This is a genomic window from Niastella populi (assembly GCF_002078015.1).
Taxonomy (GTDB): Bacteria; Bacteroidota; Bacteroidia; order Chitinophagales; family Chitinophagaceae; genus Niastella; species Niastella populi.
This window is the reverse complement of the sequence record NZ_LWBP01000188.1, coordinates 403,701-453,049: the sequence shown is the minus strand read 5'-3', so window position 1 is coordinate 453,049 and position 49,349 is coordinate 403,701. Positions and strand designations below refer to the sequence as shown.

General features: G+C 46.1%; 42 protein-coding genes and 2 pseudogenes (1 of these 44 only partly in view). 13 read left to right on the top strand and 31 right to left on the bottom strand.

Annotation, left to right across the window (positions count from 1 at the left end):
• Positions 1-223: 223 nt before the first annotated feature.
• A complete protein-coding gene (locus A4R26_RS18750; protein ID WP_081166293.1) occupies positions 224-643 on the bottom strand; it encodes a cobalamin B12-binding domain-containing protein in 420 nt (139 codons plus the stop codon).
• Positions 644-1,083: 440 nt separating this feature from the next.
• Between A4R26_RS18750 and A4R26_RS18745 the strand changes: the two genes are divergently transcribed.
• From A4R26_RS18745 to fumC, 3 genes are all read left to right on the top strand, one after another.
• Positions 1,084-1,860 (top strand): enoyl-CoA hydratase/isomerase family protein, encoded by a 777-nt coding sequence (locus A4R26_RS18745; RefSeq protein WP_081166292.1) that lies wholly within the window; start codon positions 1,084-1,086, stop codon positions 1,858-1,860.
• Between the two features lie 93 nt (positions 1,861-1,953).
• Positions 1,954-2,967 (top strand): LacI family DNA-binding transcriptional regulator, encoded by a 1,014-nt coding sequence (locus A4R26_RS18740; RefSeq protein WP_081166290.1) that lies wholly within the window; start codon positions 1,954-1,956, stop codon positions 2,965-2,967.
• Positions 2,968-3,230: 263 nt separating this feature from the next.
• Positions 3,231-4,628: a class II fumarate hydratase gene (gene fumC, locus A4R26_RS18735; RefSeq protein WP_081166287.1), complete on the top strand. Its 1,398-nt coding sequence runs from the start codon at positions 3,231-3,233 to the stop codon at positions 4,626-4,628.
• Positions 4,629-4,971: 343 nt separating this feature from the next.
• Here the strand turns inward: fumC and A4R26_RS18730 are convergent, their stop codons facing one another.
• From A4R26_RS18730 to A4R26_RS35050, 9 genes and pseudogenes are all read right to left on the bottom strand, one after another.
• Positions 4,972-5,700: a lipoprotein signal peptidase gene (locus A4R26_RS18730; protein WP_081166284.1), complete on the bottom strand. Its 729-nt coding sequence runs from the start codon at positions 5,698-5,700 to the stop codon at positions 4,972-4,974.
• Positions 5,701-5,801: 101 nt separating this feature from the next.
• Positions 5,802-8,294, bottom strand: a complete 2,493-nt coding sequence (locus A4R26_RS18725; protein ID WP_207625782.1) for a bifunctional UDP-N-acetylmuramoyl-tripeptide:D-alanyl-D-alanine ligase/alanine racemase — start codon at positions 8,292-8,294, stop codon at positions 5,802-5,804.
• 13 nt (positions 8,295-8,307) lie between these two features.
• Positions 8,308-9,300 carry a TerC/Alx family metal homeostasis membrane protein gene (locus tag A4R26_RS18720; RefSeq protein WP_081166277.1) on the bottom strand — a complete coding sequence of 331 codons (993 nt, stop codon included), beginning with the start codon at positions 9,298-9,300 and terminating at the stop codon, positions 8,308-8,310.
• A gap of 188 nt (positions 9,301-9,488) precedes the next feature.
• Complete coding sequence (gldG, locus tag A4R26_RS18715) at positions 9,489-11,195, bottom strand: gliding motility-associated ABC transporter substrate-binding protein GldG (protein WP_081166274.1); 1,707 nt, start codon at positions 11,193-11,195, stop codon at positions 9,489-9,491.
• A gap of 14 nt (positions 11,196-11,209) precedes the next feature.
• The gene (gldF, locus tag A4R26_RS18710; protein WP_081166272.1) at positions 11,210-11,935 is read right to left on the bottom strand and encodes a gliding motility-associated ABC transporter permease subunit GldF; all 726 of its coding nucleotides are present in this window, start codon (positions 11,933-11,935) and stop codon (positions 11,210-11,212) included.
• Positions 11,936-12,383: 448 nt separating this feature from the next.
• Entirely contained in the window at positions 12,384-12,716 is a 333-nt protein-coding gene (locus tag A4R26_RS18705) for a HesB/IscA family protein (RefSeq protein WP_081166270.1), read from the bottom strand.
• Between the two features lie 175 nt (positions 12,717-12,891).
• The gene (locus A4R26_RS18700) at positions 12,892-14,058 is read right to left on the bottom strand and encodes an IscS subfamily cysteine desulfurase (protein ID WP_081166268.1); all 1,167 of its coding nucleotides are present in this window, start codon (positions 14,056-14,058) and stop codon (positions 12,892-12,894) included.
• 124 nt (positions 14,059-14,182) lie between these two features.
• Positions 14,183-14,401: pseudogene (locus tag A4R26_RS36100) on the bottom strand (hypothetical protein); the annotation flags it as partial.
• Positions 14,352-14,885, bottom strand: a pseudogene (locus A4R26_RS35050) (hypothetical protein); the annotation flags it as partial. The pseudogenes A4R26_RS35050 and A4R26_RS36100, both read right to left, overlap by 50 nt.
• A 101-nt stretch (positions 14,886-14,986) precedes the next feature.
• On the opposite strand from A4R26_RS35050, the gene mce reads away from it, so the two are divergent.
• A complete protein-coding gene (mce, locus tag A4R26_RS18680; RefSeq protein ID WP_081166266.1) occupies positions 14,987-15,400 on the top strand; it encodes a methylmalonyl-CoA epimerase in 414 nt (137 codons plus the stop codon).
• A 141-nt stretch (positions 15,401-15,541) separates the two neighbouring features.
• Here mce and A4R26_RS18675 read toward each other — a convergent pair whose 3' ends face one another.
• From A4R26_RS18675 to A4R26_RS18655, 5 genes are all read right to left on the bottom strand, one after another.
• The gene (locus tag A4R26_RS18675; protein ID WP_081166264.1) at positions 15,542-16,156 is read right to left on the bottom strand and encodes a MarR family winged helix-turn-helix transcriptional regulator; all 615 of its coding nucleotides are present in this window, start codon (positions 16,154-16,156) and stop codon (positions 15,542-15,544) included.
• Positions 16,157-16,365: 209 nt separating this feature from the next.
• Positions 16,366-17,343, bottom strand: a complete 978-nt coding sequence (locus A4R26_RS18670; protein ID WP_165760327.1) for a T9SS type A sorting domain-containing protein — start codon at positions 17,341-17,343, stop codon at positions 16,366-16,368.
• A gap of 711 nt (positions 17,344-18,054) precedes the next feature.
• On the bottom strand, positions 18,055-18,789 hold the full coding sequence (locus A4R26_RS18665) for a ribonuclease III family protein (protein WP_242674951.1): 735 nt from the start codon (positions 18,787-18,789) through the stop codon (positions 18,055-18,057).
• A gap of 103 nt (positions 18,790-18,892) precedes the next feature.
• Complete coding sequence (gene fabF, locus A4R26_RS18660; protein ID WP_081166260.1) at positions 18,893-20,146, bottom strand: beta-ketoacyl-ACP synthase II; 1,254 nt, start codon at positions 20,144-20,146, stop codon at positions 18,893-18,895.
• 108 nt (positions 20,147-20,254) lie between these two features.
• Positions 20,255-20,494, bottom strand: a complete 240-nt coding sequence (locus tag A4R26_RS18655) for an acyl carrier protein (protein WP_014221785.1) — start codon at positions 20,492-20,494, stop codon at positions 20,255-20,257.
• A gap of 265 nt (positions 20,495-20,759) precedes the next feature.
• On the opposite strand from A4R26_RS18655, the gene A4R26_RS18645 reads away from it, so the two are divergent.
• Positions 20,760-21,188, top strand: coding sequence for a GNAT family N-acetyltransferase (locus tag A4R26_RS18645; protein WP_081166257.1), 429 nt, complete (start codon positions 20,760-20,762; stop codon positions 21,186-21,188).
• Positions 21,189-21,438: 250 nt separating this feature from the next.
• Here the strand turns inward: A4R26_RS18645 and mfd are convergent, their stop codons facing one another.
• On the bottom strand, positions 21,439-24,882 hold the full coding sequence (gene mfd, locus A4R26_RS18640) for a transcription-repair coupling factor (RefSeq protein WP_081166346.1): 3,444 nt from the start codon (positions 24,880-24,882) through the stop codon (positions 21,439-21,441).
• Between the two features lie 323 nt (positions 24,883-25,205).
• On the opposite strand from mfd, the gene A4R26_RS18635 reads away from it, so the two are divergent.
• The gene (locus A4R26_RS18635) at positions 25,206-25,955 is read left to right on the top strand and encodes a ferredoxin--NADP reductase (RefSeq protein ID WP_081166256.1); all 750 of its coding nucleotides are present in this window, start codon (positions 25,206-25,208) and stop codon (positions 25,953-25,955) included.
• 206 nt (positions 25,956-26,161) lie between these two features.
• Here A4R26_RS18635 and A4R26_RS18630 read toward each other — a convergent pair whose 3' ends face one another.
• The 4 genes from A4R26_RS18630 to dtd all read right to left on the bottom strand — a co-directional run bounded on the left by A4R26_RS18630 (position 26,162) and on the right by dtd (position 29,074).
• The gene (locus A4R26_RS18630) at positions 26,162-26,362 is read right to left on the bottom strand and encodes a hypothetical protein (protein WP_133054725.1); all 201 of its coding nucleotides are present in this window, start codon (positions 26,360-26,362) and stop codon (positions 26,162-26,164) included.
• Between the two features lie 220 nt (positions 26,363-26,582).
• Positions 26,583-28,022 carry a glycine--tRNA ligase gene (locus A4R26_RS18625; RefSeq protein ID WP_081166254.1) on the bottom strand — a complete coding sequence of 480 codons (1,440 nt, stop codon included), beginning with the start codon at positions 28,020-28,022 and terminating at the stop codon, positions 26,583-26,585.
• 144 nt (positions 28,023-28,166) lie between these two features.
• Complete coding sequence (locus tag A4R26_RS18620; RefSeq protein WP_081166253.1) at positions 28,167-28,526, bottom strand: nucleotide pyrophosphohydrolase; 360 nt, start codon at positions 28,524-28,526, stop codon at positions 28,167-28,169.
• 95 nt (positions 28,527-28,621) lie between these two features.
• The gene (gene dtd, locus A4R26_RS18615) at positions 28,622-29,074 is read right to left on the bottom strand and encodes a D-aminoacyl-tRNA deacylase (RefSeq protein ID WP_081166251.1); all 453 of its coding nucleotides are present in this window, start codon (positions 29,072-29,074) and stop codon (positions 28,622-28,624) included.
• A gap of 31 nt (positions 29,075-29,105) precedes the next feature.
• Here dtd and arfB point away from each other — a divergent pair, with 31 nt between their 5' ends.
• From arfB to A4R26_RS34645, 4 genes are all read left to right on the top strand, one after another.
• Positions 29,106-29,513 (top strand): alternative ribosome rescue aminoacyl-tRNA hydrolase ArfB, encoded by a 408-nt coding sequence (gene arfB / locus A4R26_RS18610; protein WP_081166249.1) that lies wholly within the window; start codon positions 29,106-29,108, stop codon positions 29,511-29,513.
• 17 nt (positions 29,514-29,530) lie between these two features.
• Positions 29,531-30,337 carry an MbnP family protein gene (locus A4R26_RS18605; RefSeq protein WP_081166247.1) on the top strand — a complete coding sequence of 269 codons (807 nt, stop codon included), beginning with the start codon at positions 29,531-29,533 and terminating at the stop codon, positions 30,335-30,337.
• A 23-nt stretch (positions 30,338-30,360) separates the two neighbouring features.
• Entirely contained in the window at positions 30,361-31,404 is a 1,044-nt protein-coding gene (locus A4R26_RS18600; protein WP_081166245.1) for a cytochrome-c peroxidase, read from the top strand.
• 92 nt (positions 31,405-31,496) lie between these two features.
• The gene (locus tag A4R26_RS34645) at positions 31,497-31,751 is read left to right on the top strand and encodes a hypothetical protein (RefSeq protein WP_133054724.1); all 255 of its coding nucleotides are present in this window, start codon (positions 31,497-31,499) and stop codon (positions 31,749-31,751) included.
• 70 nt (positions 31,752-31,821) lie between these two features.
• Here the strand turns inward: A4R26_RS34645 and A4R26_RS18595 are convergent, their stop codons facing one another.
• Positions 31,822-32,499, bottom strand: coding sequence for a hypothetical protein (locus A4R26_RS18595; RefSeq protein WP_081166243.1), 678 nt, complete (start codon positions 32,497-32,499; stop codon positions 31,822-31,824).
• A 395-nt stretch (positions 32,500-32,894) separates the two neighbouring features.
• Between A4R26_RS18595 and A4R26_RS18590 the strand changes: the two genes are divergently transcribed.
• Positions 32,895-34,406: an oligosaccharide flippase family protein gene (locus A4R26_RS18590; RefSeq protein ID WP_081166240.1), complete on the top strand. Its 1,512-nt coding sequence runs from the start codon at positions 32,895-32,897 to the stop codon at positions 34,404-34,406.
• A 98-nt stretch (positions 34,407-34,504) separates the two neighbouring features.
• Here A4R26_RS18590 and A4R26_RS18585 read toward each other — a convergent pair whose 3' ends face one another.
• Positions 34,505-35,149 (bottom strand): MBL fold metallo-hydrolase, encoded by a 645-nt coding sequence (locus A4R26_RS18585; RefSeq protein WP_081166238.1) that lies wholly within the window; start codon positions 35,147-35,149, stop codon positions 34,505-34,507.
• Between the two features lie 72 nt (positions 35,150-35,221).
• Between A4R26_RS18585 and A4R26_RS18580 the strand changes: the two genes are divergently transcribed.
• Positions 35,222-38,758, top strand: a complete 3,537-nt coding sequence (locus tag A4R26_RS18580; RefSeq protein WP_081166235.1) for a ShlB/FhaC/HecB family protein — start codon at positions 35,222-35,224, stop codon at positions 38,756-38,758.
• Between the two features lie 202 nt (positions 38,759-38,960).
• Here the strand turns inward: A4R26_RS18580 and A4R26_RS18575 are convergent, their stop codons facing one another.
• The 9 genes from A4R26_RS18575 to A4R26_RS18535 all read right to left on the bottom strand — a co-directional run bounded on the left by A4R26_RS18575 (position 38,961) and on the right by A4R26_RS18535 (position 47,559).
• Positions 38,961-39,662, bottom strand: coding sequence for a DUF1361 domain-containing protein (locus A4R26_RS18575; protein WP_081166231.1), 702 nt, complete (start codon positions 39,660-39,662; stop codon positions 38,961-38,963).
• Between the two features lie 102 nt (positions 39,663-39,764).
• A complete protein-coding gene (locus tag A4R26_RS18570) occupies positions 39,765-40,133 on the bottom strand; it encodes a diacylglycerol kinase (protein ID WP_081166228.1) in 369 nt (122 codons plus the stop codon).
• 45 nt (positions 40,134-40,178) lie between these two features.
• Complete coding sequence (gene xrtN / locus A4R26_RS18565; protein ID WP_081166225.1) at positions 40,179-41,534, bottom strand: exosortase N; 1,356 nt, start codon at positions 41,532-41,534, stop codon at positions 40,179-40,181.
• On the bottom strand, positions 41,534-44,038 hold the full coding sequence (locus tag A4R26_RS18560) for an XrtN-dependent VIT domain-containing protein (protein ID WP_081166222.1): 2,505 nt from the start codon (positions 44,036-44,038) through the stop codon (positions 41,534-41,536). Before A4R26_RS18560 ends, xrtN begins: the two co-directional genes overlap by 1 nt.
• Positions 44,039-44,082: 44 nt before the next feature.
• Complete coding sequence (locus A4R26_RS18555) at positions 44,083-44,496, bottom strand: hypothetical protein (protein WP_081166219.1); 414 nt, start codon at positions 44,494-44,496, stop codon at positions 44,083-44,085.
• Positions 44,497-44,506: 10 nt separating this feature from the next.
• A complete protein-coding gene (locus A4R26_RS18550) occupies positions 44,507-46,126 on the bottom strand; it encodes a DUF4153 domain-containing protein (protein ID WP_081166216.1) in 1,620 nt (539 codons plus the stop codon).
• A 10-nt stretch (positions 46,127-46,136) separates the two neighbouring features.
• Complete coding sequence (locus A4R26_RS18545) at positions 46,137-46,559, bottom strand: hypothetical protein (protein WP_081166213.1); 423 nt, start codon at positions 46,557-46,559, stop codon at positions 46,137-46,139.
• Between the two features lie 49 nt (positions 46,560-46,608).
• Positions 46,609-46,908 carry a winged helix-turn-helix domain-containing protein gene (locus tag A4R26_RS18540; RefSeq protein WP_081166210.1) on the bottom strand — a complete coding sequence of 100 codons (300 nt, stop codon included), beginning with the start codon at positions 46,906-46,908 and terminating at the stop codon, positions 46,609-46,611.
• Positions 46,909-46,923: 15 nt separating this feature from the next.
• Positions 46,924-47,559 carry a hypothetical protein gene (locus A4R26_RS18535; protein ID WP_242674949.1) on the bottom strand — a complete coding sequence of 212 codons (636 nt, stop codon included), beginning with the start codon at positions 47,557-47,559 and terminating at the stop codon, positions 46,924-46,926.
• A 659-nt stretch (positions 47,560-48,218) separates the two neighbouring features.
• Between A4R26_RS18535 and A4R26_RS18530 the strand changes: the two genes are divergently transcribed.
• Positions 48,219-49,349, top strand: the 5' portion of a protein-coding gene (locus tag A4R26_RS18530) for a DUF5686 family protein (protein WP_107685858.1). It continues 1,377 nt past the right edge of the window; 1,131 of the gene's 2,508 nt are visible here — the first part of the coding sequence; its start codon is at positions 48,219-48,221; its stop codon lies off the right edge, out of view.

Below are 49,349 nucleotides of genomic sequence, written 5' to 3'. Positions count from 1 at the left end.
GCTTATGGCTTACAGCTTATGGCTTACAGCTCGCAGCGTGAAGCTTATGGCTTACAGCTTACAGCTTACAGCTTATGGCTTACAGCTTACAGCTTATGGCTTACAGCTTATGGCTTACAGCTTATGGCTTACAGCTCGCAGCGTGAAGCTTATGGCTTACAGCTTACAGCTTACAGCTTATGGCTTACAGCTTACAGCTTATGGCTTACAGCTTACAGCTCTCCTAGAAACTCCTATTCTTCCCCACCCACTCAGCAATATAACCAGCAATCTCCGTAGTAGGCGTTCCCGGTGCAAATAACTTACCAACGCCCATGGCATTCAATTGCTGCATATCTTCTTCAGGAATAATTCCGCCGCCGGTAAGCAACACATCATCCATCCCCTTTTCCTTCATCAATGCCACTACTTTAGGGAAAACGGTCATATGTGCGCCCGATAAAATACTGATACCAATTGCGTCCACATCTTCCTGTAATGCGGCATTCACTACCATTTCGGGCGTTTGCCGCAGGCCGGTATAGATCACCTCCATTCCGGCATCGCGCAATGCAGTGGCTATAACCTTGGCGCCCCGGTCGTGCCCATCGAGTCCTACTTTAGCTACCAGAACCCGCAACGGTCTGTTTACTTTCTGATTCATGCAAGCAACTTTTTAAGTGTTCAAAAATACGTTTCTTTAACCAACATTAGGGAATGCCAGGGTAAGTGTGCCACATTTCATCATCGCGGTTGAGGTACATGTGGCACACTTCGTTATCACCGGGCCGCGGTCAAAACGCTTCATTATACCATAAATACATTTCAGGGCCCCTTTTACACATTACAACCGGAGCCGCTTTTGCCCGGCCAAAAATGTTTGCATTTTTGATTTGCCAACTCAACGAAAACGATACAACACCCTTAACATATTATCAGGACAGGTTCTCTTATCAGATGTGGCAGCCTTTTTCCAGAGGCTGCATTTTTTTTTGGAGGGGGGAACCAAAGTGTGCCACGTGTTCAAAGACGTGGCACACTTGTTTATCATATTTAGTTTAGATTTACAATACGATCAACATCCTGTCACCAAAAAACTAATTCATGTATTCTGCCATAACTACATCGGTTGAAAATGCGATCCTGCTCATTACCATTAACCGGCCCGATAAATTAAATGCCCTGAACAAAACCGTGCTCGATGAACTGAACACGGCGGTTGATGAGTTATACAATAATAATGCAATCAGATCGGCGATCATCACCGGTGCCGGCCCCAAAGCATTCGTTGCCGGCGCCGATATCGGCGAATTTCAGGGACTGAAACATAGCGAAGGCATGGACCTCGCCCACAAAGGCCAGTATATTTTCAAAAAAATAGAAGATTCGCCCAAACCCGTAATTGCAGCGGTGAACGGTTTTGCGCTGGGGGGTGGCTGCGAGCTTGCCATGGCCTGCCATTTCAGAATAGCTTCGGAGAATGCAAAGTTCGGTCAGCCCGAAGTGAACCTGGGCTTGATACCCGGTTATGGCGGCACGCAACGGTTAACGCAACTGATTGGCAAGGGCCGGGCCATTGAACTATTGATCACCGGCAACCTGCTCGATGCCGCTACCGCCCTGCAGTACGGACTGGTAAATTACGTAGTGCCGCAGGATGAGCTGCTTGCAAAGGCACACACTATTCTTGAACAGGTAAATACAAAAGCGCCGCTGGCAGTTGGCCGTTGTATAAAAGCCGCCAACGCGGTTTTCGATCATACCAAAGATGGCTTTACCGAAGAAGTAAAAATGTTCGGCGAATGCTTTGCCACGCAGGACATGATAGAGGGAACCAATGCGTTCCTTGAAAAGCGGAAGCCGAATTTCCAGGGAAAGTAAAGGCCAATTATCACATTATCACATTTGCATTTTCCGCAATCGTTTGCCTGTCACATCTTCCGATACATTGTTTATCTTACGGAAGTATTATATATGGAAAAGAAACTCCCTACCATAAAGGAAATAGCCCGCCGTTTGAACATATCCGCCTCTACGGTTTCCCGTGCCCTGCATGATCATCCCAGCATTGGGCTACGTACCAAAATGGCGGTAAAAAAACTGGCTGCCGAACTCAACTATGAACCCAACCAGACAGCCATTTTCTTCAAACAGCGCAAAACCTTTACCATCGGCCTGGTGCTGCCCAACCTGCGGGAGGAATTCTTTTCAGCCGCCATCAACGGCATTGAAGATGTTGCGATGGACCATAATTACATTGTACTGATCGGACAAAGCCACGACGACCTGGCCCGCGAGCAAAAACTGATCGAGAGCATGAAGAACCATCGCGTAGATGGCATCATTGCCTCCATCAGCAGCAGCACCACCCACATCGGGCACTTTGAACAAATGAAGAACTACGAAATTCCCGTCGTGTTCTTCGACCGCGTGCCCGATGCCAAAGACATTCATTCGGTTAGCTGCAATTTGTACGACAGTTCGGTAGAAGCCGTGGAATGGCTTATAAAGAACGGTCATAAACGCATTGCCTTCCTGCAGGGACCGCCTACCCTCAATATGAAGAACGAGCGGCTCGACGGCTACATGGAAGCACATAAAAAACACAAGCTGGCGGTTGATGAATCGCTGATCGTAAGCACCGACCTGTCGGTAGAAGGTACCCAGAAGGCTTTCGATTCATTGATGCTGCTTAAAAAAAGACCTACCGCCATCCTCTCTTTCAACGACTACGTAACCCTCGACGCCATTCATTACGCGAGGCAAAAAAAACTCACCATCAATAAAGACATCTGTTTTGTGAGTTATGCCAACGTGCCGGTTACCCAGTACGTGGAATATCCCCCGCTGGCATCGGTAGAACAGTTTCCCTACGACCAGGGCGTGAGCGCCACCGAATTGCTGTTCAGGCTAATTGACAAGAAAACAGCCCGCCAGGAGGCGCCATACGAGAACATCGTTCTTAAAAGCGAATTAATAATACGGTAGTTACCAGTTTCCTGTTACCGGGAAGTGTAAATTAAAGGTACCTGGTAACAGGTGGCTGTTGCAGCTTGCCCCGCTCGGCCGGGTTGCCCGGGCCAGGGCTAAGCAATTGAAAAGGCTGGTATTATCGTGCCTCCCTGTTTTTCCCTGTGAACTATAAACTGTGAACTATGAACTGTGAACTATGAACAGTGAACCGGAAACTGGTACCAGGAAACCGGCAACCGGTAAGCTGAAACCATGTATTTTTGCGCAAATTTTACAATATGGAATTCCGGATAGAAAAAGATACCATGGGAGAAGTGCAGGTTCCTGCCGATGCCCTGTATGGCGCACAAACCCAGCGCAGTATTGACAATTTCAGAATTGCACAGGATATTAATAAAATGCCGAAAGAGATCATAAAGGCATTTGCCTACCTGAAAAAAGCGGCCGCCATCACCAATTTCGAAGCCGGTGTGCTGCCCAAAGAAAAAAGCGATGTAATAGGTCAGGTATGTGATGAGATCCTGGAAGGAAAACTGGATGCGTATTTCCCGCTGGTGGTCTGGCAAACGGGTTCCGGTACCCAAAGCAACATGAACGTAAATGAAGTGGTTGCCTACCGCGGTCATGTGATCAAGGGCGGAAAACTTACCGACAAGGAAAAATTCCTTCATCCCAACGACGATGTGAACAAATCGCAGTCTTCAAACGACACCTTCCCTACCGCAATGCACATTGCGGCTTATAAAATACTCATCGAGACCACCATCCCCGGTATCGAAAAATTACGCAATACCCTGGCTGAAAAAAGTAAACAGTTCATGCACGTGGTAAAGATCGGCCGTACGCACTTTATGGATGCTACACCGCTCACTGTTGGCCAGGAATTCAGCGGTTATGTTTCTCAGCTCGATCATGGTTTAAAAGCCATTAAGAACACGCTGGCGCACCTGAGCGAACTGGCGTTGGGTGGTACTGCCGTTGGTACCGGCATCAATACCCCGGCCAATTATTCTGAGAACGTAGCGAAACACATTGCCAAACTCACCGGCCTGCCTTTCGTTACCGCTGAAAATAAATTCGAAGCCCTCGCGGCCCACGATGCCATCGTTGAAGCGCATGGCGCTTTAAAGACCGTTGCCGTTAGCCTGATGAAAATAGCCAACGACATCCGTATGCTGTCTTCAGGCCCCCGCAGCGGTATCGGCGAATTGTTCATTCCCGATAACGAGCCCGGTTCTTCTATCATGCCCGGTAAAGTAAACCCTACCCAGTGCGAGGCATTGACCATGATCGCTGCACAGGTAATGGGTAATGACGTTGCCATCAGCATCGGCGGCGCCAATGGTCATTTTGAACTGAACGTGTTCAAACCCGTTATGATCTATAACTTCCTGCACAGCGCCCGCCTTATTGGCGATGGCTGCGTAAGCTTCAACGATAAATGCGCGGCAGGTATTGAACCTATTGAAGCCAATATCAAAAAGCACGTCGATAATTCGCTGATGCTGGTAACTTCGCTCAATACGAAGATCGGTTATTACAAAGCGGCCGAAATTGCGCAGAAAGCCCATAAAGAAGGCACTACGCTAAAAGAAATGGCCGTGAAGCTGGGCTATGTTACTCCTGAACAGTTCGACGAATGGGTTATTCCGAAAGACATGGTAGGTAAGATTTAGTTAGTTTGAAACTTATTGACTATAAAAAAAGCCATCGTTTATACGGTGGCTTTTTTAGTATAAGGCAAAGAGGCATAAAGGCAAAGAGGCAACGAGAGAATTACACATTTATCATTGCCTTAGGTTGTATTTACTTGCAGCCTGCAGCTGTATTGGGCTTTAGGCTGTATTTGTATTCCCTTTCGCCTTTAGCCTTTCAGCTTTAGCATGTATTTGTATTCGCTTGTAGCTTGTAGCTTGAAGCTTGCAGCTGTATTTGTATTTGCCTTCAGCCTTCAGCATAAAAAATGTCGAAGCATTTCTGCTTCGACATTCATTATTCAGAATTCGTTATTCAATATTCTTACTGATCGCTATACACTTTCACTGGATCCTTCACTTCATCTTTCTGCAGGGTAACCGGTGTTTCTTCTAAAAATCCTTTTTTGAAGAACCGTTTCTGGAAGATCAAAATAGCGATAACACCAACAGAGATAGATGCATCGGCGATATTGAAAATGGGTGAAAAGAAAGTGAAACGCTCACCACCCCAGAAAGGGATCCATGCCGGTAAAGTTTTATTCTCGATGATAGGCGCATAGATCATATCAACCACTTTGCCGTGCAGAAAACCTGCATATCCGCCACCGGATGGGAACATGGTTGCCAGCGGCGCACCGTCGTTACTGCCGGTGAAGATCATACCGTAGAACATGCTATCGATGAGGTTACCAAGCGCACCGGCAAAGATCATCGATACGCAAAGAATAAAACCACGATGATATTTCTTTTGTATGATACTGCGAATGTAGTACACACCAAAGATTACAGCTATTAACCGGAAAATAGTGAGGGCCAGCTTACCGCCGTCGCCACCAAATTTCCAACCCCAGGCCATACCTTCATTTTCTATGAAATAAAGCCGTAACGTTCTTCCCAGCAAAAAGATCTGCTCACCGTAAGTCATGCTGGTCTTTACCCATATTTTCAAAGCCTGATCGGCGATAATAATTCCAAGTATTACGAGGACGACTGTTCTGATCTTCACTACGCTAAATTTTAGTTTCCAAAGATAAGGTTTTCTGTGTTCCATACAGGCCGCGTATGTCACCTATTGATGAGCGGTTTTTGCCCCAAACCCACACCGGTAAGGCGCGTTTTGGTATTTTGCCAAAACAGGAAGCGGCGCGCCCCCTATTCTTCAAAATAGATCCTTTTCACCCGTTGCGACACGCCGGCAAGCAGTTCATATGGAATGGTTTGCGCCCAGTGCGCCACCTGTTTTACGGGTAAGGCCCCGCCAAAAACGATCACTTCGTCGCCTTCCCGAACATGTGAAATATTGGTAATATCAATCATTGTCATATCCATACAAACCGTTCCTATCACCGGCGCCAGGTGGCCATTTACCAGCATTTTTCCAACCCCGTGCCCCAGCAGCCGGGGGTACCCATCGGCATAACCTATTCGTACCGTAGCGATGCGTGTATCCCGGGTTACCACTCCTCTGCGGCCATAGCTCACCGTTTCTCCCTCTTTCAGCTCTTTTATCTGTGCAATGGTCGATTTAAGGGTAGAAACCTCCCGCAGATCGAGCCCGCCCTCGCCGCTGCTGTCGCCGCCGTACAGGCCAATACCCAACCGTACCATATCGAGGTGCCACTGCGGATGCCGTACGATCCCGGCCGTATTCACCACATGCCTGATGAACCGGTACGAAAGAACGGCCTGCAACTGCTCCGCCATTTCTAAATAAAGCCCGCCCTGTTTATTGGTATAGGCATCGTGCTGGGGATCTTCGCTCGAGGCAAGATGCGTGAACACGCTTTGCACTTTGAAGAACGGCGTACGAAGCGCATCGATCACCACGGGCAGTTCTGCCATAGAGAATCCCAACCGGTTCATGCCTGTTTCCAGTTCTATATGCACCGGGTACTGCTGTATGCCCTGTTTTTTAACAAAATCTTCAAACAAACGCAAAATGCCGGGCGCATACAGATCGGGTTCCAGGTTGTATTGCACCAGCACATCAAATGTCGATTCCTCGGGGTTCATTACCATTACCGGTAAATTGATGCCTCCTTTTCGCAATTCCACCCCTTCATCGGCATACGCCACGGCCAGGTAGTCGAGGTGGTGGAACTGCAGTGCATTGGCAATTTCATAACTGCCGCTGCCATACGAAAACGCCTTTACCATACCCATCATCTTCGTTGCCGGTTTCAATAGCTGCTGAAACTGTTTCAGGTTATGGGCAACCGCCGTAAGGTCTATTTCCATTACGGTTTGATGTACTTTTTGCTGCAACAGCCTGTCTATCTGTTCCAGCTCAAAAACCCGCGCGCCCTTTAAAAGAATGATCTCGTCTTTAAAGGGGATATGGGGCAGTTCTTTTATAAATGCGTCGACCGATGAATAAAACGCCGGTTCGGGAATACCGGCATTTTGAAAAATATGCTGTTGATGCGATATGCGCTCGCCTATGCCTATCAGCCGGCTTACCTGCCGCTGTTGCAGCAAACGCGCTACTTCGGCATACAGGTCTTTCTCGGAACGGCCGCTTTGTAATATATCGGAGAGTATTACCGTTCTTTTTGTGTGCTGTTGCTGCTGGCTTAAGAAATCAAGGGCAATGGTAAATGAGCTCAGGTCGGCGCTGTAACTGTCGTTGATAATGGAACAGTTGTTTATTCCTTTTTTCAGTTCCAGCCGCATGGCCACCGGCCCCAGTTGCCGCATATGCCTTTCGATCACTTCCTGCGATAGTTGCAGGTGCAGCATTACACACCAGCAGTGGATGGCATTCTCAACCGAAGCATTATCGGTAAAAGGAATAACGATGCTGATCTCTTCTCCTTTATATTGCGCCGTAATGGTTGTTCCGGCCCCTTCCTTCAACACTTCCCGCACCTGTAAAACGGCCTCGCTTACCATGCTCCAGCTAAAGATGGTAAAACGTTTATTGTTGGGCAACTGCTGCCATAGCGCAGCCACACCGCTGTTTATTTCATGGTCGTCCTGGCAATAAATAAGCGTTTCAACATGCCTGAATAACTGCAGTTTTTCATTCACTTTCTGCCGCAGATTCACAAATCCCTCGCTGTGGGCTTCGCCTACATTGGTAAAAATGCCTATGGTGGGCTGAATGATCTTTTGCAACTGCTCCATTTCGCCGGGCAGCGAAATACCGGCTTCGAAAATGGCCAGTTCATGCTGTTCGTTCAATGGCCATACGCTCAACGGAACGCCTATTTGGGAATTGTAACTTTTCGGACTGCGAATAATGGTGTAATGATCTTCGAGCAACTGGTTCAGCCATTCTTTTACGATGGTTTTTCCATTACTGCCGGTAATGCCTATTACCGGCAGGCTGAATTGTTTGCGATGATGTGCCACCAGCGTTTGCAACGCCTGCAATGGGTCTGAAACCTGTAAAATATTGGCTTCTGAAAATGCGTCTGTATCCACGGCCTCGCTTATCACAAAATTGCGCACGCCCTTTTTGTACAACGGGGCAATAAATGCGTGCCCGTCGCGGCGCGGCCCTTTCAGGGCAAAGAACAGCGAGGTTTGCGGAAAAATTAATTTACGGCTGTCGATAAGCAACTGCTCTATCAACGCATTATCCTGTTGAACGAGCCATTTTGCTTTTATGATGGAAGCAATGTTATCGATAAAATATTTCACCCGGTTAATTTGATCAGTGAATTTCCCGGTCTAGCCCTGCATCTGGCTTTTCTTCTTCTTCGAGGGCGCGGTTACTTACATTGATTGAATAAATGATGGAAGCAAGGATGCAGGTAACGATCACCAGCAGGGAAACATATATTGGTATTTCTTTAATGCCTACGTATGGCAGCACGGGCTCAGACACCATCTTCAACCCAATAAAGATCAGGATTATAGCAATGCCTTGTTGCAGATGACCAAATTTATCCTTGGCGCCACGCAGTAAAAAGAACAGGGAACGCAATCCCAGTACTGCAAAAATATTAGAGGTATAAATAACCAGCTTATCGCCTTTCGCAAGGGTGAATACAGCCGGAATAGAATCGAGGGCAAATACAATATCGGTGGTTGCCAGCATGATCACCACCACAAACAGGCTGGTGTAAAATTTCTTTCCGTCTTTTCTTATAGACCACTTTCCATCCCCATCTTCGGGTGTAAGGGGTAATACCCGCTTCAATAATTTGTACACTTTATTATCCTGCAGGTTCTGTTCTTCTTCTTCATCATGTTTTTGCCTGAACATATTAATACCGGTATACACGAGAATAACCCCGAATATGTACAGTATCCAATGAAACTGCTCCACCAGTTCAATACCAATGGCAATAAAAATAATGCGGAAGACGATGGCCATTATGATTCCTATTAGCAGTACCCGGCCGTAGAATTTCTCTTTTACTTTAAAAAAACCAAATATGAGGATGAAGACAAAGATATTGTCGATACTCAGCGACCACTCCATTAAGTATGCGCTCACGTATTTGATAGCCCTTTCGTGACCATTTTCAACCCATACAAAAACAAAGAAGGCCAAAGCCAGCGTAACCCAAAAGGCGGTTTGCCACAACGCTTTTTTGATGGTTACATGGGATGTTTTTTTACTAAGTAAGCCCAGGTCGAACACCAATGCCAATACCAATAAAATGCCGAATGTTAGAAACGTGATCTGCTCCTGCGTCATGTTATATTTATGGTCGGCAAAGATAAGAGTTAGTTCGGGTTTGTGGTTTGTAGTTTGTGGTTTGTGGTTGGCCCCGCCAATTGCCAGAGTTTCCGCCGGTAAAGCAATCTTTCGCTATTACCTGATTAGAAAGACGAAAAACAATAGCGAGTTTCGAAAATGAACAACCACAAACAACAAACTGTCAACTATTTTCCCTGATACTTTCTTTTACGAACAGCCTGATAAACAACTCCAAAGATCAACACCAGCAAAACCGGCAATCCAATGTTCAGCACCTGCCATTTTCCCCGGCTTTCTTCCGTTTTTGCGGGGTCGAGCAGGCGCAGGGTGAAGTCTTTCGACCGGGTTTCGAGTATGCCCGATGAATCGGTGAGGTATTGTATACAGTTGAGAAAGAAATCTTTATTGGCATACTGGTAATTCGTGAACTGGTTGTACCCCATATACAGCGGTCCTTCATTGGCGGTAACCGGGTTGGCCACAATGTCAGCGTCGGACACCACGATCATTTTGTTTTCATTTTGCGTGGCCGCCCTGAACGGCTGTTTGTACATGCTGGCCAGGGTATCCAGCGCACCCGTTGATAACCGGTTGGTATACAGGGAAGAAAAACGGCCCTCCAGCAGCACGGCCACGGGAACAAAGGGCCGGTCGAAGGTCTTCATATCATCTTCGGTCTTGATGCTGTTGAGCGATACGATCGCCGGGGTACTGATAATGCGCGAACGTTCTGAACTGGCCAGCAACACCGTTTTCTTTATATTATTTTTTACCGTATCTATTGAATTGGGGAAGATGCTTAAAACCTGATCGAGGTTTTTGGCAATCGGATGATCAGAATAGGATGATAAGGTAGGAAAGTAAGGCCAGGGCACCAGTTGCATCTGGGGTTGGTTGCCATAATTACCTACAACCAGCGGTATCTTGTCGCATTGCAGGTCCTGCAGCAGATCGCCATTGATACGAACACCGTATTTGAACAACTGGTCGTCGAGATTGAGGTTGCGGTCGTAAGCTACAAAATCGCTGTGCGAACGCATCAGGCTGTCCATTTCGGCATACAGTTTATCAATAAGCCAGATCACTTTTCCGCCCTGCATGATATACTGGTCAATTTTCAGCTTTTGCCCGGTATTGAACGGAATGGTTGGTTTTACGATCACCAACGCATCAAAAACGGTGGGTATTACCGGTACGCTGTCGATAGGCACAAACCCAAAACGGTACTCCTGGCGAAGCGTACGGTCAATAAGATCGACCGCATTACGGGTGAGCAATTCGCCGTTGCCAACCAGGTAACCGATGGCCGGTACCGTATCGGCAGTTATCTTTTGAATGCTGCGGGCCATTTTATATTCCAGCAATGCCTCCGCATTATTCAGCGATTGTATGCCACCGGTCATGTCCTGCCCCTGCAGCAGGTCAACCGCCACTTCCCTGTCGCCATATTTTATAAGGGCGCCGGGATAAACCAGTCTTTCTTCCTGCGATTCGCCGGCCTTCGCTTTTACTTTTACGTTGGTAGGTTTAAGGCCCAGTTCATCGAGGTGCAATTGAAATTTCTCTTTTGCGGTATCGCTTAAGCCTTCGCCTGGTTTTTCAAAATTGAACTGGATATTGCTTCCGCCCAGTTCTTTGAACTCCTGCAGCATTTCCTTGGTGCTGTTTGATAATTTTTTGAAACCAGCCGGCATATCGCCGGTAAGGAATACGGTAATGGATACCGGATCGTGCAGGCCTTTAATTAATTTTTTGGTAGCAGAAGAAAGGGTATATCTATTTTCCTGGGTAAGGTCAATGCGGGTATGCACTACTGATGCCAGGTAGTTGACACCAACCAGTGCGATCAGCAAAAACAGCCACCACAGTTTAGAAGCCAGAATTTTGTTCATGGTGTTTTTCCGGATTATCGTTTCAACAAATTGCGATTGGTAAAAATCAGAAAGAATGAAATGATGCTGAGAAAATAAACAAGATCACGGGTATCAACCACACCCCGGCTTACACTGCGGTAATGAAAATCGATTCCCAGCATTTCTATATAATAATCGGCCCCCGATTGCAGCGCCGGTATGCGGCTTACGGCGTTGAAGCCGCTGTACAACACAAAGCAAAAGAATGCGCCGGCAATAAATGCCACCACCGCATTATTGGTTAAGCTGCTGCAGGCAATGCCTATGGCCACAAATACAGCGGCCAGAAAAATAAGGCCGATGTAGGAACCAATGGTTCCGCCAAGATCGATACCACCGCCGGCTGCAGCGAGCTGACTAATACTGATGGGATATATAATGGTGGGAACCAATGCAATAAGTACTACGCCAAGGGAACCGAAATATTTTCCCGAAACCAGCTGCCAGCGGCTAAGCGGTTTGGTTTGTAATATTTCGAAGGTGCCGCCTTTGAACTCATCGGCAAAACTGCGCATGGTGATAGCAGGAATGAGCAATAACAATATCCATGGGGCCAGCTCGAAGAATTTATCAAGGGTGGCATACCCGAAGTCGAGGATATTGGTATCGGGAAATACAAACAGGAACAAACCATTTAATAAAAGAAATACGACAATGGCAATGTAGCCGGTCAAACTGCTGAAAAACTGCCGGAATTCTTTTTTACAAACTGACCACATAGGGGCGAAAATAAGTGATTATAAGTATATAGAAATAAAAGATGACGCTATATGACGCGTATGTCGGCAATTTTATTATATTGCGTGTACACTTTACCAATTATCTATGAAAAGGATCACATCCGGTTACTGTCTATTTATTTCTGTTCAATTATAAAATCTGTTCAATTATAAAATAGCCGAAACCTACTGCATAAAAAGTCCCCCCGATAAAAAGGGGGGATTTTTATTATAGCCCCTTCAGCTCCCGATTCAAAGATCTTCCGCATTAAACTGATAAGATTTGTATTTATAAATAGCATTTGCATTGAAAGAAATGCACGAACCGTTAAACGAAAAGTGTTTTCAGTTAAACGGAATGAGCAGATCGTTAAACGGAAAGTGATTTTCAATAAAAAAACCCTCCCGCTGTATCGGGAGGGCATATGTAATTTATTGTATTATTAGTTTATACCGAGAAGCTTTCGCCACAGGCACAGGTTCGGCTGGCATTGGGGTTATTAAAATAGAACCCTTTACCATTGAGGCCTTCTGAAAATTCAAGCGTGGTATTCACCAGGTACAAAAAGCTTTTGAGATCGGTAACTACTTTGATGCCGTTATCTTCAAAAACCTGGTCGCCCGATTTGGGCTGGTTATCAAAATCCATTTTATAGCTGAGCCCCGAACAACCGCCACCTACCACCGATACCCGTAAAAAATAACCGGCATCTGCAGCATAGGCAGATTCTTCCATCAGTTTCAATACCTTCTCTTTTGCTATATCGCTAACATAAATCATATACTAATTTGATAATGTGATAATTAGATAATGTAATAACGCTGATTCTCCGCTCATGCAAGCTTCTTCATAAACTGGTAAACCTCTTCTATAACGGCTATTTAGCCAAATTGTTTAAAATTAAACAATTCCCGGCTCAATTTCGATTGCAACTTCCTGTATTTCAATTATCGAATTAGCCAATTTGGCTCATCGCTCTCAACTGCAACACTACATCGGTAACTTTTCTTATAATAAAATCAATTTCCTCTTCAGTGGTGTACCGGCCAATCGAAAATCGAAGGGAACTGTGCGCCAGGTCATCAGCTACCCCAAGCGCTTTGAGCACATAACTGGGTTCCATGGAGGCGCTGGTGCAGGCAGCCCCGGAAGAGAGCGCTACTTCTTTGTTCAGGCCCATCATCAGCCCATCGCCATTTACGAAATTGAACGATATGTTGGTTACATGGGGCAAACGGCTGGTGCTGCTGCCATTCAGGTAAGTGGCGTCGAGCTGCAACAGGGCGCTTTCGAGTTTGTTGCGCAGCTGGCCCAGGCGTTTGCCTTCTGCTTCTAAATTATGGCGGCAGAGATCGGCGGCTTTTCCAAAACCGGCTATGCCGGGCACATTGAGGGTACCGCTGCGCATGCCTTTTTCGTGGCCGCCCCCGTCGAGCTGGGCCGTTAACCGTACCCGCGGGTTCTTCCGGCGAACATACAACGCCCCTACTCCTTTGGGGCCATACATTTTATGCGCGCTGCAGGTAAGCAGGTCGATTTCGTCTTTTATAACATCAACCGGTACCTTTCCTACTGCCTGGGTGGCATCGGTAAAGAACAACACGCCATGTTTTTTGGCCAGCGCGCCTATTTCTTTAACGGGTTGAATGGTGCCGGTTTCATTATTCGCGTACATAATGGCGATAAGAATGGTGCGGGGGGTAATGGCCGCTTCCAGTTGTTGCAGGTCGATGATCCCTTCTTTGCCAACGGGTAAATATGTTACTTCTCCGCCCAGCTTTTCAATATGCTTACAGGTATCAAGCACCGCCTTGTGTTCGGTAACACAGGTAAGAATGTGATTGCCTTTCCCGGCATACATTTCAAAAACGCCTTTTATGGCCAGGTTATCACCCTCGGTGGCGCCCGAGGTAAAAATGATCTCTTTGGGTTCGGCGCCAATCAATTTTGCCACCTGTTCGCGGGCATAATCCACCGCTTCCTCGGCCTGCCAGCCAAAAGAATGGCTGCGGCTGGCCGCATTGCCATACAGTTCGGTAAAATACGGTAACATTACCTCCATAACCTGTGGATCGCAGGGAGTGGTAGCATTATGATCGAGATATATGGGCAGTTTAAGCATAGTCGCATGGGGTGTAACCCCTTAAGGTAAACACAAAATTAGTTGAATTGGTTGTACCTGGCGTGAATCGTGAATGGCCTCGCGAAATGAAACGTGAAACGGCTCGCGAAATTTGGGATTTTATTTACGACCTTGCGCCGCCCGAAATTATTGCCGCTTGCCGCTTGCCGCTTGCCGCTTGCCGCTTGCCGCTTGCCGCTTGCCGCTTGCCGCTTGCCGCTTGCCGCTTGCCGCTTGCCGCTTGCCGCTTGCCGCTTGCCGCTTGCCGCTTGCCGCTTGCCGCTTGCCGCTTGCCGCTTGCCGCTTGCCGCTTGCCGCTTGCCGCTTGCCGCTTGCCGCTTGCCGCTTGCCGCTTGCCGCTTGCCGCTTGCCGCTTGCCGCTTGCCGCTTGCCGCTTGCCGCTTGCCGCTTGCCGCTTGCCGCTTGCCGCTTGCCGCTTGCCGCTTGCCGCTTGCCGCTTGCCGCTTGCCGCTTGCCGCTTGCCGCTTGCCGCTTGCCGCTTGCCGCTTGCCGCTTGCCGCTTGCCGCTTGCCGCTTGCCGCTTGCCGCTTGCCGCTTGCCGCTTGCCGCTTGCCGCTTGCCGCTTGCCGCTTGCCGCTTGCCGCTTGCCGCTTGCCGCTTGCCGCTTGCCGCTTGCCGCTTGCCGCTTGCCGCTTGCCGCTTGCCGCTTGCCGCTTGCCGCTTGCCGCTTGCCGCTTGCCGCTTGCCGCTTGCCGCTTGCCGCTTGCCGCTTGCCGCTTGCCGCTTGCCGCTTGCCGCTTGCCGCTTGCCGCTTGCCGCTTGCCGCTTGCCGCTTGCCGCTTGCCGCTTGCCGCTTGCCGCTTCACGTTTTACGTTTTACGTTTTACGTTTGCCGTCCGCCGCTTGCCGATTCACGCCCTTTGCCCATCAAATCCTACATTTGTAATTCACTCAATAACTACCTGATATGCTGAAAGTTGAACATATTGGTATTGCCGTTCGCGAATTATCGCAATCGGTTCCCCTGTTTGAAAAACTGCTGAACACCGCCTGTTATAAAACCGAGCAGGTTGAAAGTGAGCAGGTATCTACCGCCTTTTTCAAAACCGGCGATACCAAGATCGAGTTGCTTGAAAGCAGCAGCGCCGAAGGAGTGATTGCCCGGTTCATTGAGAAAAAAGGCGAAGGCATTCATCATATCGCTTTTGAAGTGGCCGATATAGAAGCTGAAATGAAAAGGCTGGCGGCCGAAGGATTTGTTCTCCTTAATGAAAAACCCAAACGTGGAGCCGATAATAAACTGGTTTGCTTTTTACATCCGAAAGGAACTAACGGAGTGTTAATTGAGCTGTGTATGGAAATTAAAACAAAGGAGGAATAAAGAATCTGTTGCAGGTGTCCAGTTCGCAGTTCACAGTTTGCAGTTCGCAGTTCGCAGTTCATAGTTCGCAGTTCATAGTTTACAGTTTACAGTTTGTAACAGGAACCTGGATACCGGCATCTGGCAACCGGAAGCTATTGCTTATTGCTTATTGCCTATTGCTTTATGCTCAGGGCATTCGATACGCAATTCATCAATGGCCAGATCTTTTTGCATAAGGTTACAGTAGTGGGTTTGCTGCCTGTCGCCGCTGTAGTAGTAGCAGTTATAACACATGCGTTGGGTAGAAATAATCCCGGTCTGGTTAAGGCGGTATATAAGGTCGAGCACCGATACCAGGAACTGTTCTTTCTTTTCGGGCGCCAGCGTGGCAATGGCGCCATCGAGGGGCAGGGTAAAATTTTCGATCATGCCCGTTAGTTTCACTCCCTGGTCGGTAAGCGAAAAATTAAAACTTCGTGAATCCAACGCATCATCGGTTCTTTTGATGAGCCCTTTTTGTTCAAGTACTTTAATTGAATCGCTGATAGTGGCTTTGGTAAGATTGAATTCGCGGGCCATGGAGGCAATGCGGCGCTGCTTGTCGTTATTGTGGTATTTGATAAAAATGAGCAGTTGCATTTGTATCGGGCTCAGCTTATGCTCTTTCGCTTCAGCCCATAACAATACCCTGAACACTTCAGATATTTTTTCCAAAGCAGCCACGATCTTGTAGTCTACATTGGTAATATGACGTTCCGGGTCAAATGCCGACATGACAAAGCAATTCGCTTTAAAGATACTGACTTAACCCGGTGAATATAATACAAGAAAGGGTAATAATACACCCCTGTAAAAGCGCATAAAACGGAATAGACTGTAACTGCGCTGGTTACGTTAAAAAAATATACCGAACGAAATAAAAAAGTTCCACTGTAGATACAGCGGAACCATTACTGTTTACCTAATATGAGGACCATTTAAACCTACAACATTATTCTCTTAACCTCGCTCCAACCCTTGCTATCACTAACCCGTACCGCATACACACCGGAGCCGGCACCTATCGCATCAATGATAAGCCGGTAAGAAGCCTGACTGAATTCTTTACGCACTATAACCTGTCCGCTCATGTTTATCAACTGTATGGTAACGTTATCTTTCACATCGCTGTTAAAATCAATCGTTACTGTTTTATTTAAAGAAGTATAAATATTGGTTACTGTTCCTGTTTCATTGTTGCGCAGGGTGCGAACGGAAGAGTAAGTTGCTGCTCCGTTCATATCTACCTGGCGTATGCGGTAATATGCTACTGCATCGTTGCTGTTCCTATCGGTATAACTGTATTTGTTAACCAGGTTAGCGGTGCCGGCGCCTGTAATATTGGCAATTTGCTTCCAGCTACGGGCATCGGTGCTTTTTTCTATTGTATAATAGCTGTTATTCAATTCTCTGCTGGTGCTCCAGGCAAGCTGGTTGTTTGCACCCTGGCGGGTTACATAAAAGGCCTGAAAGCTTACCGGCAGGGTTCCCGGAGTTGTTATTACAAAACCGTTGGGGTAAGTACCTGTAGTATTATCTGAAAAGCTATATCCTGTTTGTGCTCCACCGGCGCCTTTAAATTTCATCACGCCGCCAATTGATAACTGATCGTTATTGTTTATACCGGTTAACATACCGGTAAGGTGAATGATCATGCGGCTGGCATTATCCAACCTCAATTTACCATTGGTGAGGTTCAATGTACCCTGAATAATGATTATCACATTATCGAGATTATTAACGCCGTCGAGAGATATTGTTAAACCTTGTGGAATTACAATACTGTCGCCGTTTTGGGGTACCCTGTTCAAATTCCAGGTACCATCATCATCCCAGGCCGAGTTGCTGTCTGCAGTAATTGTAGTTGCTGTGGACGTAAGGCTGATAAACAGCGCTAAAATTGAAGTGTAAATTTGTTTCATGGGGTAAACAGTTTGGATACATGCATATTTCCAATACACGTACCTAAAATTTCTGGCATGGGCAAAACCGTGTGCTAAACACAATACCGGTAACCGGTCAAGGAGCATGTAAGTATTTAATAATCATAGGCCTTTTCGTTCTTCCCATATTCTCAAAAAAAATATTATTTCCGGGCGGGGAACCGGTGCCGGACACATGGAATCATTCCCATATATGGAAAATTTTTACAATAAGGGGAAATATTTATAATGTGCTAATGAGATAATTCGATGATGGGATAATGGGAAATACGGGTTTCCGGGTCTTTTACCTTTCCGGCTAAATGCATTAGCCAGGTGGAAGAAAAAATATTGAATATCGAATGTTGAATAACGAATGTCGAAGTGAAGCCGTAAATAAAAGGGCAGAGGTGAGAAATAATCGATTTAAGCTGTATTCCGCGTGGAACTTGTTGAGTGAAGCGTACAGCTTGCTGCTGTATTTGCTTTCGGCTTTAGACTTTTAGCTGTATTTCGCTTGAAGCTTGCGTCGTGTATTTGTATTTGCGTGTAGCGTGTAGCTTATAGCTTGCGGCGTGTAGCTGTATTTGTCTTTGCTTGCACCTTATAGCTTATAGCTTGCAGCTGTATTTGTATTTGCTTGTAGCTTATAGCTTGCAGCTTGCAGCTTGCAGCTGTATTTCGCTTGCAGCTGTATTCGCTCTGTTCCCCCTATTCTTCTTCGGCGGCTTCGGTTTTGTTCAGCCCGAGTTTATCGATGGCGATGGCGGCAGCGATCTGGCTGGCGTCTTTTTTATTATAGGCCTTGCCTTCGGCCAGTAGTTCTCCGTCAACCACAGCGCCTATGGTAAACAGGCGGCGGCCGCCTTCAATACGTTCGTCGAGGGTTTCGAACTCAAGGTTTTTACCATTCTTGTTAGCCCAGCCGTAGAGTTTATTCTTATGATTGATCTCGAGGTTTTCGAGGTCTTCCATATACAAATGGGGAATGATGATGCATTCAAACACCCATTGTTTGGTTTTCTTAAAGCCCCGGTCGAGGTAAATGGCGCCTACAACCGCTTCGAGCGTGTTACCGAAGATCTGGCTCATCTTAAGCGAGTTGTCGAACTTATTGTAGAAGGTGATCTTCTTCAGGCCCATTTTGATGGCAATTTCATTGAGCTTGTTGCGGTTCACCATTTTGGAGCGCATTTCGGTAAGAAAGCCTTCTTCTTTGTAAGGATACTTCTTAAAAAGAAAATCGGCTACAATACCGCTGAGAATGGCGTCTCCGAGGTATTCAAGCCGTTCATTATTTTCGTCTGCGCTATCCCTGACCGACCTATGCGTAAGGGCAGCCTTATATAATGCGAGCTTGCCCGGGGTAAAACCCAGTACATTACGCAGATTCTTTTTAAAAGAAAGATTCTCTTCTTTGCCTAAAAAGCGGTCCAGGATTCCCACAATTGTCAATCTACAAATTTTTCATTAAGCCAAAAAATCATAAATAGGGCCAGGAGTCCGCAGCCGTCAATTTCATTAGCTCAGCAACCCGGGCGTAAAAAAATTACGCCTCGTATTTTTTCACTATCACACAGGCGTTATGCCCTCCAAACCCGAATGTATTGCTTAAAGCAGCACGTACTGTTCGCTGCTGGGCTTTGTCAAAGGTGAAATTTAAACGGGAATCCAGTTCAGGATCGTCGGTAAAGTGGTTGATCGTAGGTGGAACGATATCATGTACCACACTCTGGATACATGCTATGGCTTCAACTACACCTGCAGCACCGAGGCAATGGCCTGTCATGGACTTGGTTGAGCTGATGTTAACTTTAAAGGCCTGTTCACCGAAAACGTCCATGATCGCTTTTACTTCGGCTATATCGCCAAGTGGGGTTGAAGTTCCGTGGGTATTGATATAATCGATATCCCCGGGCTTCATACCGGCGTCTTCCAAAGCTACGTTCATAACGTTCTTTGCGCCCAGTCCTTCAGGATGTGGAGCTGTTATATGATGCGCGTCGGCGGTAGCGCCGCAACCGGCAATTTCGCAATAAATTTTAGCACCGCGACGTAAAGCGTGTTCCAGTTCTTCCACTACCAGTACACCTGAACCTTCACCCATTACGAAACCATCGCGTTCCTTATCGTAAGGACGGCTGGCGGTTTTGGGATCATCATTGCGTTCGCTGAGGGCTTTCATGGCGTTAAAACCACCTACACCGGCTTCGCTGATAACGCTTTCTGCGCCGCCGGTAAGAATAATATCGGCTTTGCCAAGCCGAATGAGGTTAAACGCATCCATGATAGCATTGGTAGAAGAGGCACAGGCACTTACCACGGCAAAATTAGGACCGCGAAAACCATGCCGCATGGAAATATGGCCGGCAGCTATATCCAGGATCATTTTTGGAATGAAGAAAGGATTGAAGCGGGGCGTACCGTCGCCTTTTGCGAAGTTCACCACTTCTTCCTGGAAGGTTATTAAGCCACCAATACCGCTGGCGAATACGACTCCTACCCGGTCAACGTTGACATTATCTTTATTAATGCCGGCGTCGATCACCGCCTGGTCACTTGAAATGATAGCGGTTTGGGTAAAGCGGTCGATTCTTTTAACTTCCTTACGGTCGAGATAATTCAACGGATCGAAATTCTTTAACTCGCAGGCAAAGCGTGTTTTGAATTTTGAAGCATCAAACTGGGTAATAAAATCGGCACCCGACACTCCGTTAATGAGTGCGTTCCAATATTCCTGTAAATTATTACCGATTGGTGTAAGGGCACCAATTCCGGTTACAACAACTCTTTTCAATTGCATAGCTCTTGCCAGAGGGAGTTTTAAGTAAGAAATCCGCTTTCGCAGCATGCGCCCAGCTATCGAAAGCGGATTTAATTTATTGCACCTGATCTACCATATTCAATTTACTTAGACCTTAGCATGTTCTTCTAAGTAAGCAACAGCCTGGCCAACAGTGGTAATTGTTTCGGCCTGTTCATCAGGGATGGAAATATTGAACTCCTTTTCAAATTCCATAATTAATTCAACAGTGTCGAGCGAATCGGCACCTAAATCATTGGTGAAGGAAGCCTCATTGGTAACCTCTGCTTCTTCTACACCAAGCTTATCAACAATGATCTTTTTAACTCTTGTTGCGATGTCTGACATTTTTGTAAAGTTTAGTTACGGCTGCAAAAATATAGATTTTGGAATAATGACAATAAAAGGCTGGTTTTTAATTAATCTTGTTAATATTTTGTGGTTTACCGGTTTTGTAGTACTATTCAGCCCTACCCCCCGTTTCACCAGCCGGCCCCTTAAACGGCGAACCTATAATATTTATGCTTATGAACCTCGTTTATTTTTCAGGAGCTTATTGGGGGCTGATAAATGGTAAATCATTATATTGCAGCGCACTACCCAATTACTCGGCATGGCGTTAAAAATAATAGATCACGGTTCCCGCGAATACCAGCAAATGGTTCAGCTGCGTAACGATATTCTACGCAGGCCATTAGGGCTGCAATTTACCCCCGAGGAACTGGAAAAAGAAAAAGAGGAGATCCTGATAGGCGCGTTTGAGGAAGAGAAGATGCTGGGATGCTGTATGCTTATAAAGGAAGACCCCGCCTCGGTGCGTTTGCGCCAGATGGCGGTATTGAATAACCTGCAGGGAAAGGGTATAGGCCGTGCCCTTATGCAGTTTGCCGAGAATATCGCCCGCGACCGCGGCTTTCACAAAATAACTATGCATGCCCGTAAAACCGCCGTTGGCTTTTATGAAAAGCTGGGCTACCGGGTTTGCGGCCAGGAATTTGAAGAGGTTACCATCCCCCACTATATAATGGAGAAACTGCTCTGAATTTTAATGGAAGTCTAATGTTCGTTCAATTGTAATTAACGAAAAAACTTGTTTTTCGTTAATTAGCCCTGCCATAACACCAGCCATGAAATATGTTTCCCCGCAGGAATACCTTGAAATGGAACGGAAATCTTCCATCAAACATGTGTATCCGGATGGAGAAGTGGCTGCCATATTTTGATGTTGAATTTCGTTGATTACCCCCACCTTCCAAAGAGGTGCAAAAACTTCACCTTAGAGAAAAGCTATCCTACGCCGTAGCTTCCTTTGCCGTAACAAATTCCCTCATTTGCGAAAGGAATCTTACCATCTTTTGCATGGTGTCCATATCTTCCACCACCAGCATAAATAGTTTACCATTCTGCTTCAGGCGGGCTTTGTTGGTTCTGGTTTGAATATAGGTAAGAATATTATGGAATACCGGCGATTCAAAGTAAGGTGAATCGGCCTTGTTTATGAAGTAACATTTCAGCGTTTCATCTTTCAGCAGCATCTTTTCAAAACCCAGTTCTACAGCCAGCCTGCGGCAACGCACGGTATCGAACAGGTCTTCCACCTGCTGCGGTATGGGCCCAAAGCGGTCCTGCAGCTCAATGGCAAAAGCCTGCAGTTCTTCTTCGTTATCGCAGTTATCAAGACGGGTATACAACGTCAACCGCTCCGTGATACTTTCAACATAACTATCGGGTATCAGTATTTCCAGATCGGTATCGATGGTACAATCCTGTACATAATCTTCCTGCTTCGAGATCTCAGCTTTGAATAATTCACGGAACTGCGTACGCTTCAGTTCCTTGATGGCCTCTTCCAGCACCTTCTGGTACATTTCGAACCCAATTTCGGCCATAAACCCGCTTTGCTCACCACCCAACAGGTTACCCGCTCCGCGGATATCGAGGTCGCGCATGGCTATCTGGAAGCCGCTGCCCAGCTCGCTGTGCTGCTCGAGGGTTTGCAACCGCTTTCTTGAATCGGACGGCAGTGTGCTCATCGGCGGCGCCAGCAAATAACAGAAGGCTTTTTTATTGCTTCGTCCCACCCGGCCACGCAACTGGTGCAGATCGCTTAACCCAAAATGGTGGGCATTATTGATGATAATGGTGTTTACGTTAGGTATGTCAACCCCGCTTTCAACAATATTGGTACAAATAAGTACGTCGTACTTTTTATCGATGAAGTCAAGAATGCGTTCTTCGAGCACATGCCCTTCCAGCTGGCCATGGGCAAAACCGATGCTCAGGTCGGGACATAAACCCTGTATCAGCGCAGCCATTTCAGAAAGGCCCTGTACGCGGTTATGGATAAAGAACACCTGTCCGCCCCGCTCTGTTTCAAAATAAATGGCATCCCGAATAAAGTCCTGGTTGAACACCTGCACTTCGGTTTGTATCGGCTGCCGGTTCGGCGGCGGGGTATTTATAATGCTAAGGTCGCGGGCGCCCATGAGGCTGAACTGCAGCGTACGCGGTATAGGCGTTGCCGTTAAGGTTAAACAGTCTACATTGGTACGCAGGGTCTTTATCTTTTCTTTATGCGCCACCCCGAACTTCTGTTCTTCATCGATAACGAGGATCCCGAGGTCTTTATACTTTACCTCCTTGCCTAACAGGGCATGGGTGCCGATGATGATATCAATTTTTCCTTCTTCGAGCTTTTTGAGCGTTTCTTTCTTCTCTTTGGCCGATTTAAACCGGTTTATATAATCAACCGTTACCGGAAAATCTTTCAGCCGATCGCTGAATGTTTTATAATGCTGGAACGCGAGGATGGTGGTTGGCACCAGCACGGCGGCCTGTTTGCCATCGCAACAGCTTTTGAATGCCGCACGGATAGCGATCTCCGTTTTTCCAAAACCTACGTCGCCGCATACCAGGCGGTCCATCGGTGACGGCGATTCCATATCCTTCTTCACGTCGCCGGTTGCCTTGCTTTGGTCGGGCGTATCTTCGTAAATAAAGGAAGCCTCCAGCTCGGTTTGCATATAATTATCCGGCGCATGCTGAAAGCCCTGCTGCGCTTTTCGCTGGGCATACAGGGTAATGAGGTCAAAGGCAATTTCCTTGACCTTGGTTTTGGTCTTTTCCTTCAGTTTGTTCCAGGCATCGCTGCCCAGTTTATTTACCTTGGGTATGCTGCCTTCCTTACCGGTGTACTTCGATATTTTATGCAGTGAGTTGATGTTCACATACAGGATATCGCTGTCTTTATAAATAATGCGTACCGCCTCCTGCAGTTTGCCGTTCGATTCAAGTTTTTGCAAACCGCTATATACCCCTACCCCATGGTCGATGTGGGTAACGTAATCGCCCGGCTGTAATTCGCGCAGCGTACGCAGGGTAATGGCCTTATTCTTATTGTAAGCCTGTTTTACTTTGTATTTATGGTAACGCTGAAAGATCTGGTGATCGGTATAACAGATCACTTTCAGGTCTTCATCGATAAACCCTTCGTGTATCGATGTAGGCACCGGGGTGAACTGGATGCCGGCTTTCAGGTCTTCAAAAATGCTGTTCAACCGTTCCAACTGCCGGGGATTCTCTGCAAACAAATACAAACTGAATTTCTTTGCCTCCCATTGTTTCAGATCTTTTATCAGCAGATCGAACTGGCGGTTGAAAGCGGGCTGGTCTTTTGTATTGAAATCGATGCTGAGTGGAGTATGCTGAGTTGGTTCCGCATCCGCCATGAACCCCGACGAATGGCCAAACTCCACTACATGCAGGTTTGCCAGTTCTTTTTTCAATAAATGGCCCGAAATAAACTCATCGGCCTTTATGGTGGTCTTTATTGTTTTGTCGTCTTCCTCTGCGGCTTCTTTGGGCACCACATTATTTGCCTGCATTTCAAGGAACAGGTGCAGGTCTTCTTCCTGGGTAAGGAGCCGTTCTTTCGTAAGCTCCCAGTCCTGGATCCAGTATATCGTATTCCCGGGCAGAAACTCGAACAGGGATATTTTCGCATCCGCATCGAACTGGGTTTCAACATTCGGAATGATGCTTACCTGTAATAATTTCCGCTCGCTTAACTGGGTTTCCGGATCGAAAATGCGGATGGAATCCACGTCATTTCCAAACAGCTCGACCCGGTAGGGTTTTTCATTGCCGAAAGAATAGATATCGAGGATGCCGCCGCGCAGGGCAAACTGGCCGGGCTCGTATACAAAGTCGGTTGAGGAAAATCCGTATTCAACCAGCTGGGCCAGCAGGCCGTTTACATCGATGGAATCGCCCGATTTTAAATAAATGATATTGCCCGCCAGGGTTTTAGGCAACACTACCTTTTCAAACAGCGCCTCGGGATAAGTTACCAGGGCGCCCACGCGGTTGCTGCCGGCCATGGGCGAAGAAAACCGGGTCAGGGCTTCGGTTCGCAACATAACGTGCGATGAGTTGAGGAGCCGGAAATTCTTACGGTTCTTAAATGAGGTTGGAAAGAAAAAGAAGTTCAGCGCATTGGTGAGGTTCTCCAGCGAGTTATGCATATAGGCTGCCGACTCGGCATCTTCGCAAATAATTACGTGATTGAGCTGGCTGCACGCATCGTGCTGGAAAATAGTGCCAATGACAAAGGCCGGGGAACTGCCATGCAGGTTCTTGCAAAAAACCTGTTGGGGTTGGGAAAAAGAGAGCCTGTCCGCCAGTGAAAAAAGGCGGGGGTTATTTTTATACGCGTCGAGCAACACCTGCAAATTCATATCAGCGCCGCAAAGGTAAGAAAAAGGCAACAAGGCAACAAGGCATAAAGGCAGTGAGGGGTATGGTATGGTTCCGGCTTGCAGGTTCAAAGTGCGGAGAACCCGGCCCAGCCTCCGCCAGGGTTGCAGCAAACAGCACCATCGCTATGCAAGTTCTATGCAAGTTCTATGCAATTCTGAACACATCCCGGGCGGTCTCCAATGCCTTCCGGCACAACTGCTATATGTTTCCTACCCCTGCTTCAGCGCTCTTATGTCTGTCATGCGTTTCCCGCCGGCATCTGCCTCAAAACATGTAAATTGAGTAACTAATATTGCGCCATATGTTACAGCCCTGGCAAACCGGAAAGGTGGTTCGCATTGTTGATGAAACCGGCAATACCAAAAGGTATTGGATAGAGGTGCCGGAAATGAGATCATTTGATTTTGAACCGGGACAATTCGTAACCCTCGATCTGCCCATTCACGAAAAGCCGGCCCGGCGGCAACGCAGCTATTCCATTGCTTCCTGGCCCGATGGTACCAACGTATTTGAACTGGTAATTGTATTACTGGAAGGCGGCGCCGGCACCACCTGGCTTTTTAATGAGATCAAAGAAGGCAGTGAACTCACTTTCCGCGGCCCGCTGGGTAAGTTCACGCTGCCCGAAACCATCGACCGCGACCTTTTCTTTATTTGTACCGGCACTGGCATAGCGCCCTTCAGATCGATGGCTCATCATATTTTAAATCATAATATCAGGCACCAGAACATTTACCTCATTTTTGGTTGCAGAAAACTAGGTGATTGTTTGTATGGCCGGGAGTTAAAAGAATTGGCCGAAAAGATGACCAGTTTTCAATACATACCTACTTTTTCACGCGAAGTAGCTGAAAATCAAAACCATCTGATACGTACCGGGTATGTACACAGTATATATGAAGAAATATGCCGGGCCGGAGCAGCGCCTGACTCATTGAAGCCTGCCTACTTTTATTTATGCGGGTGGAAAAACATGATAGATGAGGCCAAACAACGCATTCAGGCATTGGGATATGACCGTAAAACCATTCACCAGGAACTTTATGGTTAGGCCATAGTTTACCTGTTCCCACCGCCCGTAGGGGGAAAACCGTACCGGTGCAAATACCATTTGCCATTCAGGCAAAAGACTTCTTTTCACCGGTTTATGGCCGATGTTGCTGGTTGATATTCGATGGATATTAATGAGGGGGCTTGGTTGGTGCAGGACAAAGGAGATAAAAGAACAAATAACAAGGACGTGTAACTGACAGGATATTATTTTTTAGAAGCGGATTTATCCTGTAATTTTTCTGATTTCTTTTCTTCTTTTACATTGATAGGGATAACCGGAATGTTTGATGTGCCTTTCAGCTTTTCTTCCAGTTGCAGTCTTTCTTTTTGTAATTCAAGGATTTCTGCGTGACTGATCATCATTTCCTTTTCAAGTTCCCCCACCCGTTTCTTTTGCTTTTTCAATTGCGAGGTTCGAAAAATTAATCCAAAACAAAAAGCAACCGCTGTAATACCTATCAATACCGACAGGTCGAGTGTTAGATTGATTAATAACATAGGCTAGCCTCCATGTTGATTCACCTGGTTTGTTTTAAGGTCTGTGCAAAAATACATGGTTCCATATAAAATAAAACAGTAGTTTTTCGAAACTAACATTTCATTTAATACAATATTTATACCGCTTCTAGCCAATGTGCTTCTCTATCAGTTCTTTGATCTGTGCAAGCGGAATACGCTCCTGTTGCATAGAATCGCGGTAACGGATAGTGACAGTATTGTCTTCCTTTGTCTGATGATCAATGGTTACGCAGAAGGGAGTACCAATTGCGTCCATACGACGATAGCGCCTTCCGATAGCGTCTTTTTCTTCATAAAAACATCGGAAATGCGGTTTGCAGGAATTCATGATCTGGCGGGCAATTTCGGGCAGGCCATCTTTTTTTAGCAGGGGAAGCACCGCCAGTTTGATGGGCGCCAGTTTTGGCGGCAGCTTCAGCACAACGCGGCTATCCTGTTTTTCAGGTGTGCTCAGGTCTTCTTCGGTGTATGCCTCACTTATCACCATCATGAACGTTCTGTCTAAACCTACAGAGGTTTCTAAAACATACGGAATGTAGTTTTGATTGATCTCCGGGTCGAAGTACTGCATTTTCTTTTTGCTGTACAATTGATGATTCTTCAGATCGAAATCTGTACGGGAATGAATACCCTCCAGTTCTTTAAACCCGATTGGGAATTCATACTCTATATCGCAGGCCGCGTCGGCATAGTGGGCCAGTTTAACGTGGTCGTGGAAACGGAATTTTTCTTTGGGAATACCAAGGCTCAGGTGCCATTTCATGCGCTCTTCTTTCCAGTATTCGTACCATTCTTTTTGGGTGCCAGGCCGAATAAAGAACTGCATTTCCATCTGCTCAAATTCGCGCATGCGGAAAATGAACTGGCGGGCTACGATCTCGTTTCTGAAAGCCTTACCGGTTTGGGCAATACCAAAAGGTATTTTCATCCGGCCGGTCTTTTGCACGTTCAGGAAGTTCACGAAGATTCCCTGGGCGGTTTCGGGCCGCAGGTAAATTTCGCTGGCTTCTTCCGCTACGCTACCCAGCTGGGTGCTGAACATCAGGTTGAACTGGCGGATGTCGGTCCAGTTACCGGTACCGCTTACGCTACATTTTATCTTATTATCTTCTATAAGCTTTTTTAAACCTTCATAATCATTGGCAGCCAATAAATTATCCATTTCAGCATTCAGCGTTTCGCCCTCCGCGTTTTTACCTTCCGCTTTCAGCTCCTCAATTTTGGCTTCAATCAGGTGATCTACCCGGTAGCGCTTTTTGCTGTCTTTATTATCGATCATGGGGTCGCTGAAATTATCAACGTGCCCGCTGGCCTTCCAGGTGGTAGGGTGCATAAAAATGGCAGCGTCGATACCCACAATGTTCTCATGCATCTGCGTCATGCTCTTCCACCAATAGTCGCGGATATTTTTCTTGAGCTCACTACCCCACTGGCCGTAATCGTAAACGGCACTGAGCCCATCGTAAATTTCACTGGACTGAAAAATAAAGCCATACTCTTTGCAATGCGAAATAATTGCCTGGAACCTGTTGTTGTCTGTTGCCATAAGGATGCAAATATAATAGTTGATAAGTTAATAGAGTTAACAAGTTGACAAGGAACTTTAATGCGGAATTCTCAGGGAATAGCTCCCGCCGGCCTGTTCATTTTTTTACCATATCAACCCTTTCAACTTTATCAACTTTTCAACTCACCCTTTCAACTTCTCGTTATCCTTATGCCTGTTGGCATCACGGATATTCTTTTTTTCGAAATTCTTTTGCAGGGCCTCCGTGAGGTCAACGCCGGTTTGGTTGGCCAGGCAAATAAGTACCCATAACACATCGGCCATTTCATCGGCCAGGGGCCCCTCACCTGCCGACCTGCCCGGTGGGAAGGAAGCTTGTTCGCCTTTTTTGTAAGACTGATCTCCGTAAATGCGGGCCATATGCCTTGCCAGTTCGCCCACTTCTTCTGTGAGAATAGCCATATTGGTTAGTTCGCTGAAATAACGAACGCCCACGGTCTTTATCCAGTGGTCAACCTGTTGTTGTGCTTCTTTTATTTCCATGGTGAGTAGTGAATGGTGAATAATATCAAAACTTCGGGCCCCGCCCCTGGTTTCATTATCGAATTACCACATTATCAAATTATCAAATTGGTCTTTTATTCTTTGTTTTTTGTATCAATTACGATCGTCACCGGTCCGTCGTTCAGCAACGACACTTTCATATCGGCGCCAAACTCACCGGTAAATACCGGTTTGCCCAGATCGGTTTGCAATTGCTGAACGAATTGTTCATATAACGGAATGGCTACTGGCGGTTTTGACGCTTTGATATACGAGGGCCGGTTGCCTTTTTTAGTTGACGCATGCAGGGTGAACTGGCTTACCACCAGTAGATCGCCGCCCTGTTCTTTCACCGATTCGTTCATAACGCCATCCGCATCGTTGAAGATTCGCAGGTTAACGATCTTACTGCTAAGCCAGATAAGATCTTCAGCAGTATCTGCATCTTCAATTCCTACCAGAACAAGCAAACCCTTTGAAATGGATGAACGTATACTGTTATTGATCACAACATTCGCCTGTGTAACCCGTTGTATAACCGCTCTCATAGTACCTATAAATTAGTTTTATCTTTATAGTATGAAGATAGATGTTTCAAAAGAAATTGATTTTAAAACTGCCCGAAGCGGAGGTAAGGGCGGACAGAACGTGAATAAAGTGGAGACAATGGTGGAGGGATATTTTCATATATCTAATTCATTGATATTAAATGATGAGCAAAAAGCTACTGTTCAAAAGAAATTGGCTTCAAAGATAAATTCGGAAGGGTTTTTGCAAGTAAGAAGCCAAATCCACCGCAGCCAGCTGCAGAACAAGGAAGAAGTGATAAAAAAAATGAATACGTTCATTGAACAGGCGTTGAAAAAAGAAAAGAAACGGATCGCCACCAAACCTTCCAAAGCAGCAAAGGAAAAGCGAATGGATACAAAACTGAAACAATCACAACACAAACAAAACCGGCGAAAGATCCGTCCCGGCGATTTGTAAGCGTAACACCGAATGCTATGAAACTGACTCAACAACTGCACCGTGTCAATTTGCCCAAACTATGCATTGCATTGCTGTTAACAACAGCAGTCATCTCCTGCCAGAAAGAATTACATTTCGACAAAGTTCCGGAGAAAGACCACAACCTTATCATCAAATTCAAACCGGTTGTTCAATACGATTCCGTTCCGCTTGTGTTGGGACAAACCTATAAGAACTATTTCAAAGAGGACTACACGCCCACCGCATTCAAGTTTTACGTACATGGTTTTAAAATGATCAATACCGACTCGGGCAGGACGTTCGAACTTGCTAACGACAAGTATTACCTGGTAGACTTTGCCGATTCGGCATCAACAGAAATCAAAATAGCTATTTTACCATATGTATATAACCGGATTTCATTTACCATTGGTGTCGACAGCGCCCGGAATGTAAGCGGCGCCCAAACCGATGCGCTCGATCCTGCCAAAGGCATGTTCTGGACCTGGACAAACGGTTACATTATGGCAAAACTCGAAGGAACTTCGCCCAAGTCGCCGCAATCTGGTAAATTTGAATATCATATCGGCGGTTTTTCGGGTGCTGATAACGTAATTAAGGAGGTTGAGCTGCTATTTCCCTATGCGCAGAACCTCGATCTGAAACCCGGCAAATCGAGTGAAATGTTCGTTGCCTGCGATGCCAACGACTGGTTCTATAATCCGTGGGATATAAAAATTGCCGTGAACCCGGTGATCACCACACCCGGCCCAATGGCAGCCCAGGTGGCAGAGAACTATATGAAAATGTTTACAGTTGATTCTGTTTCTAACGAACGATAGATCCTGAAGCTAATGATCAATATGTGGCAGTAAGATGGTCAATAAGAATATGTTTATTGCTTTTTTTGGGATGCCTGCTGGTAAACGCCTGTAAAAAATCGGGCAATGATAACAGCGGTCCACAACCGCTGGAGTTTGAAATACCAGCAGGATTCCCTGCCCCGCAATACTCCTTTACCGGCAATCCCTTAACAAAGGAAGGGTTTGAACTGGGCAGGAAACTATTTTATGATGGCCGCCTGTCGAAAGACGGTAATTTCCCCTGCGCTTCCTGCCATCAGCAATTTGCCGCCTTTGCCACCTTCGATCACCCGTTAAGCCACGGGTTCAACAATCAGTTCACCCTTCGCAATGCACCCGGCCTGTTCAATATGGCCTGGCTTAAAGAAATGCATTGGGATGGCGGCATCAACCATATTGAAGTGCAGCCGCTGGCGCCCATTACCGCACCCAATGAAATGGCTGAGGACATAAACAATGTGATCGATAAACTGAGTGCCGACGGGCAATACCGTAACATGTTCACGGCCGCATTCGGCGATGAAACCATCAACAGCCAGCGTATGCTATTTGCCCTCACCCAGTTTGTTGGCTCCATGGTTTCGGCCACTTCAAAATACGATAAGGTAAAACAGGGGCAGGCAACATTTACGCAGGCAGAACAAAACGGCTACACCCTTTTTCAATCGAAATGCGCTACCTGCCATACCGAACCGTTATTTACCGATAACAGTTTTCGCAATGTGGGGCTGCCTGTTGACCCGTTCATCAATGATTTCGGCAGAATGCGTATCACCAATAAAAAGGAAGATTCACTGAAATTTAAAGTGCCCAGTCTGCGCAATGTAGCCGTTACATTTCCCTATGAGCACGACGGCCGCTTTTCGTCTATCACCAGTGTGCTCGATCATTACAGCAGCGGCATACAGAACAGCACTACCCTCGATCCGCAGTTAAAGAACATGATCCCCCTTACCAATTTCGATAAATTCTATCTGCTCGAGTTCCTGAAAACGCTTACCGACTCTGCTTTCATCAAAGATCAGCGGTTTGCGCAACCTGAATAAGGGGTAAGGAGCGAAAGCACAGCTATAAGCTGCAAGCTGCAAGCTGCAAGCCGCAAGCCGCAAGCGAAATACAAGTGAAAGCATAAAGGCGAATGCCACAAGCAAATACAGCTGCAAGCCATAAGCGAAATACAGGTGAAAGCATAAAGACGAATGCCACAAGCAAATACAGCTGCGAGCCGCAATCGAAAACAGGCCAACAATACAAGACATTCACCAATCATTCCCCATTGACCATTCACCAATCATTGACCATTGACCATTCACCAATCATTGACCATTCCCCATTGACCATTGACCATTCACGCAAAAAAAACGCGGCCACTTTCGTGGGCCGCGAACTATAAACAGATAACGATAAACTTCATTTAATGAACCGGCATCGACACTCGTTGCCTCGTTGCCTCGTTACCTTTTCTACTGCTTGCTCAGCTTGTTGCCCTGGCTAACTTCTTTCTTGTTCAGAATAGCATTCAGGGTATCTTTCTGACGGTTCAGGTCTTCCGTTTGCAATAACTGATCGTTCTTGTTCTGAGAGATCTTATCCTGCACCGATTTCAACCGCTTTTCCAGGTCGTACTGATCGTCTTTCAGGTTCAGTAATCTTTTTTCAGATTTCTTAACTACTTCTTCCTGTTTTTTGATCTGCACATCGAGGTTATATGCATCGATATAAGGCGCCATTCTGTTCAACAGTTCTTTTGAATCGGACACTTTAAAACGGTCGTCGATGGTACGGGCGCCAATATTTTCGCCCGGACGGCCAAGAAGCAGCAAAACAACGCTCGATTCGCGCTCTTTGAAGATCTTGCGTTCTACCTTAAAATGCACATCAACAATTTCGGGATCATTTTCGTCGAGGCGGGTATTGCGGTAAACATCAAAGCTTTTGATATGATCCTTCTTGCCGCCTTTTTTCTCCATATACATCTTGAAGGCGTCTTCAACAATGCTGGCCGAGTAAGGAAATTCGATGGTAGCGGCAATTCGGTCGCCTTTCTGGTAGTCTACCGTTGTTTCGCCGGATTGCGAAAATACAGGTGTGCTCAGGGAGATAACGGTCACAAGGACCATTAAGGGTAAAGATACTTTCATCGGGATCGGATTTTGAACTTAAATATACAATGTGACGGCAAAGATAGCAATAGTAACCAAATAAAACATATGCACAGTCTGGCTGCCGTGGAACAGAAACGTGAAACAGCAAGCGTCACCCAGCTTCCGTTGCCAGCATGTTACAGATGGCGTATTGCGTTTTGTTTTCCCCGGTAACCGGAAACCGGTAGCCTGAAACCCTCAGGATGGCCTGGCTTAGCGGCCGGTTCGTCCCGGGCTGCCGACCCTGCTGAAAACCAATAGCTATTATATGCTATCGATTTTAAAGGTATCATATTGTTATTTCTGACCTGTACCGGGTATAAACAGCCAGCAACTGTGAGGATATAATGATTGAACCCTTAATTTTGAACACTAATCTTAAATAAATTTCATTGAGCGGTATAAAAAAATTAGCCGGGCAAACATTGTGGTATGGGGTCAGTAGTATTTTCGCCCGTTTCCTGAATTACCTGCTTACTCCGTACCTGACGCTCAAATTAAGCGGCTCCGGTTTTGGAGAAATGAGCCTGGTATATGCAGCTATTCCTTTCCTGAATACCCTGTTCCTGTTCGGGGTTGAAACCGCCTATTTCAGGTATGTTCAGAAAGATGAATACAAGAACGAGATCTACAATACGCTTTCTATTTCCATTTTCACCAGCACATTGAGCCTTTGCGCCCTGCTGATGATCTTCAACAAATCATTTGCACACCTGATCTCCATTCAGGACCACCCGGAATATGTAACGTTAAGCGCTTTCATCATTGCATTCGATGCCTTATCGGCCCTGCCGTTTGCCAGGTTACGCCATGAAGGCAGGCCCATGAAATTCGCATTTGTGCGGGTAAGCGGTATCATCCTGAACATCGGCATCATTTATTTCTTTTTATCGGTTTGCCCGAGGCTGCTTGAAAAGAACCCTAACAGTCCGCTCCTGCTGATATACAATAAAGATTTTGGCGTAGGCTATATCTTACTGGCGAATGTGATACAATCGTTTTACCAGCTGGTGGTATTGAAAAAAGAATTATTCGCTTTCGACTGGAAATTCAACTTCCCCATGTGGAAAGAGGTGATGCTGTATGCGCTGCCGCTGGCGATTGCCGGTTTTGCGGGAATGATCAATGAAACTTTCGACCGTATTATGCTGGGTTGGTGGGCGCCCGTACAATCTGTACAGGCCGCCCGGTTTGAGGTGGGCACCTACAGCGCCTGTTATAAATTATCGATCCTGATCACCCTGTTCATCCAGGCCTTTCGCATGGGCGCCGAACCATTTTTCTTCAAACAATCCCAGCAGGATGACGCCCCAAGAACCTATGCCCGGGTAATGAAATTCTTTGTGATCACCATTACACTGATGTTCCTGGTGGTGGCGCTTTACCTCGACATATGGAAACATTTCATTCAGAACGAAGCCATGTGGAAAGGGCTTACCGTTGTGCCCATCCTGTTATTTGCGAACATGTTCCTTGGCATTTATTACAATCTTTCTATCTGGTATAAATTATCGCAAAAAACATCGGCCGGGGCCTGGATCACTTTTATAGGCGCGGGCATTACCCTGCTGATAAACGCCCTGTTCATACCCCGGTTCAGCTATATGGCCTGCGCCTGGGCAACCTTCTTCTGTTACGGCATTATGATGGCGGTTTCTTACGTATGGGGACAAAAAAAATACCCCATTCCCTATGCCACCAAAAAATTATGCGCCTACATGGTAATTGTGGCCATTCTCTACTTTATACATCATGCGGTCATCGGCTGGTGGCCGAATGTTTGGGTAAATTTTACGCTGGCTACCCTGTTAACCCTCGGTTACCTCGTATTTATACTTCGGGTTGAACGCAAGGAATTCAGCCGGTTGCCCTATGTAGGAAAATTGATCTACAAAATAATTTAGGCTGTAGATTGCTGATTTAGAGATTGCGGATTTAGAGATTTAATGATTTGGAGTTTAGCGAGAACCCCAAAAACGCATCAAATCCCGAAATCCCGAAATCAGACATCCTTCAAAAAAGGATTGTGCAATTTCTCATACCCAATGGTGGTTTGCGGGCCATGGCCGGGAAACACTACCGTTTCATCGGGCAGCACAAACAACTGGTTACGAATGCTGGCAATAAGGGTATCGAAATTGCCGCCGGGAAGGTCGGTACGGCCAATGCTTTCGCGGAACAATACATCGCCGCCAATAACGAACTGCTGCGCCTGACAATAAAAACAAATATGTCCGGGTGAATGACCGGGTGTAAAAAGCACCTGTAATGCATCTGTACCCAACGCTATGGTATCACCTTCGCGTAAAAAGATAAGGTCGCCTTTGTAATTATCAAATGGCAGCCCCCAGGATAAACTGAATGTGGGTGCGTATTCCAGAACAGGCTTTTCCTTTTCGTGCAGGTGCAGGGTTAGTCGCCAGGTATCATGAATGAACTTGTTTCCGAATACGTGGTCGAGATGACAATGGGTATTTAACAAATATTTAGGCGTTAGGCCGGAAGTTTGTATAAATTCTTTTAATTCATTGCGTTCATTGCCGAAATAGCAGCCGGGATCGACAACACAGCAATCGCCCGTCTCGTTATACACCACATATGTATTCTCCTGAACCGGACTAAATGTAAATGAAGTAACTGTTAGCATACTCGTACCTATTATAATTGATTTTCGCGGTATTATGGATTGTTTTAACTTTAAAACATTTAAAGACAGGCTATGCAATTTCAACAGATTCAGCCAAAGACAAAAGTATTTTTATCCTTGCCCTTGTTACTTGCCATGTTGCTGCCAACCGTACTATTCGCCCAGGTGAATACCGTGGAGTTTGGAAAGAACCGGGTACAGTACCGTAAGTTTAAATGGCAATATTACCAATCTACCAATTTCAATACTTATTTCTACGAAGATGGTAAAACCATAGCCAACTATGTTGCGCAGGTGGCTGAAAACGAATTGCCCGCCCTTGAACAGTTTGTTGAATATGGCCTGCAACGCCGCGCCAACATTGTCATATATAATCATTTTGACGAATTACAACAATCTAACATAGGATTGAACCTCGACTGGCAAACCACCGGGGGCATTACCAAGCTGGTAAATAACAAAATGGTGGTTTATTTCGATGGCGACCACGCGAAGCTTCGTAAACAGGTTCGCCAGGGAATTGCCCGCATTCTGGTCGACAATATCCTCTTCGGCGACGACCTGGGCGAGTTTGCCACCAACCAGGCCCTGCTCGACCTGCCCAAGTGGCTGGTCGACGGCTATGTTGATTATGTAGCCGAAGAATGGAGCCCGGAATACGATAATGACCTGAAACTGGCCCTGCTTTCGGGCGAATACAAGAATTTCTACCAGCTCGCCTTCGAAAAACCGCTGCTGGCGGGCCACGCTTTCTGGCATTATCTGTCGGAAAAATATAAAAAAGAGAACGTCACCTACTTTCTATACCTCTCGCGGGTGTACCGCAACCTCAACAGCGCCTCCCAACGAATTTGCAAAAAGAAGTTCAAGGAAGTGCTGAAAGATTTCATGTTCGAAAGAACTGAAATGTATGAAAAGGACCTCCGCGGACGGCGCGATATGCCCAAAGGCGTTGCCACCATTGTGGAAGAAGTAAAACACAACAAAGACTTCCTTCATTTTACCCCCAACCCCGCGCCCCGCAGCCAAACATACGCGGTTGTTGAATTTATTAAAGGCCAGTACCGGGTAGTACTGTGGACAGACATGACCGAAAGAAAGGTGCTTTTAAAAACAGGTGTACGGTCGAACGAGAACGAGATCAACCCCAACTATCCCTTACTTGCCTGGGATGGCAAAGGAACCCGCCTCGCCTGTATTTACTGGAAGGAAGGAAAAGTGAACTTATTCGTGTATGACATGGTAGCCCGCTTTAAACGGATAAGACAGGAGATCCCGCACTTTGAACAGATAAACAGCATGCAGTTCATGCTGAACTCAAACACCCTGTTACTAAGCGCGGTTCGCAACGGCCAGTCAGACATTTACATTTACGACATTGAAAAAGATTCATACGAGCAGGTTACCAATGACGCCTATGCCGACCTGGATGCCAGCTTTGTAGCCTTCCCTAATAAAACCGGGATCATATTTGCATCGAACCGGCCCGATGCCACCACCAAAGGAGGCGATACGGCGGTTGCTTCACAACGCTATAACATTTTCCTGGCCGATAATTATAACAAAAGCGAATTCAGGCAAATTACCCAGCTTACCAAAATGAAGTATGGCAATGCCCGCTTTCCCATGCAATACAACACCTACCACTTCACCTTTGTAAGCGACGAAACCGGTATCAGTAACCGTTTTGCCGGCTTCTTCAGCACCGTGCGGGCCGGCCTCGATACGGTAGTACTGGTAGGCGACCAGATATTGCGTAACCCCGATGCTACCGAAATTGATTCAACCCTGAAAGCATGGGGTAAAACGGAACCGGATTCCGTTTTCACCTTCTCGGTTACCAAGGACTCGGCCTATGCCTTCCCCATCACCAACTACCAAAGCGCGCTGCTCGAAACCAAAGTGGCCGGTTACCAGGGAATGGTGAGCGAAGTAAGACAACAGGGTAATCTGAAATTCCTTTATAAATTAAAAGTAGACGACGCCACACTGCGTAAACGCAACCTGAACCCGCGGCCTACCGAATACCGGCGAAAGACCATTATAGCCGAACAGGCAGCCAGCGGGGCCGCCATACAGTTTAACAGGCCCGGGGCACAACAGCAGGCCGACAGCGTAAGAAAGATCAATGATATTTTTGAGACCGGATTCGAAAAAGAAAAGAAAGACAGCACACAAACCCAACCGCAGCAGCAGCAACAGCCGGTAACAAACGATGTTTTTGCACCGGTAACAACACCGGCAACAGAAAGCGATGAAGAAGCAGGCGTGCTGAAGAAAGCCAAGCTGTTCGACTACAAACTGAAATTCTCTGTCGATAATTTCTCGGGCGGTTTTAACAACGACATCCTTGTAAGCCGTTATCAGCCATATACAGGCGGATTGCCCGTTGTACTGCAAAGCGGCGGCGCCTTCAATGGAATGCTGAAAGCATCTATTTTCGACCTGTTCGAAGATATTCGCTTTACCGGCGCCATGCGCCTGCCACTGATAGGCGGCATTGGCACCGGCGCTTCAATCGGCAATACCGGCTCCAGTGTGTTTATTCCGGTAAACCAGTCACTGTTCGATGGTGGCGGTGAGTGGTACGCGCGGGCCGACTACCTGAAAAAGAGATTTGATTTCTCACTGATCTATTATCGCCGTACCGACCTCGGTAACGTTCAGGGTATTGGCGGAACCTCCGATCTGTATGAAGGAAAATCATACACCAACCTGTACCAGGCGGTGGTTAAATATCCGTTCGACAGGGTACGCAGCCTCAGGTTCTCGGGCGGTATCCGTACCGATAAAGTAGTGGTACGCGGCGCATACTTCGATCCGCTCACGTTACAACAGGGCGACATCAACAAACAAACTTTTGCGGTATCGCGTTTGGAATACGTGCATGACGACGCTATTCAAAAAGCCACCAACATCTGGAACGGTTTGCGTTACAAGATCTTTATGGACCTTAATTCGCAGATCAGCAAGCCATCTGCCGGTGGGCTTAAACCGGGCCGCTTTACCTATAATTTCGGTTTCGACGGCCGGTATTACTTCCCAATTTACCGCAACTTCATCTGGGCAGGCCGGGCAGCAGGCGACTTCTCATGGGGCAGCCAGAAGATCGTTTATTACCTTGGCGGCGTTGATGGCTGGATGTTCCCTAAATACAGCCAGAACCCCCGTCCGCAGGATCCGTCGTACGCCTTCCAGTCACTGGCGGTTAATATGCGCGGCTTTCCTCAAAACGTAGCAAACGGCAATAATGCGGTGGTGATCAACAGCGAGTTCAGGTTACCTGTTTTCTCTACATTGTTCAATAAACCGATCAACAATGCCTTTCTGCGTAACTTCCAGTTGATCCAGTTCATCGATCTGGGCAGCGCATGGAATGGAACCTATAATAAACTGTCGAGACCCCAGGTTGTATATGACGACCCGCAAATACCACAGGTACAGGTGCTGATAAAAGCCGGCGGTATCGGGCCATTTGTTGGTGGTTATGGTTTTGGCGCCCGCAGTACTTTACTGGGTTATTTCCTTCGTTTCGACGCCGGTTGGGAAATGAACGTTTTCTTCAAAGGAAAGCCATACCTGCATTTTGCCATGGGAGTTGATTTTTAATTCGTGAAACGTGAAATCATAAAATTTAAAGCCCCGCGATCAGATCGCGGGGCTTTTTTTATAGTTTCAACGGAGCCAACCCGGGAGCATCTTACCTCATACTTCTAACATCTTACTTCAAATAAACAAGGCGCTATGGGAACACAGCGCCTTTTGTGTGGATAAACCAACCGCTATATTGGAAGGGTATAGCGCCTGGATCTTAATGAATAGCTTTGCTCAATCTTTTTATAGCAAGGTATACGAGCGTCATGAATACCGAAAAACAAAGCACCATGCCCCATGCATATTTCCATTGTACAGGATGGAATATCAGTTCTGTCAGATAGGTGAAAAGTTTAAAGGGATTGGTAACGATATCCCAGCTGTTGAACCGCGGGTAACGTCCAATATAAACGCCCAATGCATTCAACCACATGATGGGATAAATGAAAAACAACTCATGTTTGCCCCGTAAATACGGCTGCACTATTTTCTCCATTTGCCGTACCGACAGAATCCCCATCAATAACCCGTTCCAGGCAAATGAAATGATCAGCGCCAGATCGAACCAGTTGGGTACATTGTTAAATTTACCGAGGTGAAAAAGATCGGTAAGTATGTAAAATGAATTCGGAATGAACAACAACCATAATATGGAAATAACAGCAAACTTAATTCTGCCGGCCTGCACAGCAGGCCTTTGTTTCAGCCATGATGAGATCACATAGGGGCACCAGGCCAGGAAGAGATTCCATATTAGCCAGGCAAACGTGAATTTACCGGTGTATGCTACCCGCGCCATCACCAGGGCAATGCTAAAACCCATTGAAATGGTAAGAATGCGGTCAATTTCATTGTTGAATAAGGTTATGCGATTTAACGCCAATGGCTTTTCGATCTCCTTCGGTTGTGCATATTTCATCTGAAAAATATTTATCGGGTTTTGGCCAGGGTGAACTTACCACAGCAAATTTTTCATAACATGGTGTGTTTTAATGAACATTTCGCCCTGGACGTTTCATTGTTAAAATAATTTAGGTATGAACACTACAGCACCTACTGCCAGGGCAGTTAAAGCGGCCGTCAATACAGCGCCGGCAGCCAGGTCTTTAATAAATTTTATATCTGAATTCCGTTGGTTTGAAACAAAATCCATTACCCGCTCTATACAGGTATTGAACATTTCAGCCACCCATACAAACCCAATGGCGAATACCAATGCAAGCAGTTCATTTTTGGTAACGCCTACCACCGCTGCAAGAACAAATACCACTATCGTTGCAATCAAATGCAGCCAGGCATTGTGTTCTGCAAGAAAAAACCTCGAAATGCCTTCCATGGCAAACCGGAAGCTTTTTAACCTCGACCTGAATGAAAACCCCTGTGACTTCATATACTTGTTTTTGTAAAATCGAATATTGTTGCTTTACTAAATTTACTACAACAAAGGCTTTAATCTGTTACTTCGAATTATGCCTTCTATTTCGTTGATCAACTGTTGTTTACTTCCTGTTGTTACGTTCACCACCGAAAACGCCCTGCTGCCGGTAAGCATCTTATGCCGCCAGCTTAATTGTTCAACAGTGCGTTCAGTGCCATTATCGTACCACCAACCGGTATATAACTGATCTTTGCCATTTTGTAACAGGGCTGTATATACCTGTTGCCCGCCAACAACCTCCAACTGCACCTTCGTGAAAATATATCCGCTTCCATTCCAGCAGATCATTGGATGATGATCGGCGCTAAAGAAACCGGGAATATATTTCAGATATACAAGCGACCGGCTATTCTCCAGCTTGACGATCTCCGTTGTTACGCGTTCAGCCTTATAGCCGTCTACCGTTTCTATTGCAGCCGCAGGTTCGGCCATGGACTTCTCGATTAATACGCCCCTGTAAGCCGCCAGGCAAATGATCAGGTACAATGCGACGTGTATCAGAAAAACACTATTCCATAACACAGGGGTTTTATCTGTAGTTACTACTTCGGGCCGCCCTTTATGTTTTATTACCAGCTGCGTTAACCAAACCATGGGTATTATAACATACAACAACAGGCAAAATATGCCGGCCAGCTCATGCAATGGCGCATCAGGCAAAATATTGAACCATACCAGACAAATAATCCGGAACAGATTACTTACCACATTCAATACAAATGAAACCGTAAGCAAACCAGCCACCTGCCAACCGCCCACATACAGTTTGTGTTTGCGTTGATACATGGCAATTATGATCAACTGCAGCAACAGGGAAATCACCATCATATTCAAACCCATGCAGGCGGGATCAACCGAAAACTCATTGTTATTACTGATGATCATATTCCCTTTTACGGTTATACCGCCCTGTGCCAGGTTCATGATAGCGCCGGCCCATTTTGTAAGCTGTAATCGGATAGGAACGCTGAACACATTTGCCGTAAACTGAGATACAGGCGACATAAGGCATACCACACCTACCGGCAACAGATTTATTTTACCCAGGAAGTTTTCGGTAACAAAAAAACAGGCAAAGGCAATGGAGAAATACAACAATGTTTTTACGGGCAGTAACACCGCTAATATGGCAAACAACGCAGCAACAGAGCCGTACCTGATGTTTTTATTATTACCCGGTTGAATGGTGGTAACAAGGGGCAATGCCAGCAATCCCAAAACAACGTTTACCGACTGCCACAGCACATAGGTACGAAGCGATAACAGCATGATAACGGCATACACCAGGTATAAACCCAGGGCCATTCGTTGCGGCTTTGCCATTTTAACCGGCAGTGATAATGCCTGTATCATTATAATGCTTTCTTTTTAACGGGATGAAACTTAATATACAACAACACAACACCGGCAAGGATGATCAATGCCCATTCATGCGGTTCGGGCACGGCGCCCTTTGATTTCATGGAGGCATTTTTCAAACTGTTCTGACTGTCCTTAATATTAAATCGTTCGTAATCTTTTGTTGTTTCCAACACCACCATGCTCGATACGGGGCTTACCACATACGCTTTCTGCGCATCTGCAACAAGCTCATCTGTCTCCTGCACTTCATCTGAAAAACGGGTACCCATTTTTTGCATAATATGGTTGTAGGCAAACAATCGCATTAAATGATCAGGAGCCGCAGATGCCACTGTACAACTATCTTCTACAATGGCGATCTCTGCGTTATCGATAACTACCTGTTTTTCGTTCTCACCATCCTTTACAAACACCTGTTTGTTCAGCAATATTTTCAGGTTATCGACCGAGCCGTGTTCATACTGAAAGGCCCGGTATTCTTTCAACGTTTTCAAATAGGGGCTCAACGTGGTGCCCAGGTTGAACAGCTTCAGCTTTTTTCCACCCCGCATCGACTTCTTAACCTCCTTCAGAAAATCGCTTCCGGCCAGGTCTTTTAAGTTGGGTGAAACAGCAGGGCTTTTACTTACAAGCAGGGAATTGTTCGCGTTCCCAATTAAATAAACCGGAAATAAGCTGAACTGAAGTTTATGCAACTCAGCAAAAACCGCCTGCCTGTTTTCACCGGTCACCTCTACCATTGCATTGGTGTATACAAATACCTTATGGTGTTTCAACACTTCACAAATGCTGGTGAACTCCTGCTTCGTCCAGGTTTTGTTAACATCCAGATAAACGTTTTGTAAAACAGCCGGACCAAACTGTTTGGCGTATGGGCGAACATTATACCTTTTGCCATCAAAGCAAAACGCATCGTTACTCAATGGCTGATCGGCCAGTTCTATATCCCAGGAAGGATCATATTTTCCTGAGCGTGTAAAACCCATACGGCCGGTTGGCTTAAATACTGCGGGGGAAATGAAGTCTTTTGGTGTTTGCTGAAACTGTAAAGCAATTTCCTCCTTTGCACGGGAAAAGGAGGGCCCGTCGAACCAGATATTCTCATATTTCATTCGGCCATTCTTTCGCGTGAGCGGGGCGGTTATGCCTACTTTAAATTTCCTGCTTTCGCCCGCCAGTACCGGAAACACCCGCACCGATATAGTATTGCCTTCCTGCCAGTGTAATACAGACGGGTCGCGACGTTCGGCGCCAACGATCTGCTTATAGGCTGAATCGGCTTTTTGTTTGGTGGTCAAGATGCTTTTGGCTTCTTTGCCTTCTATCCATAACGACAAGGCCGTTACCACCCCGCCTTCGGGTAAGTGAAAGGTATAGATCGCTTCTTCCTGGCTTCCGCTCCACCTGTCGGCAGGCGCCATATTTGAAACGGTGATCACTTTTTCGGTATAAGAGATACCAAACTGCGGCCATATTTTAACATCGGTGTTTATGTGCCCGGTCAACAGATCGTCACCCGACCATAAACGGTCCTGCGCCTGGTGCCGCGAATCGTGCATCGACTCCAGCAGCTTTATGCGGTTTGCCTCCGACAAATGTATGTTGCCCGAAAAAAGCGCAGCGATCATGATCAGTGGGTCGTGCTTTTTCTCTTCACCAAAATTTCTGGTTGGTACCGACCAAAATAAATTGTCCAGTCTTTCAGAAGGAGTGCTGTAAACGAGATCGGTTTTCAATATACTCTCTGCAAGCCCGTTATCAGGTATCATTTGAGCCAGTGATACCCAGGCCGGCCATCCTTCATTTTCGCGCACAGTAGCCTGCCGGTACGTTGTGTTAATTTCATTGGTCAATAGGGTAAAACGAACTACAAATACAACGACCACAACCAACGACGCCCCTGCCCCACCTAAAAAACTGACGAACAATGCCTGGTTATCTTTTACTACTTTCCTTAACAGCGCTATAGTGTAGATCACAAACAGCAGCCCGACAAATGAGTGAGCCGAGATCCCCAGCACAAACGAGGCCATAACACTCAGGATATAGAGGGGAAAGAGATAAATAGCGAGATATAAGAATGTAACCAGCGCTATACCCAGCAGGAAGGTCATCACATATTGCAACCACCGCGGAAAACGTTTAAAAAAAGCAAATGCAATATAGTTAACACACAGTATTACCTGCAAAACCGCAAACCAGGTCACCGGCTTTTCAAATACCGTCATTTCGCGGTTAAGGGAATACGCGCTTATCAGAAATAAAATAAGAAACAGAATAAGCGGCATCAATCCATCCCTGCCTTTCTTAAGTCGCCTGCCTGCCAATAATATTACAAAATAAATAACCGCTATTGCATAATTAATCACGAACAACCCGCTGCTATGATTCAAGGTGAAAAACACCGGTAAACAAAAAAAGAACAATGAGATCGGGATAAGGATCAATCCTTCTATAAACTGTTTATCTTTTTGATTGGCAGTTAAATGGTCCATAAAATGGCTTTAATAGTTTTGTAATGCAGTTCAAACTGATTCAATTACTTTTCTTCATACAGTGCTTTCAATGATCTCCGGTTTATATATACACTTATCATTAAACTTACCATTGTACAGGCCATATGATCTGCCAGCACCGGGTTCTTTACAAATAAGGTTTCCGTTGAGAGTAATGATGCCAGCAAAAAGAATAACAACACCATTAGCATAAGATGAAAAGTAAGACTGGCGATGCGCGCCGGAATGCCATAATGGGTAATTCTTTTCGACAATACCACAATTGGATTGATGAACACCAGCAATGGGATCGTTGCAATAATTCCTACGAGCAGGGTAACAAACGCCCACAATACATCGCCCCCCCTGAATGATACTATTGCCCCCAGCAGCATCAATAAAAAATTGATCAGCGCTGTTTTAACCCATATATGAATGGAAGCCGAAATGGTTGTCATATGATGCTGTTTAGCGGGTGGAGACGATCGTTTTTTTCTTTTCGAAATATCTTTTCGTGATGGCATCAGCATAGTTCCACGATAACCAGGAGTACTGCTTTTGTTTTTGAACAAATTCCGCTTCGCGGTTCTTCAACTGTCCGGTAAAACAGCTGTTGCATCCGTACACGTTACCCACCCTTTCGGCATCTGTCTTCAATTTATTTTCAAGGTTTTGCAGCACCACGATATTGGTATCGAGCAATGGCAGCGCTTTATCGGAAAGCGACAGTAAAAACGGAACATCCAGCTCAACGGTATCCTTGCGTTTCAGGTTATATCCGGCAATGAACTCATCCCAATGGATGGTGGTGGCCAGCACCATCACTGTTATTCCGGCCCATGCATTTACCCTGAACAGGAAGTAATTTGTTTTCCTTGACCATATTTTCAAAAACACGGTTATCAACCCCACCAGCACCATCAACAAAAAGAACAATACCCCAATGCGTTTGTAAGCGAGGCCATGTTTTAGAATGTAATAATAATCGCGCAGCAAAACAGAACAAACCAGCAACCCATTTTGAGCGATCCAGGCATAGGCGCCATACTTCAACCACCTGTTCCGTTTGTAAAAATTGAGATTGCCTTTAAAGAAGAACAGTAAAATAGCCATCGCCAGTACAATGGAAACTATAAGCAGCTCCGTTCCCTCATGCACCATTTTGTATACCGGTTCGCCTGCCTTGTACTGAAAATTCAACCAAAGGAAATTGATATCGATAAGGTTCACACCCAGCAACAACACGTTCAATAAGACCAGGCTTATGATACCGGTGGTGTTCTCATTCTTCAGCGCCAGTGTGCCGCTGGCCATTTTACCCATGATCATTTCAACAAACCTGAACGAAGTGCCTTCTCTTTTCTTTCGCAATGGTATTTTACACCGAAGCAATGCGTCGTGCATGCGGGCTTCGCGGGTGCTGAAATAATTCAGTTTGCTTTTTAGTAAAACAGAACCTGTAATAAGCAACCCCAACAAAAGGAACAACAGCCGTTGCCATGAGAAGAAATCGAAGAAATGGCTGAAGAATATTCCCAGCTGCAGTTCTATCTGGCCTGCTATTTCAGAGAACATGTTGTTGGCAAGGCGGTAAATGCAAAAGAATACGATCACCAACAGCAACGGTAATAAAGCAAAGCGGATGATGCGGCTGAAACCTTTGCCTTTAACAGCCTGGCCTTTGCTCAGTTTTATAGGCTCAACAAACGAAGCAGCTACCATAACAATATTCATCAGCACCGAGCCGCCGGCAAACCAGGCCGACCGGTGTGTATATCCGGCAAAACCTGCCAGCAATAACAGGGTGATGGTAAAGGCAATTTTACTCAACCCGGTATTGTGCACCACTACCATGGCCAAACACACAACATGACCCAGCAGCAACCAGTTCACGATAGCATGTTTACGGGCCCGGGGGTACAGAAAGAAAAGGGCCGATAACAAGAAGGCATCGAACAGCACGGTATTGATGGCCAGTTTTTCGTTCCAGAAGACAAGGTTGAACAGTACAGCGCCGGCTGCTACCAGAATGACCTTTGAAATATCTTTATTCATAGTTGGGTTAATTTCAGGTGAAGGGTTTTTCATAGCTAAAGTTTTAGATCGAATTAAAATCGCGTCCCCATTTAAATAATGATCTGTAAAAAGTAGTTACACTTACCATTGCTGCCAGTATGGCTGCTAACAGGAGATACTTCAATTCCCTGTTGTTTCCGCCTACCAGGTTCATAAATGTGGTATATGCCATTACCGTAACCGTTAACCCGCCTGCCGCTACCGACCAGAACAACCGCATGCCATTTACCCGTTTGGCCATTAGGGCAATTATAATAAGCACTGCTATCATGCAGGGGATAGAAAAAATGCCGCCCACCAATAGCACCAGGCCCAACTGCTGCCATGGATACCAGTTACCATTTATGATGCTCATGAAAGAAACGGCCAGAAATGCATTGGCTATCACGGCTACCAGCCAGATCTTACATGCCAGTTTAAATTGTTTCAAAAAGTTATTACTCATACTAAAAAGCGCTTTGTATTTCAAAGTGTAAGGGCAAAAAAAATTTGCCTCACTTCATGCCTTTGATCATTGCCTCCAGGGCCTCGATATGATCTTTAAAAGCTTTTTCCCCGGCGCGGGTGATTGAATAGGTTGTATTTGTTTTACGGCCAATAAATCCTTTATGTACCTTAACATATCCATTTTCTTCAAGGTTTACCATGTGCGATGCCAGGTTGCCGTCTGTTACATCGAGCATTTTTTTAAGGTCATTAAAACTCACTTCCTCATTCACAATAAGAATACTCATTACTCCCATGCGAATGCGGCTATCAAAAATTTTATTAAGATTTTCAATGGGGTTCTTCATGTTGTAAATTATTATCTAGCTCTTCCGTTCATACTTCCACCACATTATTGCACCATAAAGGATGTGCAAAATGCCGAAACCTGCGGCCCAAAAATACAAACCACCGCCTACTACCCACAAATTAATAATACCGAGTATCAGTTGTCCGTAACCCAAATACCGTATTTCACCCAACGTATACTTCGATGCATTCACCAGTGCCAGTCCGTAAAAGATCAAACAGCCGGGTGCTATCAGCGTAAAATAACCCAATTCGATGGCGCGCAAAAGCACTATGCCGCCAACAACCATCGGTAATATGGTGTTCCAGGCAAGGCGTTGCACGGTTGTATCCCACATGGGCGTACCGCTGCGGCGGCTGCGCGACCAGGTAAATATAAAGGCTGAAATGAATGCGGCGGCAAACGTAATGGCTGCTATCAGCATCAGGTCTTTCAACAACAAAGCGCCGCCATCGCTATGATAATAATTACGGCCAACTGCCGGGTGCAGGAAGCGGTCGATACGGCTGTGGGCTGCCCATGCTCCCCCCAGGGCGCAAACGCCGGCGCTGATACCGCTCCATCCACTAAGGGAAATAAAGCGGGTCGACCGTTCCATCATTCGTTTAATATCCTGCAGGGTTTCCAGCGGGGGATGTTGGCTATCCATAAAAAGCACTTTGTAAAACAAAGTAAGCACTGGTTTGTCAGATTTCCAAACTTTTTCGCTTCAATCAAAAAATAAACTTCAAAAAGGCTGAACGTTTAAGTAAAAAGCTTAACACGTATTTCCGAAGCAGTTGGTTTTTCGGATCAACTCAGGCGGCGCAAAGCCCGGGGTGTATGCGTTCGTTGTTATGGCGTAACGCTCAGTTGGCCACTCAATCAGCCACACCAGGCCCGGGAGTGCGTGTCCGGTGTTTAATGTACCCCCCGTAAACCCGCACCCAATTGAACCGCAGCAGCCATATTAACCGTATTTTACTATTCCAATAAGTGTCAAAGATTAGCTTTTCAGGAGCCGGTCAATTAACGACATTTCCGCCAAAACTGCTTCCAGGTAATTTTCCAGCAACATCCCTCCACAGGCTTATAAGAAAGATGTAATGTAACGTTAGTTTCTACAGCCCAATCCCCCGGCAATTAAGCTTTTAATGTTGCTGCAACATCATGCTGACCGGCCCCATGACTATAAACCGCGTCAGGAAAAGAATATTACCGATGGAATAGGGCTTTTACCGGCGTCCTGCCCGCTTTTATCTTTTTTAACATTATGCTTTTATCACTGTTATTGTATTTTTGGCGCAGAATCAAACCGACCTTATTAGAATGCCTATTAGACCGTTTAAACTCCTGCTGCTTATTCTGTTGACCCAAAACACAATAGCTCAAACCAGGATACTGAAAGGAATTGTCAAGGATGCCCATAGCGACGAACGTATTCCCTTCGCCTCTATGCAGTTCAAATCCCAGAAATCGGGCAAGCTCAGCGATTCAGCAGGATCATTTATTTTTCGTTTTAATGAGTGGCCTACAGATACACTTATCATCTCTTATGTAGGCTACCAGGATTTTAAGCTCCCATTCGATACCTTTTTATTACAAAGAGCCAAAAACAACGTATTAGACATCAGCATTTTAATGGAGCGCGGCAAATTTGAAGCCGTGGTTGTCAGAAGGAAGATCGACCGCGGCATCCTTATGTGGAAACGTATCGTACGACACAAACCTCAAAACGACCGGTACCGTTTCCGCAACTTCTCGTACGAATTGTACAACAAACTCGAAGTAGATCTCAAGAACATTAAAAAAGAGAAATGGGAGAACCTGCCGTTTATCAAAAAGTTCAATTTCGTGCTGAACAATATCGATACAACGGAAGAAGGCATTCCCTATTTACCCGTATATATCACCGAAGCCATTTCTGATTACTATTTTCAGAAATCGCCGCTGCGCCGCCGGGAAGTGTTCAAAGGCACCAAAACCATGGGGGTGAACAATGAAAGCGTTTCCAAATTATTGGGCGGTATCGATCAGAACGTAAACTTTTACGCCAACTTCATTCCTGTATTCGATAAACAGTTTGTAAGCCCCATCAGCGATAACGGCGATGCCTTCTACAACTATAAAGTACTTGACTCGCAGTTTGTAAACGGCCGCCGCCTCATTCACTTCTTCTTTATTCCAAAACATAAAGGAACAAACACGTTCGAGGGCGATTGCTGGGTGCACGATACCACCTTTGCCATTCAGAAGATGAACCTTCGCCTTGGTAAAGAGGCCAACGTGAACTATGTGAACAAGCTGAGCATTATTCAGGAGTTCAGCCTGTTGAACGACAGCACCTGGTTCCTTACCCGCGATAAATTCGTGGTTGACCTGTCGCTTTTCTCTGGCGAAAAGCTGTTGGCCGCTATCGGCAGAAAGACCACTACCTACAAAGACATAATTGTAAACGAT

Coding starts and splice junctions, on each gene's coding strand:
- A4R26_RS18750 (WP_081166293.1), bottom strand. CDS start 643: ATGAATCAGAAAGTAAACAGACCGTTGCGGGTTCTGGTAGCTAAAGTA.
- A4R26_RS18605 (WP_081166247.1), top strand. CDS start 29,531: ATGAAACTGACTCAACAACTGCACCGTGTCAATTTGCCCAAACTATGC.
- fabF (WP_081166260.1), bottom strand. CDS start 20,146: ATGCAATTGAAAAGAGTTGTTGTAACCGGAATTGGTGCCCTTACACCA.
- arfB (WP_081166249.1), top strand. CDS start 29,106: ATGAAGATAGATGTTTCAAAAGAAATTGATTTTAAAACTGCCCGAAGC.
- gldF (WP_081166272.1), bottom strand. CDS start 11,935: ATGTGGTCAGTTTGTAAAAAAGAATTCCGGCAGTTTTTCAGCAGTTTG.
- A4R26_RS18550 (WP_081166216.1), bottom strand. CDS start 46,126: ATGAAAAACCCTTCACCTGAAATTAACCCAACTATGAATAAAGATATT.
- A4R26_RS18560 (WP_081166222.1), bottom strand. CDS start 44,038: ATGGACCATTTAACTGCCAATCAAAAAGATAAACAGTTTATAGAAGGA.
- A4R26_RS18655 (WP_014221785.1), bottom strand. CDS start 20,494: ATGTCAGACATCGCAACAAGAGTTAAAAAGATCATTGTTGATAAGCTT.
- A4R26_RS18620 (WP_081166253.1), bottom strand. CDS start 28,526: ATGGAAATAAAAGAAGCACAACAACAGGTTGACCACTGGATAAAGACC.
- dtd (WP_081166251.1), bottom strand. CDS start 29,074: ATGAGAGCGGTTATACAACGGGTTACACAGGCGAATGTTGTGATCAAT.
- A4R26_RS18745 (WP_081166292.1), top strand. CDS start 1,084: ATGTATTCTGCCATAACTACATCGGTTGAAAATGCGATCCTGCTCATT.
- gldG (WP_081166274.1), bottom strand. CDS start 11,195: ATGAACAAAATTCTGGCTTCTAAACTGTGGTGGCTGTTTTTGCTGATC.
- A4R26_RS18625 (WP_081166254.1), bottom strand. CDS start 28,022: ATGGCAACAGACAACAACAGGTTCCAGGCAATTATTTCGCATTGCAAA.
- A4R26_RS18545 (WP_081166213.1), bottom strand. CDS start 46,559: ATGAGTAATAACTTTTTGAAACAATTTAAACTGGCATGTAAGATCTGG.
- A4R26_RS18705 (WP_081166270.1), bottom strand. CDS start 12,716: ATGATTTATGTTAGCGATATAGCAAAAGAGAAGGTATTGAAACTGATG.
- A4R26_RS18645 (WP_081166257.1), top strand. CDS start 20,760: ATGGCGTTAAAAATAATAGATCACGGTTCCCGCGAATACCAGCAAATG.
- A4R26_RS18670 (WP_165760327.1), bottom strand. CDS start 17,343: ATGAAACAAATTTACACTTCAATTTTAGCGCTGTTTATCAGCCTTACG.
- A4R26_RS18675 (WP_081166264.1), bottom strand. CDS start 16,156: ATGTCGGCATTTGACCCGGAACGTCATATTACCAATGTAGACTACAAG.
- A4R26_RS18720 (WP_081166277.1), bottom strand. CDS start 9,300: ATGACGCAGGAGCAGATCACGTTTCTAACATTCGGCATTTTATTGGTA.
- A4R26_RS18575 (WP_081166231.1), bottom strand. CDS start 39,662: ATGAAATATGCACAACCGAAGGAGATCGAAAAGCCATTGGCGTTAAAT.
- A4R26_RS18570 (WP_081166228.1), bottom strand. CDS start 40,133: ATGAAGTCACAGGGGTTTTCATTCAGGTCGAGGTTAAAAAGCTTCCGG.
- mce (WP_081166266.1), top strand. CDS start 14,987: ATGCTGAAAGTTGAACATATTGGTATTGCCGTTCGCGAATTATCGCAA.
- A4R26_RS18700 (WP_081166268.1), bottom strand. CDS start 14,058: ATGCTTAAACTGCCCATATATCTCGATCATAATGCTACCACTCCCTGC.
- A4R26_RS18540 (WP_081166210.1), bottom strand. CDS start 46,908: ATGAAGAACCCCATTGAAAATCTTAATAAAATTTTTGATAGCCGCATT.
- A4R26_RS18580 (WP_081166235.1), top strand. CDS start 35,222: ATGCAATTTCAACAGATTCAGCCAAAGACAAAAGTATTTTTATCCTTG.
- xrtN (WP_081166225.1), bottom strand. CDS start 41,534: ATGATACAGGCATTATCACTGCCGGTTAAAATGGCAAAGCCGCAACGA.
- A4R26_RS18635 (WP_081166256.1), top strand. CDS start 25,206: ATGTTACAGCCCTGGCAAACCGGAAAGGTGGTTCGCATTGTTGATGAA.
- A4R26_RS18535 (WP_242674949.1), bottom strand. CDS start 47,559: ATGGATAGCCAACATCCCCCGCTGGAAACCCTGCAGGATATTAAACGA.
- A4R26_RS34645 (WP_133054724.1), top strand. CDS start 31,497: ATGCCACAAGCAAATACAGCTGCAAGCCATAAGCGAAATACAGGTGAA.
- A4R26_RS18740 (WP_081166290.1), top strand. CDS start 1,954: ATGGAAAAGAAACTCCCTACCATAAAGGAAATAGCCCGCCGTTTGAAC.
- fumC (WP_081166287.1), top strand. CDS start 3,231: ATGGAATTCCGGATAGAAAAAGATACCATGGGAGAAGTGCAGGTTCCT.
- A4R26_RS18555 (WP_081166219.1), bottom strand. CDS start 44,496: ATGACAACCATTTCGGCTTCCATTCATATATGGGTTAAAACAGCGCTG.
- mfd (WP_081166346.1), bottom strand. CDS start 24,882: ATGAATTTGCAGGTGTTGCTCGACGCGTATAAAAATAACCCCCGCCTT.
- A4R26_RS18730 (WP_081166284.1), bottom strand. CDS start 5,700: ATGGAACACAGAAAACCTTATCTTTGGAAACTAAAATTTAGCGTAGTG.
- A4R26_RS18585 (WP_081166238.1), bottom strand. CDS start 35,149: ATGCTAACAGTTACTTCATTTACATTTAGTCCGGTTCAGGAGAATACA.
- A4R26_RS18595 (WP_081166243.1), bottom strand. CDS start 32,499: ATGAAAGTATCTTTACCCTTAATGGTCCTTGTGACCGTTATCTCCCTG.